The sequence below is a fragment of the Rhizobium ruizarguesonis genome (assembly GCF_017357285.1).
In the GTDB taxonomy this organism is placed as follows: domain Bacteria; phylum Pseudomonadota; class Alphaproteobacteria; order Rhizobiales; family Rhizobiaceae; genus Rhizobium; species Rhizobium ruizarguesonis.
Genome location: NZ_CP071678.1, coordinates 2,936,541 through 2,991,946, shown reverse-complemented (window position 1 = coordinate 2,991,946; position 55,406 = coordinate 2,936,541). Strand labels below are relative to the sequence as shown.

Below are 55,406 nucleotides of genomic sequence, written 5' to 3'. Positions count from 1 at the left end.
CGAGGACCGCGACGAGCTTCGCGTCGACGCAGCCATCGTCGCCGCAGGACCGGAGATCCGTTCCCTCATATCCGATTTGCCCGAGGCCCGGGACATACGCCCCATCAGAGGCTACTCGCTCACCGTTCGAAGAACTGGCCTTGCACCAAGTATCAGCCTGACCGACGTCAAGCGAAAGCTTGCCTTTGCGGCAATCGGCGATCGTTTTCGTGTCGCCGGACTGGCAGACATCGAGCGTCCGGGGGCCGGTTTTGATGCCAGACGTTTCGAGACGCTCAAGCTGGCCGCGTCCGCGGTGCTGCCCGACCTTTTCGAGCGATCGGATGAACTGATGAGATGGTCGGGCGAGAGGCCTATGACACCGACCTCCAAGCCCATTATCGCCGCTTCCCGACGCATCAAACGTCTTTACATCAATGCCGGTCACGGCATGCTGGGTTGGACACTCGCATTGGGCTCTGCCCGCCGCGTGGTCGATCTCTTTGAATAAGTCGGTGGCTGGCGCCCGGGCTTACAGTTGCTGATGCTCTTCCATCCGCCGCCGCGTTCCGGCAGAGGCTGCCGGGACTTCGCTCAATTCATACCTCTTCACATCCATCTGATCGTTCCGGATCATAAAATCCGGAACGAAGTGAGTCAGAACTCATCACCAAATGGAATCCGGAATGCGGGTTGGTCCTAGCCGAATTTCTCGGTCGTATCGGCTTTGCCGAACACCCAGTAGCCGGATGCCTTGATCCAGCCGAGCGGGCAACCTCGTTCCAGCAGGTAGGCGCGGATATCGCGCGTTGCCGAGGCTTCCGCCGCGACCCAGATGAAGGTCTCCGGCTGGATATCGACTGTGCTCAACAGTTTCAGCGGGGCTGCGGCATCGGTTGCCTGCGAAAGAGGCCGGTGCGCCCAGTGGGCGTGCAGTTCGGCTGATGTCTCGAAGACTTGTTCTTCCAACGGGCCGCTGACGGCTGCGATTGTGGTAATGACGGTTCCGGCGCCGCTCTCCTCGATCCGGCGGCCGATCGCCGGCAGCGCCGTTTCGTCGCCGATTAGCAGCCACCGCTTTACCGTCTTGGAGACCACGGCGGAGCCCCTTGGTCCGCCGATCTCGAGCCTGTCGCCGGCGCGCGCGTCGATCGCCCATTGAGTCACTGGACCTGCCTCATGCAAGGCGAAGTCGATGATCAATTTCCGTTCGATATTGTCATAACGGCGTGGCGTGTAGTCACGGCGTTCTTCGCTGCCATCGGCGGCCGGCACGAAAATCTTGATGTGGTCGTCGGGTGCAAGGCTGATGAAATCGGCAAGATCATCGCCGGTCAATGTGATGCGGCGCATGCCGGGAGTGATGTCGACGACGCTCTCGACCGAGAGAGTGCGCCTTCGCGTGTCGTGGCGGACCCGTTCGATGCCGGGAGCCGGTGAAGTCTGATCTTTGAGTTGATTGTTATCCATGTGTCCTCAGGAGCTCTTTGAACTCGATCCGCAGGACACAGTCGCGCAGATCGAAGCCGCAAAGCCGTTCGATCATACGCGTTGAGTGACGTTAACGCTTACGTGGCCGGGTGACCCGACCATTGACGGCATGATGTAGCCGACGACGGCGGCATGTGCAACCGCAAGGGAGCTAGCAATGGCGATGATTGCCAAAGTTTAACTTTCCCGCGGTGTTTCGGTCGGGCAATGATCGGCTGATCAACGCGCAGGCGGTCATGGAGAAGACAATGGACAGCAGAATCCAGGACGTGCTCGACATCTATCACGCGATGATCGAGACGGAGCATAACAGTCCGCGCGAACTGCCTCCTGGCGGGCGCGACGGAGGACAGGATCAGCGGCTGCGGGCGGTCGGGCCTGCGACCGGACAGTTCATCAATATCCTCGCCAAGAGCCTCAAGAGCCCGACCATTCTCGAACTCGGTACCTCCTTCGGTTATTCCGGGATCTGGCTGGCGGAAGCCGCGCGCGCTTCCGGCGGGCGGCTGATCACCATGGAAATGCATGACTACAAGTCGGCCTACGCACGCGACATGGCCGTCAAGGCGGGGCTTGCCGAGCACGTCGAATTCAAGGTGGGGGATGCGGTCCAGATGATCGGCGAGCTTTCCCAGGGCATCGACTTCGTGCTGGTGGATCTCTGGAAGGACCTCTACGTTCCCTGCCTTGAAGCCTTCTACCCCAAGCTCAATCCGGGCGCGATCATCGTTGCCGACAACATGCTGCGCCCAGGAGGCGACGATCTCAAACGCTACGGCGAGGCTGTCCGTGCCAAACCCGGAATATCAAGCGTGCTGCTGCCGGTTGGCAGCGGGCTCGAGGTCAGCCGCTTCGATCGAGGGTGAGGTGAGACTAGCAACCATGTGTTTTTAGTTGCAGCAAAAAAGAAGACACGTTTTAAGCTAATTTCCGACACGGTCCCGATCAAAGCTCTGCGTTATTGCGAGCTTTGGAGATGTGATGTCGGGCATTCTTATCGCCACCCTTTTGGCAACGGTTTCTGCAAAGATTCCCGCCGGATTTTCCAGCGGTGATCTCCTTCATTCTGATTGCGGCGGCTACCGGCAGTTGGTCGTCGGATATGTTGCTGGTTGGTTGGACAAATGGAACCGGGACGAGTATTTGGCCCGCCGTATTTTCACCGAAGTCGTTCCTGCGCCGAAAGCAATGGTGAGCTCGGCGTATTTTGCCAACTCCGTTGGGGTAAACGTCTGTGTGCCGGTTGGAACGACCGCGGAAGCAATCGGCAATACGTTGTGTACATTCCTGGAAGAGAATCCCGGCATACGCGAGGCCACCGGCGACGAGCTGATGACGACCTTGATTGCCTATAAATACCGTTGCCCCGTGCCGTAGGAACCTCAAACTTACGTCGGCTTGTTGGCTTCGATGAAACGGCGTAGCGAGGTGGCGGCATTCAGCATGTGGGCGCGCATGCGCCGCGATGCCATCTCGCCGTCGCCTTCGGCGATCGCCTGCATGATCGCCTCGTGCTCGTCGCGCGATCGGCGCAGCCGTTCGCCCTGGCGCAGTTGCGTGCGCCGGAAGGCGTTCAGACGGTTGCGCACGGCGATCGCCTGTTCGGCAAGGAAGGCGTTGTGGGTGGCGTGATAGATGGCTTCATGGAATTGGCGGTTGAAGCTGTCATAGGCATCGAAATCGCCGGTCTCGACGATCGGCTGGGAGAGATCGTGCAGTTCGATCAGGTGACTGCGCTCCAGCGGTGTCATGCGGTAGGTGGCGAGCCTGACGCATACGGCCTCGATCTCGGCCACCGTCTCGAACATCTCCATGATGCGTTCCGGCGTCATGCGGGCGACGACGCCGCCGCGCCGGGCGCGAAGCTCGACGAGGCCGCCCGCCGCCAGCTGACGCAACGCTTCCCGAACCGGGGTGCGGGAGGCACCGAAACGATCGGCAAGCTGCTGTTCGTCCAGCGCTGCGCCCGCCGCCAGCGTGCCGGCGGCGATCTCGTCGGTCAGGGCGTTGCGAATGCGGTCGGAGAGCAAGCCGCGATCATCGCCGTCATCCTCGGTTTCGAAACCATTCGCCATCCATTATCTCCGATCTGTTTCAACATCGACGGCTCGATCGACTGTGTATGCAAATGCGATTGTATGTGCGCTTAACGTATACATCAATGACATCACGAAGGTGTTACGTATTCAATAATTGACTTTATGTCAGATGGGAATACATAAATCTCCAGTAAGCAGGCTTCTGCATACACGAAGCCGCTTCAAATACTGAATTTGAATACGACGGGAGCTCGCAACGTGACGAGGGCCAGTGCCTCGCGTCGGGCAAAGCGAACCGTTCCGACATGGCATCACAGACTTACCGATTTTGACTTGGCTTCGGTCCCTCGGTCCCGAGCCGACATGCTTTCGATCCTTCAATTCTTGGACGCACAAGGAACCAGATCATGATGATGAACAGACGGACCTTCTCGGCTGCCCTTGTTGCCGGCGCCGCTTCTCTGCTTGCCACCCGCGGTATGGCCGCGACATCCGCTCCCGTTAAGGCGCGCAATGTCGTGCTGGCGCACGGGCTGTTTGCCGACGGCTCGTGCTGGACCGAGGTGATCGCGCGCCTGCAGGCGGCCGGGCTCAATGCTACGGCGGTGCAGAACCCGCTGACGACGCTGCCCGAGGCCGTCGCTGCCGTGAAGCGGATGCTCGACCGACAGGACGGCCCAACGGTTCTGGTTGGGCATTCGTTTTCCGGCATGATGGTCACCGAGGCCGGCGTGCACCCCAATGTTTCGGCGCTCGTCTATGTCGCGGCACGGGCGCCGGATGCGGGTGAGGATTATACCGCCCTCGCCAAGACCTACCCGACGCCGCCGGCTTCTGCCGGCATCGTCTTCGACGGCGACGAGGGACGCCTCAGCGAGGAAGCCTTCCTGCGTGATTTCGCCGGTGACCTGCCGGAGGCGAAGGCTAAAGTGCTCTATGCCGTGCAGCAACCGTTCCAGAAGGCGCTGTTGACCGGCAAGACGACACAGGCCGCCTGGCGTTCGAAGCCGAGCTGGTATGCCGTCTCGACCGAGGACCGGACGATCAATCCCGATCTCGAACGCTTCATGGCCAAACGCATGGGAGCAAAAACCATTGAAATCCAGGCCAGCCATCTGTCGTTGATCTCCCACCCGGACGAGATCACAAAGCTGATCCTCACGGCGGCGGCGCAGAATACGGACTGATGCCGAGGCCGGAAAGCGGCAGGGCCGTTCGCCAGCTGGTCACCGGCGCAGCGGCCTGAACGCTGCTCGAAGCTCGGCGGAGAAGAGCTCCGGCTGCTCCCAGGCGGCGAAGTGGCCGCCCTTGTCGACCTTGTGGAAATAGATAAGGTTGCGATAGGCGCGACGGGCCCATGTCTCGGGGGCCTGATAGCTCTCCCCAGGAAAGACGGTGATGGCGACCGGAAGCGCGATCTTGGAGGTCTTCTCCCCGGCCGCAAGGACGGGACTGCGCCCGCCGCCATATTCCCAGTAGATCCGGGCCGAGGAAGCGGCGCTGTTGGTCAACCAGTAAAGCGTGATGTCGTCGAGCACCTCGTCGGGAGACTTTTCGGGATCGCTGCTGTCGTAGGTCCAGTGCGTGAAGCCTGGATGACCGAGCGTCCATGCCGCAAGGCCGGCCGGGGAATCCGATATGGCGTAGCCGATCGTCTGCGGTCTCGTGCCCATCATCGTGGCATAGGACCTGTTCCCCATCTTGGCTGCGGCGCTGAGGGCATCGAACGCCGCGCGTTCCTCGGTGGAGAGTCGCTGCGGCGCTGGCCCGCCCGCGGCGAGCACCGCGGCAACTTCGGGCGGCACGACAGCCGGCAGGTTGATGTGGATGCCGAGCAGACCTTGTGGCGCGAGCCGTGCCATCGCGCCGGAGACCGGCGAGCCCCAGTCGCCGCCCTGGGCGACGTAGCTGCTGTAAGCGAGGCGCTTCATCAGTTCTGCCCAGGCCCGCGCCATGCGGTCCGGCCCCCAGCCGGTGCCGGTCGGCTTGCCGGAGAAGCCGTAGCCCGGCATCGACGGAATGACCACGTCGAACGCATCTTCGGCGCGTCCGCCATGAGCGGTCGGATCGGTGAGCGGGCCGATGATCTTGAGGTTCTCGAATACCGATCCCGGCCAGCCATGGGTGATGATGACGGGCAGGGCATTCGGATGTTTCGAGTGGACGTGAATGAAGTGGATGTCTAGGCCGTCGATCTCGGTGATGAATTGCGGCAGCGCGTTCAGCTTCGCTTCCGCCTTTCGCCAGTCGTAGCCGGTGCCCCAATAATCGACGAGCGGCTTGATCTTTTCGAGCTGTATGCCTTGCGACTGGTCGTCGACCGTCTCGCGTTCGGGCCAGCGTGTTGCCAGCACGCGCCGGCGAAGGTCGAGGAGGTCCGCCTCGGGAGTGTCGACGCGAAACGGGCGGATCGCATCTCCCGTGGCAGCCGATGCCGGATAGGACGGAAACAGGCTGGTCGCGCCCGCGGCGGCGATCCCGATCGCCGCGGTGGTCAGGAACCTGCGCCGGTCGCGGTTCAGGGATTCCGAGCCGGCACTTGTGAGCATTTTGAAGAGCATGGTCATGGCATTGTCCTTTGAAGCAGACGCCTTGGGCAAGACTTCGATGAGTTCGGCCGTCGTCAGAATAGCATGGGCGTAGGTCGGGCCGTTCAGCTTGTGCGCAGCATTCATCATTAGGTGCGAGAAGGCGCCGTCGCGTCGCTCACCAGGGTCGCGAAATAACCGAGTTCCATGGCGAAGCGGGCGGTGGATTCGATACAGGTATTCCCGCCGGATTATCTCGATGCGAGGCCGGCCGTATTGCGCAGGTGATCGGGATGCGTGCCGCCGCCCATACTTCTCGCCACCATCGCGACGATGGTTTCGAAGAGTTCGTTCTTTGCCTCGACGGCGGTGATGTCGCCCGACGCGGCGGCATAGGAGAGGGCTTCGGCGGCGCCGAGCATGGCCCAGAGGCCGGCTGCGGCGATCGTGCCGGCACCGGTAAAGGGCGAAAGCGCGATGCGGCATTTCTCGATGAAGGCCGCTTCGTATTCGCGCTTGATCCTTTCGAGTTCCGGCGAGCCGGCAAGTGCTGCGATCACACCGGGGATTTCGCGGCCCTGAAGAAGCACGCAGTCGACATAGGAGGTGGCGATGACTGTGGCCCGGTCGGCGAGCGACGGCTGGCTTGCCGCAAGGGCTGCGTCCATCACAGCCGTCTGGCGGGCGTCGAATTCGCGGTAGAGCGCTGCGAGCAGGCCGGGGCGGGTTTCGAAATGATCATAGACCACGGGTTTCGTTACGCCCGCCAGCTCGGAAAGCCGGCCGAGGGTCAGAGCTTCCGTTCCCTCGTCACGGACGATCTGCCAAGCGACGTCGAGCAACTGGCGATGCCGATCCTGCCGCGACAGGCGGCGGCGCGGTTGCGGATCGGTCGGCTGACCTGTTGTTTCGGCGCTTGACATCACTATATACCAAAAGTAACTTACTGAAAGTAGCTTACCAAAGGTATACAGCCCGCGACTTCCGTCCGCAATCATTCAACAGGAGTTTTCTGCATGCACGCGCTCATCGTCGTCGCGCATCCCGATCCCCAGTCGCTCACCCACGGCGTCGCTGCCCATCTTGCCGAAGGTGTCACACTTTCCGATGCCGGCCATTCCGTCGAGTTTGCCGATCTCGCGGCCGAGGGCTTCGATCCCCGGTTCACCGCGGCCGATATCGCTCTGCATCTGAGGAAAGGGGTGCTGCCCGCCGACGTTGCCGCCGAGCAGGCAAGGATCGACCGCGCCGATGCGGTGGTGCTCGTCTATCCCATCTACTGGTGGTCGATGCCGGGGCTTATCAAGGGATGGATCGACCGGGTGTTCAGCAATGGCTGGGCTTACGACGATCGCCCGGATACCGGGCTGGTGAAGCTGCTTGGCCGCCTGCCGGTGCATCTGGTCGGCCTCGGCGGCGCCGATGCCGGGACCTATATGCGGCACGGCTATTTCGGCGCCATGAAGACGCAGATCGATCACGGGATCTTCGACTATTGCGGCGCCCGCGTCGTGACATCGGAGCTGTTGCTCGAAGCCGGACCGGACCATGCGGCCGCCCATCTGGAGACTGCGCGCGCCGTTGGCCGCAGGCTCTTCGTCACATCCGGGCGATACGAGGCGACTGACGCGGCGTAAAGGTGTCCGAGTGCTGGTAAGGTTTATCGGCTGGTTAAGGCAGAGTCTTGCGCCGCCGGCCTTTTCACGAGACAAGCCTTGGATGAGCATTCCGACGACACATCCCTTCGCCTTCGATCCAACCTACGGCATGAAGCTTGACGAGCTTCTTGCAATCGAACCGCCGGATGAGCCCGACGGTTTCGACGATTTCTGGGAGGCGCGTTATCTCGAGGCGCTGACGGTCGATCCGAAGCCGGTGCTTTCCCACAGTCGGATCACCCATCCCGACTGGCATGTTCTCGACCTCGTCTATCTCTCGACCGGCGAGTTCCGGATCGGCGGCTGGCTGCTCCTGCCGCGGGAAGGGCAGGTGCGGCGCGGCCTCGTCGTCGGACACGGTTACGGCGGGCGGGATCGCCCTGATTTCGATCTGCCGGTCAGGGAAACGGCGCTCATCTTTCCCTGCTGCCGCGGGCTGTCGCTCAGCGCCCATCCGCCGATCTCCGAGAACCCGTCCTGGCACGTGCTGCACGACATCGACAGACCGGAGGCCTATATCATCGGCGGCTGCGTCGAGGATATCTGGCTCGCCGTTTCGACGCTTACGGCACTCTATCCCTGGCTTTCAGGGTATATCGGCTATAGCGGCATCAGCTTTGGCGGCGGTGTCGGAGCGATGGCGATCGCCTACGACGAGCGCATCGATCGCGGCCATCTGGCGCTGCCGAGTTTCGGGCATCAGCCGCTGCGGCTGATGCTGCCGAGCGTCGGCAGTGCGGAATCGGTGCAGGAATATCAGGGGGAACATGGAAACGTGCTGGAAACGCTGCGCTTCTACGATGCGGCGACCGCCGCCAGCCGGATCAAGGTGCCGATGCTGACGGCCGTCGCCCTTTTCGATCCTTCCGTCGCGCCACCCTGCCAGTTCGCTGTCGCAAATGCGCTACCAAAATTTAATGAAATCTTCATCCTGGATGCGGGGCATTTCGACTATCCTGGCAGCGCTGAGCAAGAGGCGGTTCTCCGCGACAAGATCGGTCAGTTTTTCAGGGTGCCATGAACCGCGAATATCTGCGCTGGTACAGTCAGCGGCTGCATCGAGACATGGAGATGCTGGTGTTCGGCCATGCCGGCGCCAAGGTGCTGGTTTTTCCGACGCGGGACGGGCGCTTCTTCGAATATGAGCAGCTCGGCCTGGTCGGAAGCCTTGCCGACAAGCTGCAGGCCGGACAACTTCAGCTCTATTGCATCGAGGGACTGGCGGCCGAGACCTTCTATGCCTTCCACCATCACCCGGCCGAGCGCATCCGCCGGCATGGCGCCTTCGAGGATTATATCCTGCACGAAGTGTTGCCGTTGATGGCGGCGAAGAATTCGCATGACTGCACCATCGTGCACGGCTGCAGCCTCGGCGCCTTTCAGGCGGCAAGCCTTTTCTTTCGTCATCCGCATCTCTTCCGCAAGCTCGTTGCCTTTTCCGGCCGCTACGACCTGACGATGAAGGTGGAATCCTTCGGCGACCTGTTCGACGGCTATTACGATGACAGCGTCTATTTCCACACGCCGGCGCATTTTCTTCCAGGGCTCGGCAGCGACTGGCGGCTCGACAGGCTGCGTGAGCGCGACATCGTTCTCACCATCGGCGATGCCGACCCTTTCCTCGACAACAACCGCTATCTCAGCCGGCTGCTCGCCGACAAGAATGTCGGTCATCAGTTGCATGTCTGGGATGGACGCGCCCACCGCGCCGGCGCCTGGCGGAAGATGGCACCACTTTACATCTGACGCCCTTGGGAGTTGTCACGGCCAATGCAGCGCGGCCGTCGCCACCGGCGCGTCCCAGAGTGCGATCTCCTCGTCGGTCAGCAGGGCGAGGGTGACTGACAGTCCCTGCATGTCGAGCGAGGTGACGTAGGTTCCGACCAGTGAGCGCTCGATCGGGATGCCTCTTTCCTCGATGAAGCGGCGGGCGCCATTATAGGCGAGGTAAAGTTCGGCGGGCGGCGTGCCGCCGAGGCCGTTGACGAAGAGCAACGCCTTGGTATCAGGCGTTGCCGCGATGTCACCGGCGATGGTCTCGCAGAGATGGCCGATGATGGCGTCGGAGGCGGCGAAAGGCTGCCTGGCATGGCCGGGCTCGCCATGGATGCCGACGCCCATTTCCATTTCGCCGGGTTCGAGCGCAAATGTCGTGCGCTCGGTCTGCGGCACCGTCACGCCGTTCAGCGCCACACCCATCGAGCGGATGCGTGTGTTCAATCCTTCGCCGAGCTGTTTCAACTCGGCAAGCGACATGCCGCGTTCGGCAGCAGCACCCAGGAGCTTTTCGACGATGAGCGTTCCGGCGACGCCACGCCGGCCACGGTCTTCGCCTGTTCTCGACGTTTCGATATCGTCGCTGACGACGACCATGTCGAGGCTGTGGCGGTCGCCGGCCATCTCGATCGCCATTTCGAAATTCATCAGGTCGCCGTCGTAATTCTTGACCACGAGCAGGCAGCCGGCGCCGGTATCGGCCTCCTCGATGGCGGCAATGATCTGGCTCGGCGTCGGCGAAGTGAAGATATGGCCGACGCAGGCGGCATCCAGCATGCCGTGGCCGACGAAGCCGATATGCATCGGTTCATGGCCGGCGCCGCCGCCGGAGATGAGCGCCACCTTTTCAGGCGTGAGATGGCGGCGGCGGATGCATTTGCGCTCGGCGCCGAACACCACGAAGGTCTCATGGGCGCGCACGAAGCCTTCGACGCTTTCGGCGACCATGGTTTCCGCAGTGTTCATGAACTTCTTCATCAAGCCCCTCCCAAGGCCAAAAGCATTACGTTACGTCAACCAGCGCACGCGTCATTCCGCACCCGATATCGCGACGATTTTCTGCACCAGATCTGAGATCGCCTCTTCCAGCAGGCGGTTTTTCCTGTCGTCGCCGAAGTCGGGCACCATCAGCGACAAGTGCCGCAATTTCTCGGAATGGCCGAGGTCCGGCAGCTTGCCGGGATGGGCGGCCTGATAGGCTTCGAGAAAGCGCTCCTGTTCGGCGGCACTGAAATGGCAGACGCGGACGATGGTGGCCAGATGGCGCGCAGGCAGCGGCGTTGCATAGGTCGGACTGGTGATCTGGGTGACGAAGCTGCGATGTTTTCCAAGCGCCGTCGCCAGGCGCTGGCGCGTGCCCGATGGCCTGTTGTCGATGATCTGCGCCAGAATGGACTTGTAGGCGATAATGGCGTCTTCGGTGTCTTCGCGCGCCATCCTATTCTCCGGCTGCCCTTGTACCATCGGCGTTGAGGCCGATGATCGCCGATCTTATCGCGGGACGCCGGGCCGGCGCCACGGAAAAATGCCGCAGGCCGGCGGCGAGCAGCCCCGGCAGATAGCTGGGATTGCCGGCCATGTCGCCGCAGATGCTGGTGGGCTTGCCGGCGGTCAGCTTCACCGCCTGGGCAATCAGCCGGAGCACGGCGGGTGCGGCCTTGCCGGCATCGGCGTCGATATCGTCGCGGGCGGAGGCGGCAAGATATTGGGTGAGGTCGTTGGTTCCGAACGAGAAGAAAGCCGCAGATCCAAAGGTGTCGAGCATCAATGCGGCTGAGGGTACCTCCACCATCATGCCGATCGGCGGCATTCGGTGGAGCAGGGAACGGCGGCCGAGTTTTTCGGCTTCCTCGCGGAACAACTCGCGCATCCTGTCGATCTCGTCGGGAAAGGTCACCATCGGCAGCATCACCGAAAGCCTGCCGAAGACGGCGGCGCGCAGCAGGGCGCGGGCCTGGACGCGGGCGATCTCCGGCCGGGCAAGCAGCAGCCGAATGCCGCGCAGGCCCGAGGCGGAGAGAGCCGGCAGGTCTTCCAGGCCGGCGAGCGGTTTGTCGCCGCCGATATCGAGCATTCTTATGATCACCGGCTTCTCGCCCGCCTGTTCCAGCACGCGGCGATAGATCGCCAGCTGGCGCTCCTCGTTGGCGGCATCGGCGATCGAGGTGACTGAAAATTCCGAGCGCATCAGGCCGACGCCTGCCGTTGCCGGATCGAGCGCGTCGATCTCGGCGGGATCGTTGATGTTGATGGAAAGCTGGATCGCCACGCCGTCCGCGGTGCGCAGCTCGCCGCTTTCGGTCTGCGTGTCGCTGGCAGGTGCTTGTGCCGGTGCCGGGATCAGCATGCCGCCGGCCTTCAGGACGACCGCACCGGCGTCGCCATCCACGCGAACGGGATCTCCATCTGCTGCCGAAAAACGGCCCGTGCCGACCACCATCGGCACCGATTTCGCCCGGGCAAGCAGGGCGACATGGCCGGCAGTGCTGCCTGCAAACAGCGCGATGCCGCCGCCTTTCGACCAGTCATGGGCGAGAAAGCGGCTCGGCTCCATGTCCTTGCCAACGAAGACCGAGCCGGGCGGGAAATCGGCGATCGGGGTGCCGGCGAGCGCCCCGAGTACGCGGTTCTTTATGTCGAGAATATCGACGGCGCGTGCCCGCATCTGCTCCTCGTCGGCCGCTTCGAGTTCACCGATATAGGCGTCGAGGGTGGCGACCCAGGCAAAGACGACGTTCTCGTCGACCTCCATGCGTGCGCCTGTTGCTTCCGCGATCGTCGGATCGCGCAGCACCTCGATCTGAAAATCGATGATATCGCGGCTTTCGGCATCGGCGCCCTCGGCAAGGTGCTCGAGTTCGCCGATCGAGATGTCGATCGCCTTCTCCAGCGCGCTGTATCCACCGACGGCTCGGGACGCAGGGGCGGCGTCCGGCCGCTCGGCCAGAAAGGCCGGGCCGGATGCGATGCCCGGGGATGCACTCTTCGCTTTCAGTCTAAGCGGTTCGGCCATGTTTCTTTTCCTCATCGAAGTTGCGCTCGATGAGTTCCTTCAGGGCACGGATCGCCTCTTCGGCGAGAATGCCGTCGGCGCGGATCCTGAGGATCGACCCTTTTCGGATTCTCGCGCCCATGATCTTGATGATGCTCTTGCCGTTCAGCCAGACGTCGCTGCCGTTGACAGCGATCTCGATCGAACAGGGGAAGGACTTGGCAAGCCGCGTGAAGGTGACGGAGGGGCGGGCATGCAGCCCGACACCGTGCTTGACTTCCACCTCCGTCTGGCAATTCACGTGCAATGGATCGGGCTCCTGTTTTTCACTACGCAATCCGCTCGTCATCAGGGGGACAGTTCCTCGGCTGTGGCGACGACCTTGGCCAGCGACGCGCCCCCCGACGCCTCGGCGGCGGCGATGACGGCGCCTTCGACCAGCGGCGCGTTGCAGATGGAGACGAGGGCCGAGCGGGGAAGCCCCAGCATTTCGATCGCCATTTCGCTGTTGGTTTCGGCGCCGCCGAGATCGACGAAGACGGCGACGCCGGCATCGGACCAAGCGGCCTCGATTGCCCTCAGGATGCCGCCGGCGTCGGTGCCGAGTTCACCATGGACATTGCCGCCCGACCAGGCGAGCGGCACGCAGTCGCCGACCATCTGCCGCACCATGTCGGCGATCCCCTTTGCCACCAACGGCGAGTGGGAGACGATCACGATACCCACATTTGCGGTCTTTCCACTCATTGCGGACGGTGCTCCCCGAGATAGCGGCAGATCGCCGTGGTCAGCAGCGCGCAGCTCGACGCGCCGGGATCGACATGACCGATGGAGCGGTCGCCGAGATAGGCCGCGCGCCCACGCATTGCCTTCATCTCAGCAGTGCGGTTGGCGGAGCGCTCGGCCCTGCGGGCGATGGCGCCGAGCGGCGAGCGGCTGGCGAGTGCCGCATGCACGGGATAGAGTACGTCGAGCAGGGTTTTGTCGCCGGCATGCGCGCGACCGCGTCTGGCCACGGCATCGATCGCCTGTTTCAGCACCTGCGAAAAATCGGCCTTTTCATCACTTTTGCGAAGCTCGCGGCCGATCTCCATCAGCAGCGTGCCGTAGAGCGGCCCGGCCGCACCGCCGACATTCATCACCAGGGTCAGGCCGATTTTTTCCACGGCATCGGGGAAGGGCAGGCTGGAGAGGCTCTCGCCTTCGGCGCTCACTGCCTCGCAGCCGCGCCGCATATTGGTTCCGTGATCGCCATCGCCGATGGCGCGATCGAGCGCGCAGAGATGATCGCTGTTTGCCGCGATGGTCGCGCGGCACACCTCGATCAATCCCGCCACAAGCACCGGTTCCGCCTGCACTGCCATCCTCCCTGTCGCCGCGCCTCCCGCGGGCTATCAAACGTCTCTTTCGTCAGGCGAGGCTTGCCGCCACGCCGAACGCGCCGGCAACCGCCACGGCGCCGGGATCGGCGACACCCGCCAGATCCCTTTCGCCGACATAGGAGGCGCGTCCGGCTCTCGCCTTCATCATCATCTTCGTCGACTCCGCACCCACTGCCGCAGCCCTTGCCGCGGCGGCGACATCGCCGGATGCAAGCGCCTGCAGGGCAGGCGACAACGCATCGACCATCGTCCGGTCGCCGACTCCGGCTCCGCCATAGAACGTCATCCTGTCGAGCCCGGCAAGAAGGGCTGCTGATATATCGGCTTTGTCAGCCATCGCCTTTGCCGCTGCGGTGAAGAAGATCGACAGCAGTACGCCGCTCGATCCGCCCATGCTGGTGCCGAGGATATCGCCGAGCGAGGCAAGCGTTGCCGCCGGCCGGTCGAGCGGCAGCGTGTCGAGGCGGGCAAGCACACTGCGGGCGCCAGACGCCACCGTCGAGCCGGTATCGCCGTCGCCGACGCGGCCGTCCAGCCGGTTGAGTTCGCTTTCCTGCGAGATCAGATGCTCGCAGAGCGCCGTGATCAGGCGCCGGTTGCGGTCATTTTCCCCGGCCTTGCCGTTGGCGCCATTCAGTCCGGCTGATGTTCTCGGTGCGGCGATGATCTGGATCTCGTGGCGTTCGACGGCCGGCATCCAGGCATGCGGCTCGACCACCGCCGTCAGTGCCGCCTCGCGAACGGCATCCAGTCGGATCAGCGACAGCGAGAAGCCATTCATGTTGAGCGCCGTCATCATCGGCGCCGGGCCGATGATCAGCCGGATGCGATCGGCAAGCGGCGAGGACAATACGACATTGGCGATGACGGTCATTTCGAGCGGCGGCACGGCGCCGAGATTGTTGATGAGGAGCGCATGGTTTCTGCCTTCGCGCAGCGTCGGAGTGAGGCGCGCCACCATGGTGGCGACGATATCGGCGACCGGCTGCAAAGCGATGCGCTCGACGCCCGGCTCGCCATGAATGCCGAGGCCGAGTTCGCCCTCGTTCTCGCCGAGGCGGTCCTCATGCGCCTGGCCGGGCACGCTGCAGGTGGAGAGCGACATGCCGAGCGAGACGATGTCGCCGGCTGCTGCCGCGGCATGGGCTGCGACCGTCTTCAGATCCTCGCCCCTCTCTGCGTGATAACCAGCGATCTTGTGAACGAACAGCGTGCCGGCGACGCCGCGCGGCTGGTTGATGCCGGGGATGGCGATATCGTCGGCGACGATGACCATCTCGACGTCGAAGCCCTCGGCGCGCGCTTTTTCGGCGGCAAGGCCGAAATTCAGCCGGTCGCCGGTGTAGTTCTTGACGATCAGCAGGGCGCCCTTCGGGCCGGCAACGGCGCGGATCGCTGTCAGCACCGCATCGACGCTCGGCGAGGCGAAGATTTCGCCGGATACGGCTGCCGTCAGCATGCCCTTGCCGACAAAGCCGGCATGGGAGGGCTCATGGCCGGCGCCGCCGCCGGAGATGATCGCCACTTTTGACTTGTCCCAGTCCGCGCGCAGGATCACCTTGATGTCGGGAAAGCTGTCGAGGCGGGCCAGACGGCCGGCACTGCTGGTCAGAAGCAGACCGTCCAAAGCTTCGGTGACGATGTTTTCCCTGCGGTTGAAGAAGTGTTTCATCGATTGAGACCCGTCTGTTTGTTTTTTATGCCATCATCATGTCTGTCTGCCGGTCAGGAAAGACGCTGTCCACCGGCGTCGAAATAAAGTGGATCGCGCAACGTCAGGCTGATCCGGTCTCCCGGGGCGATCGCCAGATATGGATCCGCAAGTGTGACGAGCTTGTGATTGCCAGCCCTGATGTGCAGATGGTTCTGGTCGCCGAGATGTTCGATCCAGTCGATCTCTGCATTGGCATCCTTGCCGACAATGATGTCGAGATGTTCGGTGCGCGCACCGACGGTTTTCGTGCCGGCCGGCGGCTGGCCGCCCGGGAGCAGGTCCGCAGGCAACAGGTTGATGTGCGGCTGGCCGAGGCGGGCGGCGACATGCAGGTTGGCGGGATTGCCGTAGATTTCGCGCGGTGTTCCCACTTGCATCAGCCGTCCCTCGGCGACGATGCCGATACGGTCGGCCATGGTCATGGCTTCCACCTGGTCGTGGGTGACATAGAGCAGCGTCGAGCCAAGCTCCTTCTGGATACGCTTCAGCTCCAGGCGCAGTTCGGCGCGCAGCTTGGCGTCGAGCGAGGACAGCGGTTCATCCATCAGATAGATCGCCGGCCGGCGCACCAGTGCCCGGCCGATCGCGACACGCTGCATCTCGCCCCCGGAAAGCCTGGTCGAGCGGTTCTCCAGCTTGTGGTCGATCCGGACCATGCGCGCGACCTCGCGGACGCGGCGGTCGATCTCTTCGGCGCTCAGTTTGCGGACCGGCGCCTTCAGCGGGAAGGCGAGGTTCTCGTAAACCGTCATATGCGGATAGAGCGAATATTGCTGGAAGACGAAGGCGACGTCGCGTTCGGCCGGTGCTTCGGCTGCGACATTGCGGCCGCCGATCTCGATGCGGCCGCTATCTGGCTTTTCGAGGCCGGCGATCAGCCGCAGCGTCGTCGTCTTGCCGGCGCCTGTGGGACCGAGCAGCACGACGAACTCTCCGTCGCGGATCGAGAGATCGAGATCGACTAAGGCCTGGGTGTCGCCGAAGCGCTTGGCGAGGTTCCTGAGGACGACATCAGCCATGCCGGGTCTCCTGATAGAGCGAGGACGGTACGGCACGGCCCGACGTGCAGTCGAAGAGCGCGAGTTTCGCCGGATTGAATTCCAGGCCGACCCTCTCGCCGATCTGGAAGCTGCGATTGGCGGGAACGCGGGCCTTGATCAGGCCGCCCGGGGTTTCCACAGCCACGACCTGGTTGGTGCCGAGATATTCGCTGCCATAGACGGCACCGCGCAGCGCCGAGGCGTCGCTGAAGCGGATATGCTCCGGCCGCACGCCGAGCGCCAGTTCGCTTTCGGCCATGTCCTGGTGGATCTCGGGAACAGCGACATCGACGCCGTCGAGCAGGATGGAGCGATCGCCGCTTTTCAGGCCGGAGGTGAAGCGCATGAAGTTCATCGGCGGCGAGCCGATGAAATCGGCGACATACATGGTCGCGGGCTTGGCATAAATCTCCTGCGGCGTGCCGAACTGCTCGATGACGCCATGGTTCATGACGGCGATCTTGTCGGCCATCGCCATCGCCTCGTGCTGGTCATGGGTGACGTAGACGGTGGTGGCGTGGATGCGGTTGTGCAACTCGCGCAATTCGTGAACCATGATCTCGCGGAACTCGGCGTCGAGCGTGCCGAGCGGCTCGTCCATCAGGAAGCACTTCGGGCGCCGGACGATGGCGCGGCCGAGCGCCACGCGCTGCCGGTCGCCGCCGGCAAGGCCGGAGACCGAGCGGTTGAGAATATGGTCGATCTGCAGCAGGCGCGCGGTCTCTTCGACGCGCTGACGGATTTCGGCCTTGGGCATGCCCTGCGACAGCAGCGGGAAGCCGATGTTCTTGCGCACGTTCATATGCGGGTAGAGCGCGAAGAGTTGGAAGACGAAGGCGATATCGCGGGCGCTGGCGCGGTTGAAGGTGACGTCCTCGCCGTCGAGATAGATCTTGCCGCTGCTCGGCAGCTCGAGGCCGGCGATCATGCGAAGCGTCGTCGTCTTGCCGCAGCCGGAAGGCCCGAGAAGCGCCAGGAACTCGCCATCATGGACGGTGAAGCTCGAATCCTCGACGGCGACGAAGCTGCCGAATTCCTTGCGGAGATTTTCGATCCGGATATCCGCCATGGTTTACTCCGGGAATTTCGAGACGATGATGAACATGACGGTGCCTGCAAGCAGGGTCACCAGCGAATAGGTGTAGAGCACCAGCAGGAAGGGCTGGAACAGCATCAGGAAGCCAAGCCCGATCAGCACTGTGGCGATGGTCTCCATCGGGCCGCGACGCAGGAAGAACGGCCGCTTCGGACGGGCAGGGGTGCGTGTTTCGATCAGATGGCTCATTTGCGGACGGCTCCGAAGGTGATGCCGCGCAGCAACTGCTTGCGCAGGAGAATGGTGAAGACGAGGATCGGGATCAGGAAGATCGTCGTGCCGGCGGCGACGGCCGGCCAGTCCTGCCCGCCTTCGCCGATGATCGTCGGGATGAAGGGCGGTGCGGTCTGGGCCTCGCCCGAGGTCAGGAGGGCGGCGAAGGCATATTCGTTCCAAGCGAAGATCAGGCAGAAGATCGCGGTGGCGGCAATGCCTGTGGTCGCCTGCGGCAGCACAACCTTGCGGAAGGCCTGCAGCCTCGTATAGCCGTCGATCATTGCCGCTTCCTCGTATTCGCGCGGGATCTCGTCGATGAAGCCCTTGAGCAGCCAGACGGCGAGCGAGACGTTGACGGCGGTGTAGAGCAGGATCATGCCCAAGGCCGTGTCCGACAGGCCGAGCTCGCGATACATCAGGTAGATCGGGATTGCGACGGCGATCGGCGGCATCATGCGCGTCGACAGGATGAAGAACATCAGGTCGTCGGCAAGCGGTATTTTGAAGCGGGAGAAGCCATAGGCCGCGAGCGTGCCGAGGAAGACCGCGAGGAAGGTGGAGCCGAAGGCGATCACCAGCGAATTGACGAAGCGCGGCACGAAGTTCGACGGGCCGGCGATCACCATGTTGCGCTTGCGCGTCACCTCATCGCAGGTGTCGACCGGCGCCGGCAGCGAGGCGATATAGTCGGGCGTCTGCCGCGTGCGTGTCGTGAACAGGTTGCAATAGCCCTCGAGCGACGGAGTGAAGACGATCTTCGGGGGATAGCTGATCGAATCCGGCGGCGACTTGATGCTGGTCAGAAAGATCCAGACGAGCGGTATGAGGGTGATCAGCGCATAGAGGACGACGATCGTGCCGGCGATGCGCTTGCTGGACAGGCTCGGTTCGACGACCGAATGGGCTGAGTTGGCGGCGCTCATCGTTGCTTCACCTTGTTCAATGCCTTGACGTAGATGTTGGCGAGGCCGAACACCGCGACGAAGAGGATGATGGCGAAGGCCGAGGCCCGGCCGGTCGCCCAACTTTCGAAGGCGGCGCGCTTCAGGGTGATCGAGGCGACCTCGGTGACCGAGCCCGGTCCGCCGCCGGTGAGCAGCGTCACCATGTCGAACATCTTGAAATTCTCGATGCCGCGGAAAAGCACGGCGAGCATGATGAAGGGCAGGGCCATCGGCACGGTGATCGACCAGAACTGCCGCCAGGGCGAGGCGCGGTCGACCTCGGCCGCCTCATAAATATAGTCGGGAATCGAGCGCAGCCCGGCGAGGCAGATCAGCATCACATAGGGCGTCCACATCCAGGTATCGACGATGATGATCGCCCAGGGCGCCAGCGTAACGTTGCCGAGCATCTGGATATCCGATGTCGGAATGCCTGTGACCAGCGACACGGCATAGGCGAAGAGGCCGATCTGAGGCTCGTAGAGGAAGCGCCAGAAATTGCCGACGACGGCGGGCGACAGCATCATCGGGATCAGGATGATCGTCGTCCAGAAGGCATGGCCGCGAAACTTGCGGTCGATCAGATAGGCGAGCGTAAAGCCGATCACCGTCTGCAGCACGATCGTCCAGAAGACGAAATGCGCGGTGGTCTGCATCGCCTGCCAGATATCGGGATCGTTGAGAACGCGCTGGTAATTTCCGAAGCCGACACCCTGGACCGGCGCATTCGGCCGGTTGGCGCGGTAATTGGTGAAGGAGAGATAGACCGCCCAAAGCAGCGGAAAGATGTTGATCGCTAACAGCAGAGTGATGGCAGGCGCAATGAACAGCCAGGCGATCGCCCTATCGGAGAGGCCGCGGACGCGCCGGGCGACCGAGGAGGGCGTTGCCCTTGCAGTCGCATCGGCTGCCTTCTCGACGATGGAGGAATGGGAAATGGTCAAGTCTTCACCTGGTATTTTTGGGGTACGGGGTCTTTTGGGGTATGAGAGATCTGGCGGCCCGGCTCGTCTGCCGATCCGGGCCGCCATCCTGTCGAGGATGGCGCGCATCAGGGATGCCACGCGTCAGATCTTGCCGTCGTCCTTGAAGACGTCGCTCCAGTCTTTCACCAGACCGTCGAGCGCTTCCTTGGCGGTGCCATTGCCGGCGACCACGTAGTTATGGACGCGCTTCTGCATGGCCTGCAGCAGCGAGGCGTAGCTCGGCTCGGCCCAGAAATCCTTGACGATCGCCATCGAGTCCAGGAAGGCCTGGGCATAGGGCTGGCTCTTGGCGAAGCCCGGCGCGTTGACGACGGAGTTCAGGCAGGAAAAGCCGCCGAGTTCCCACCATTTGGCCTGCACATCGGGCTGTGCGAACCACTTGATGTATTGCAGGGCGGCGTCGCGCTTGTCGGAATAGGAAACCACCGAGATGCCCTGGCCGCCGAGTTGGGCGAAATGCGCCTTTTCAGCTGGATTGGGGAAGAAGCCGATCCTGTCGCCGCCGACCTTCTCGTCCTTGTAAAGGCCGGGCCAGGTGAAGGCGAAGTTCATCTGCATGGCGACCTGGCCGGATTTGAAGGCGTCGGCGGATTCGACCATGTAGACGTTGGAGCTGCCGGGCGGGGTGCAGCAATCATAGAGCGACTTGTAGAATTCGAGGCCCTTGACCGCGTCGTCCGAGTTGACGAAGCCTTCCATGTCATAGGGCTTCTTCGGGTTCTCGTACTGGAAGCCCCAGTCGTAGAGGACGTTGGTCACGCCCATGGTGATGCCTTCGGAGCCGCGCTCGGTATAGATCGAGGCGCCGTAGACGGTCTTGCCGTCGATCTGACGCTTCTGGAAGAACTCGGCGATCTGCTTCAGTTCGTCGTAGGTCTTCGGCGCTGCGAGATCGTGGCCGTATTTCTCCTTGAATTCCTTCTGCAGTTCCGGCTTCTCGAACCAGTCCTTGCGGTAGGTCCAGCCGACGACGTCGCCCATGGCGGGCAGCGCCCAGTAGTTCGGGGTGTTCTTCGGCCATTCCGAGTAGCCAACGACCGTCGCCGGCACGAAGTCATCCATCTTGATGCCTTCCTTGTCGAAGAAGTCGTTGAGCTTGACGTAGTGGCCATTCTCGGCCGAGCCGCCGATCCACTGGCTGTCGCCGATGATGAGATCGCAGAGCTTGCCGTGCGAATTCAGCTCGTTGAGGAAGCGATCGGCATAACTCGTCCAGGGAACGAATTCGAATTTCATCTGCGTGCCGGTCTTGGCGGTGAAATCCTTCGACAGCTCGACGAGCGCATTGGCGGGGTCCCATGCGGCCCAGCACAGCGTCAGTTCATCGGCTTTGGCGAGATTGGGCAATGCCGACGACATGACGAATGCCGTGGCCAGCCCGAAAAGGGCTTTCGATGTTTTCTGCATAAGTTCCTCCCAGAACCAAGGGCCGGCTCCCCGCCGGCGTCGCATGTTCACCCACTTCAGAGAATGCTCACATGAACTCCTCAATCATCATGTTTAGCAATATGTTTAGTGATATCTATTTTTATAAACATTGCAAGCGCCAATCGTTGCTGCAATGCGACAGGTGTCGCACCACGTGGACGGATAGTTTTTGGGGTCGATCTTTTTTCGGCAGATCTCGAAAAATTCTTTGGCGAGCGTACCGATGCAGCGACATCTGGCCTCGCTGCGACATCGATCGCACGGTATGGACTGCGCGCCGCTCCTGTTTTTTTCCCCGGAGCGGATCAAGCTTGGCCTCGCTTCGGCGGGGCCTTTTTCTTGAATCCTTTCTTGGGATCGATAGTGGCCAGCTATCCGGCTGCATCGGGAATATTCCTGCGTAGTGCGAGATTTAGCCTTTCCGGCCGGATGCAACGGGCGTATTCAGCCAGTGCGCGGCTTTCCATGTCCGCGCTCCTCCGCGCGGCAGATCTTCGATCGGCTTCCTTCCCGTTTCCCTGCCGCGTCATCCGGAATTTTCATTGGCAGATCGATGACCACGGCAGAGACGAGCGAGAATGGGCAAGAGGCGGCGAGCGGCCGCCAGGCAAAGATCGTGGCGCTGGTCGTTGCCGTTTCCTTCTTCATGCAGATCCTCGACGGCACGATCGTCACCACCTCGCTGCCGCAGATGGCGGCGAGCTTTAACGTGCAGCCGGTGTCGATGAGCATCGGCATCACCGTCTACATGCTGACGATGGCCGCCTTCATTCCGCTGTCCGGCTGGCTCGGCGATCGGTTCGGCGCGCGCCGCATCTTCCTGATGTCGATCGCCGTCTTCACCGGCGCCTCGCTGTTCTGCGGGCTGTCCGGCAGTCTTGCGGAATTCGTGCTGTGGCGCGCCGTCCAGGGCGCAGGCAGCGCGCTGATGACGCCGGTCGGGCGCATCATCGTGCTGAAGAACGCCCGCAAGTCGGAACTCGTCCAGGCGATCGCGCTGATTACCTGGCCGGCGCTGACGGCGCCGGTGCTCGGCCCGGTGCTCGGTGGCTTTATCACCACCTATGCCAGCTGGCACTGGAACTTCCTGATCAACATCCCGATCGGCATTCTCGGCATGGCGCTGGTGCTGCGCTTCGTGCCGGAGCAGCGCGAGACCAATCCCGGTCGTCTGGATTTCCTGGGCTTCATCCTGAGTGCCGCCGGGCTGACCTTCCTGCTCGCCGCGCTGGAACTCTCGGTCAAATGGGACGGCGGGCTTATGCCCATCATATCAATGCTGGCGGCGGGCATCGTGCTGTCGGTCATGGCGACGCGGCATTTCCTCGCCGTCGACAATCCGCTGCTCGATCTTTCGGCCTTCCGCATCCAGACCTTCTCGATGTCGACACTGTCGGCGGGCACGGCCTGCCGGATGGCGATCAATGCGACGCCGTTCCTACTGCCTCTGCTGTTCCAGCTCGGCTTCGGCCTGAGCTCGATTGCCGCCGGCACCTATCTGCTCGTCTATTTCCTCGGCAATTTCAGCATGAAGGCGGTGACGACGCCGCTGCTGCGCTTCTTCGGCTTTCGCACCGTGCTTGGGGTTAACGGGCTGATCGCGGCGCTTTCGATCGTCGCCTGCGGTTTCCTCTCGCCGGAGACGCCGCCGTTTTTCATCCACGCGCTGCTTTTTCTCGCCGGCCTTTCGCGGTCGATGGAATTCACCGCGTTGAACACGCTCGCCTTCGCCGATATCGGCTCGGCGCAGCGAAGCTCGGCCTCGACGCTGTCGAGCATGCTGCAGCAGGTATCGATGCTGCTCGGCGTGGCAGTGGCGGCGGCCGTGCTCAACATCGCCTCGGCTCTCAGGGGCGCCGACAATCCCGTCCTTGCCGATTTCCGCTGGGCTTTCATCGTGGTCGGCGTGATCGGCATCGTCTCGTCGCTGCGCTTCCTGCAATTGCCGGCGGAGGCGGGAGCCGAAGTATCAGGCCATCGGAAATTCCAGAAAAGTTAGCTTGCTGCGGAACCAATCGGGCCGCTCGGCGTTTATGCATCTCATTTCAGGTTCTTCGTTTCCCTATCTCCTTCAACGGCTTCCATGGGATCCTCCCCAGGCCAGGGTCATGTTCTGAAAATGCCGGATTCCCGACATCCTTCTTCCGCGCCGCCTGCAACAAGAGCGAGGGATGACCGCTGTTTACCCCAGGCGGCCAATACAATACGACATTGCCATGCGGACGACTCGGACGCTTGCGGGCGGTCGTCGCTGCGAGAGAACGCCGGGAGACCGAATGAGCAATTCTAGCGGCGATGCGGATGCCCTGATCCACATCCTCTATATCGACGACGACGAGGGGCTTGCCCTGCTGATGCAGAAGAACCTGCTCCGGCGCGGCTTTTCGGTCGAGTGGGCCGAGAGCGGCGCTGCGGGCCTTGCGAGACTCGGCGAAGGCGGGATCGACGCCGTCGTGCTCGATCATGTCCTGGCCGGCGAAACCGGCCTCGATATCCTGCCCTGCATCACGGCGATGACGGATCATCCCCCGGTCATCTATGCGACAGGTTCGGACGATACCAGCATCGCGGTCGCGGCGCTGAAGGCCGGCGCCGACGATTACATGCTGAAGGGGATCTCAGCCGATTATTTCGACCTGCTCGCCGCCGCCCTCGAACAGGCGCTGGAGCGGGCGCGTTTTCGCCGCGAGACGGCGCAGGCGCAGGAGGTGATCCGCCAGCAGCGCGACCTTGCCGAAATGCTGCTTGCCGAAGTCAATCACCGTATCGCCAACAGCCTCGGCCTCGTCGGCGCACTGATCCGCATGCAATCCTCGATGACCACGGACCAGGTGGCGATCGACGCGCTGCACGAAACGCAGATGCGCATCAACGCCATCGCCAGCGTGCACCGCCGGCTCTATACCAACAGGCAGGTCGGCTCGGTGCAGGTCGATGAATATCTGGACAGCCTGCTCACCGAACTCGAAACCTCGATGCGCGACGACAAGCGGCCGCACCGCATCGTGCTCACCGCGCAGCCGGTCAATCTGGCGACAGACAAGGTGATCACGCTCGGGCTGATCGTCAGCGAACTCGTCACCAATGCCTTCAAATATGCTTATCCGGACAGCGTGCCGGGTGAGATTCGCGTCATCGTCGACCAGACGGACGACGCATTGCGCGTCGTCGTCGAGGATGACGGCGCCGGTTTCGACCCGTCGAGCCCGGCCAGGGGAACCGGTCTCGGCACACGCATTCTGACGGCAATGGCCGCCAGCCTGAAATCGGATTTCGCCTATGACCCCGGCCACAACGGAACCAAGGCGACGCTGGTGTTTTCGTTGCATGAGGGGAAGTAGGGGATTTCCCCCGTCCGGCACTGAGTTTGCCGCCCCCTCATCCGCCTGCCGGCACCTTCTCCCCGCTGGGTAGAAGGGGAAATGAGGCGCCGCCGCAAGTCTCTTCTCCCCTCGGGGAGAAGGTGGCGGCAGCCGGATGAGGGGGCCTCACGGCACGCCGTTTACCCTATATCTACAACAGCTTGCAGGCGCCGCATTAACAAGCCTAACGCAAGGGGAGAGGAAACATGGCGACGATCCGCACACCGAAGGAAGTGTATGATTTCTGGTTCGTGAGATGCGGCCGGGAGCTGTGGTTCCGCGCGACGCCTGACATCGATGCGGAGATCAGCACGGTCTTTCGCGATACCCATCTGGCCCTTGCCGCGGATGTTGGCGCCGAATGGCGGGCGGATGCGGAGAGCCGGCTGGCGGCCGTCATCGTGCTCGACCAGCTTCCCCGCAACATCTATCGCGGCACGCCGCTCGCCGTTGCGACCGATGGGCTGGCGCTTCGGGAAGCCAAGCTCGCGCTGGCATCGGGCGCCGATCAGGCGGTCGAAGCCGCATGCCGTACCTTCTTCTACATGCCGTTCGAACATGCCGAGGACCTCGGCGAGCAGGAGCGATCGGTAGAACTGTTCACCGCGCTCGGCGATGCGGAATATCGCGATTATGCAATCCGCCACCGCGACGTGATCGCCGCCTACGGCCGCTTTCCGCACCGCAATGCCATGCTTGGACGCGAGTCGACGGCGGTGGAGCGCGACTATCTCTCCAGGCCTGATGCCGGTTTCTGAGGGTTTCCAGGGAGCTTCCGCCTTTCTGTCGCCTTTGTTTACGATGACAAGCTGGCATTCTATTCCGATGACAACCTTTCCCGGAGGCGCTTTTGCGGCTGAGACCGATCCTGCTTCGCACCATTCTTCTGCTGACGCTGGCGGTTGCCGGCGCGCATTTCAAGGGTGCTGCGGCCTTGGCGCAGGAGCCGCAGGCACCGGCGTCCGCGCAGGCGCCGCTTGCCGATACGCCGCTCGACCAGGCGACGAAGGAGATCGACAAGGCGAAGGTCCAGTTGACGGCGCTTCAGGACGGCGTCAAGCAGAATGCCGACAATGACGATGCCCTGGTCGGGCTTGCGACCAAGGCCGATGAGCTCAGCCGCGCCGTCATCACCATATCGGTCAATCTCAGGCCGCGTTTCGACCAGATCAAGAACCGGCTTGCCGAGATCGGCGATCCACCGAAGGACGGGCAGCCGCCGGAGGCCGAGATCGTCACCCAGGAGCGTAACGCGCTCGCCGCCGAGCGCGCGCAGATCAACGCGCTGACGGGCGACGCCGAAAACCTGTCGATCACGGTGACGAAGCTAGTCAACGAGATCACCGAGATGCGGCGGCGGCTGTTTGCCGATACGCTGCTCAGGCGTACCGAGATTTCGGTCTCGGTGCTCGACGATGCCGGCAGCGCCTTTGTGCACGAGGCCAGCGAATTCTCGCAGGCCCTGTCGAGCTGGTCCACCTTCGTCTGGAAATTCAAGCGTTTCCCGATGTTTGCCGCGATCTTCCTGTCGCTTGCCGCGGCGCTGATCCTGCTCTCCGGCAGCTACCGGCTGTTCGGCTCCTACCTGCAGCGCGACGAGGCTGTCGAGAACCCGTCCTATATCGGCCGGCTGTCGATCGCCTTCTGGTCGACACTGATCCGCACCCTGGCGCTCTCGGTGCTGCTCGTCACCTCGTTCTTTTTCCTTAACGGGTTCAATGTGCTGAGGCCCGACATCGCACCTGTCATCGGCGCGCTGTTCGGGGCGATCGGGCTCGTCTATTTCGTCGGCCGCTTCGTCAATGCCATCTTCGCACCGCACGAACCGCGCTGGCGCCTCGTTCGGCTTTCCAATCTCGGCGCGCGCTCGATCGGCTACTGCTTGCTGGCGATGGCGATCGTCAACGCGCTTGATTATCTGTTCGGCACGATCGGCGAGGCGATGGGCTCGCCGCTGGTGCTGACCGTGGTCAGAAGCCTGATCGCCGCGCTGATCATCGGTCTGATCCTGATCGCGGTCTCCTTCGGCAAGCCGATGCTGGCAAAGAACGGCGATCCCGATGCGCCGGGAAGGCATTGGCCGCGCGGCATGGCGATCATCCTGCGGGTCGTCGGCGCCGGCCTCATCCTCACCGCGCTGACCGGCTATGTCGGGCTCGCGCGCTTCGTCGCCACGCAGCTCATCATCACCGGCGCCGTCGTCGTCACCATGTATATCGGCCTACTCTCCGGCAAGGCGATATCAAGGCAGGAAAGCTTCGGCGACACCTTCTTCGCAAGCTTCCTGACGCGCCGTTTCAAGCTCGGGCCGGTGGCGATCGACCAGGCCGGCCTGCTTGTCGGTCTTGCCATCTATGCGGTGGCGCTTCTCGTCGGCATCCCGCTGATCCTGCTGATGTGGGGCTTCCATGTGCAGGACCTGCAGATTCTTGCCTATAGGCTATTCACCGAGGTCAGGCTCGGCGGTATCAGCATCTCGTTGCTCGGCATCTGCACCGGCATTCTCTTGTTTGCCGGCGTCTACCTGCTGACGCGCTGGCTGCAGCGCTGGCTCGACGGCAATGTAATGGCCAGAAGCCATGTCGATCTCGGCGTGCGCAATTCGGTCAAGACGGGCATCGGCTATCTCGGCGTCGGCATCGCGGCGATCATCGGCGTCTCGGCGGCCGGCATCGATCTGTCGAGCTTCGCGCTCGTTGCCTCCGCACTTTCGGTCGGTATCGGTTTCGGCCTGCAGAACATCGTCTCCAACTTCGTCTCCGGCCTGATCCTGCTCGTCGAACGGCCGTTCAAGGTCGGCGACCATGTCGTTTCCGGCACGGCCGAAGGCATCGTCAAACGCATTTCGGTGCGCGCCACCGAGATCGAGACCTTCCGCAAGCAGTCGATTATCGTGCCGAATTCGGAGTTGATCAACGGCCTCGTCGGCAACTGGACGCACCGCAACAAGATCGGCCGCTCGGAAATTCCGGTTTCCGTCGCCTACAACGCCGATCCGCAGCAGGTGATGGACATTCTGCTGGAACTGACGGCCAAGATACCGCTCGTTATGCGCAATCCGGAGCCGCATGTCGAATTCCTGCGCTTCGGGCCCTATTCGCTGGATTTCGAGCTGCGTTTCTTCCTCGCCGACATGGGTGACGGCATGGCGGTGCGCAACAATCTCAGGATCGAGATCCTCAAGCGCTTCAAGGCCGAGGGCATCGAGATCCCGCTGCCACAGACCGATCTTACCATCCATAGAGAGGCTCGTCCCGCGCTCGCCGATGCGGGCAGGGATCAACCCAACGAGCAGGAAAACTCTGCGGACACACCCATGGAGGAGGAAGAGCAGCCGGTGCGGCAATTGCGCAGCAAGACGGCAGACGGCAATCGGAAAGGCTGAACGGGTCATTCAGCCATCATTCACAGCTATATGTGCATGATCTCCACTATCGGGATCGCTGCCGGGGGCAGCACCGATCGTTCGAGGGGAGGGCGCGCCAGCGCCGCCGCACATGATGGCAAGATTTGCCGCCGTTCTGCTTGTCCCGCTGCTTGCCGCACCCGCGGCTGAAGCGGCATCCATCACCAACACCGATCCAGCCGCCGTCGTGCTCGTCATCACCGAGAGCGGCCAGCGCGTCGAGGTTGTGGTCGATGCCGGCGCTTCGGAAAACCTCTGTGCTTCCGGCTGCTTCATGACAACGCCCGACGGCGACCGCATCGGGCTCGACGGCGGCGAGACGATCGACATCGTCAAGGGCTCGGCCGTCGTCAAGTAGCGCCTGTCCTGATTAATGCGCTCAAGCTTCTCTGGGATTGAGAACAGTTTCCGGCCAGGCAACAACCGGGCGCGTCAGCCGCATGATGGCGAAGAATGCGGCAACGGCGACGGTGCTGAGCAATGCAGCGATCGACAGTGACCATGATACGCCGAGATTGCCCATCAGGAAGGCGAGCGCGAACGGCGCCATCGAGGAGACGACGAGACGCACCGACATAATTTGTCCTTGCCGCCGGCCGTAGCCATCGCTTCCGAAGAGCGCGAGCGGCAAGGTTCCGTAGACGATGCTGTTAAGCCCCGAGCCGAGGCCGAAGACGACGGCGAAGACCAACGCGCCGGGCACCGAGGGTGCGGTGGCGATGAGGATGACAAGGGCTGTCGGCAGCAGGATGGCGCAGATGATCGCGAGCATCACTTGCGACAAGCTCTCGCCAAAGACCATGTTGATGAGGCGGCTCAGCACCTGTGACGGGCCGAAGAGCGTTCCGACCACCACTGCCATGGCGCCGAGGCCGAGGGCCGACATCACAGGCACCATGTGAACCAGAAGCGCCGAGTTCACGAAGCTTTCCAAAGCAAAGCCCGTCACCAACAGGATAAAGGCCTGCCTGCGCACCGACGGCGGAAGGCTCGGCTCGACGCGTTTTGCAGCCCCCTCTCCGGTCCGTCCCCTGGTTTGGCTGACGCCACGGGAGAGCCAGGCATGAATGGGAAGGCAGACAACGAGATTGAGCGCGGCGAAGATCAGATAGACGTTCTGCCATGAGAGATGCGCATGCAGCGCCGTGGTGATCGGCCAGAAAAGGGTTGAGGCGAAGCCGGCGATCAGGGTCAGATAAGTGATGCTGCGCTGGGCGACCTGCGGCCTGATCTGCACGAGCAGGGCGAAGGCTGCGCCATATTGCACCAGGTTCGAGGCGATCTCGATGCCGATCAATGCCGTGACGAAAGCGATCTTTCCCTGCGCGAAGGCGCAGGCGACGAGGGCGGCGGCGGCAATCGCCGAGCCCGACGTCATGATCCTGCCTGCTCCGAAGCGATCGATCCACGTGCCCATGAGAGGTGCGGCCAGACCGCCGATCAGTAGGGCCGCAGAGAGCGCGCCGAAGATCCATTCCGATGACCAGCCCAGATCACGGGCCATGTCGGGGGCGAGGATGCTGAAGCTGTAATAGAGCGATCCATATCCGATGATCTGCGTCAGCCCGAGCGCGGCGATGGCCGCTACCGGCGGTCGTTCGGTGCTGACGATTGTCATAGGGATCTGAGGCTCACGCGCTGTTCGAGCTTTTCGGCTTCTTCCTTCCTCTCGCTGTAGCGGTCGGTCAGATAGTTCGAGGCATCACGGGTCAGCAGCGTGAACTTCACCAGTTCCTCGCAGACGTCGACGACGCGGTCGTAATAGGACGAGGGTTTCATACGGCCGTCCGCGTCGAATTCTTGGAAAGCTTTTGCAACCGAGGACTGATTGGGAATTGCGATCATCCGCATCCATCGTCCAAGGATGCGGAGCTGGCTTACCGCATTGAAGGACTGGGAGCCGCCAGAGACCTGCATCACCGCCAGCGTCTTGCCTTGCGTCGGCCGAACCGAGCCGACCGACAATGGAATCCAGTCGATCTGCGCTTTCATGATGCCGGTCATCGCGCCATGACGTTCGGGGCTGACCCACACCTGGCCTTCAGACCATGCCGACCATTCGCGCAACTCCTGAACTTTGGGGTGGCTCGCCGGCGCCGCATCAGGCAGCGGCAGACCTTCCGGATTGAAGATGCGCACTTCGCAGCCGAAATATTCGAGCAGCCGCGCGGCCTCCTGTGCGAGGAAGCGGCTGTAGGACACTGCTCGCAACGAGCCATAAAGGATCAGGATGCGCGGCTTGTGCGTCGAGAACGCCGGCCTGAGCGCGTCCATATCCGGTTGACGCAGATGCATCGGTGATATGGCAGGCAAATCAGACAATGCGCTTGCCTCCGGCATCGAGCACCTTCTCGCCGTCTTCCTTGGTGAAGGCGCCCTGATGCGTTTCCGGCAGGATTTCGAGAACAAGTTCCGACGGCCGCGACAGACGCGTGCCGAGCGGCGTGATGACGAAGGGCCGGTTGATCAGGATCGGGTTTTTCAGCATCGCGTCCAGCAATTGCTCGTCGGTAAGATCAGGGTTGTCGAGGCCGAGCTCCGCATCGGGCGTGCCCTTTTCGCGGATCGCCTCGCGAACACTCAAACCTGCATCCGCAATCATCTTGATTAGCTGGTCGCGCGACGGTGGGTTTTTCAGATATTCGATAACGTTGGGCTCAATGCCGGCGTTCTGGATCATCGCAAGCGTGTTGCGCGAGGTGCCGCATTCGGGGTTGTGATAGATCGTAACATCTATGGTCATGAGGCGGATTCCGTCTTGGTGAGAGTTTCAGGATCGCGGGCTTCCATCAGCAGCCATCCCGCAAGCATCAGCGCCAGCAAGGCGCCGAGGACTTCAGCGGCGATAAAGCCCGGTAGATCGATCGGGCGGATGCCGGAAAAGGTGTGCGTCAGCGATCGAGCAATCGCGACGGCGGGATTGGCAAAGGACGTGGAGGCGGTGAACCAGTAGGCGGCGGTGATATAAAGGCCGACCAGCCATGCCACGGCATCGGCGCGAAAGCGCACACCGGCTAAGATGACGAAGACGAGGCCGAAGGTTGCCGTCACTTCAGAGAGCCATTGCGCGCCGCCGGTGCGCACGGTTTCCGAGGCCTGCAGCACGGGAAGGGCGAACATCGCATGAGCGAGCATCGTTCCGGCAATGCCGCCGACGATCTGCGCGGCGATATAGGCGGGAACGGAGGAGGCAGGCAGTTCGCGCCGGAGCGCAAACACCAGCGACACGACCGGATTGAAATGAGCCCCGGAAATCGGGCCTAAGATCGTGATCAGGACGACGAGGATTGCCCCCGTTGCCAGCGTATTGCCGAGCAGCGCAAGCGCCGTATCGTCCGTCAGGCTATCCGCCATGATGCCCGAGCCGACGACGGTTGCTACGAGCAGCAGCGTGCCGAGCGCTTCGGCGACCAGTCGTCGAGACGGGGGAAACATCGGCGCGCTCATGCCGGCAGGCTCCGGACCATCAGGGCGGCCGATGCCGGGCACAGGCTTGCGGCCTGCCGCGTCGTCAGGATCTCGGCCGGCGCTTCATCGCGGGCGATCGGACGAAAGCCGAGCGATTGAAAGAAGGAGGCGGCTGTTTCTGTCAACAGATAGGCGGCAGTGGCGCCTTTCCTTTGTGCCTGATCGAGCAGGCTAAGGGTGATCGCATGGCCGAAGCCAAAGCCTTGCTGATCGGACAGCACGACAATGGCACGCAGGAGTACAGTCTCGCCATAGAGTTCCAGCCCGCCGAAGCCGACCGTCTCGCCGCCACGTGAAAACCGATAGAAGCTTCGGCCGGCGTCTGTGAGGTCATCGACCGGAAGCCCGGCGCCTGCGAGCGCGCCGCGAAGTCTGTCGTCGTGCCCTTCCAAAGCCTGCTGGTTCAAATCGAAACCCATCAGCTCGCCTTGGGCTGTTTAATGCTGGCGCCTTCCATGGTGCCGATCTGGCGCAGGTGCGATTCCAGGGCGAGCTTGTCGATCGAGGAAAGAGGCAGGCTCAAAAAGGCGCTGATCCGGTTCTTGAGGAAGCGGGCGGCCTGCGCGAAAGCGCGGCCTTTGTCGACTTCGCTGCCCTCGACGACAGCCGGGTCCTCGACGCCCCAATGGGCGGTCATCGGATGACCGATCCAGACGGGACAAGCCTCGCCGGCAGCGCTGTCGCAAACCGTAAAGATGAAGTCCATCTCCGGAGCGCCCGGCTCGGCGAATTCGTCCCAGCTCTTTGAACGGAAGCCGACTGTTGGGTAGCCCTGCGCCGCAAGCTCCTTCAGCGCATAGGGATTGACTTCACCCTTCGGCTGGCTGCCCGCCGAATAGGCCTTGAATCGACCCTTGCCTTCGGTCTCAAGGATGGATTCAGCCAAGATCGAGCGGGCAGAATTGCCCGTGCAGAGAAAGAGCACATTGTAAATGCGGTCAGGGGTCATTGCAATTTCTCCTTCATTTTAGGGGCGCAGCAGGCCGCGACCTCCGCGGCAGGTGCGCAGATTTCCGGATGCCCGGAACAGCAATCTTCCATCAGAAAGCGAACCAAGCCACCAAGTGCCTCGTAGTTCGCGGTGTAAATGATCGATCGGGATTCACGCTGTTGCGCGATCAACCCCGACCGTTCCAGCTCTTTCAGATGGAAGGAGATATTAGAGGGCGAGACCTCCGCCTTCTCAGCGATCGCGCCTGCCGCCATACCGTCGGGACCCGAAACCACGAGCATGCGAACGATGTGAAGGCGGGTTTCCTGCGAGAGCGCGCCGAATGCGATGAGGGCTTGACGTTGATCCATATTTCAATAATCCTTGAATCATTGAAACGAGGATTAGCGCAAATGAACGTCATCGACAACAGCAAAATTCAAGAGAACGACATCGATCTCGGCCTGCTGCTCAGTGTGCTTACCGGCGCCAAGGATTCTCCGCTGATTTTCTATTATGACGGCAAGGCGGTGAAGCCTGGCTATCATGTCACCGAGGTCAAGGCGGGCCAGTTCTCGGCGTTGGATTGCGGCGCCAATCCAGAAGCGTGGGCGGAAATCTTCATCCAGCTCTGGGATATCGAGGAAGGCGACCGCACGCATATGCCGGCCGGCAAGTTCCATGCAATCATCCGCAAGGTTTCCGATCATGTGCAACTGGATGGTTCGGCGAAGCTGACCTTCGAAGTCAGCGACGGCGTGCGGCCAATGCAGCTTTATTGCGCAGCGATGCCGGTTCTCCGTGCCGGCGCCGTCCATGTTGCGCTTTCGCCGCGGCCGTCAAGCTGCAAGCCGCGCGACCGATGGCTGGCAGAGGAGAACAGCAAGGCGGCGGCCTGCTGTGGGCCGCAAGCGGCAGCGAGCGGCTACTGCGCGTAACGACACATAAGAACGCGCGGCAGGGCAGGGTGGCGGCGAGATCAGAATCATATTGACTGACCGTCAGTCATAGGTGCATTTCCTGCGGGCGCTGGGTTTGCCGTCAGGCATTGATTGAGGGCTGGGTATCCCACCATCTGAGCACCCGCATCGCCCGGAGCGTCACCCACCGCGAGGGCTTGCCTTGCCCATCATCGACCTCGAACCACACCCGACCTGCGGGGCTGTCGTCGAGCGGCCAACTGCCGTCCTGCAAGCGTCTGGAACGAAGGTGGTCAATTGCCTCGCCGAGGCGCGGATCGGGGTCGGTGCCGGCCAGGATTGCGCTGGAGCGGAAATAATCGAGCGCGCGCAAAATGTCGTAGCGCCAGCGGTTCGGATGCAGGAGGCGCAGGAAGCGCTTGTCGGCCGGCTCGCCGGTGCCAAGGCGGCGGAAGAGGTTGCGGGCCAGCAGAAACTCCTCACCCGTCCTGCGCGCCTCTCGAGACCGATGCGTGCCGCCGGTCGCTCTCTGGTATTCCAGCAAGCCTTCCAGCACGTTGATGGTGCTGGCGAAAGACGAGCGGACGGAGCCGTTGATCCGCTCGCAGTTCCAGCCGCCGTCGTCGAGACGCTCGCCGGCCAGCGTGTCGACGATGGGCGAGACGTCGATCCCAAAATAGGCGCCGTCGGCAACGGTGCGGCCGTTGATGCACTCCTCGACTTCGCCTTCCCAATAGGGTTGGCCGCCCTCTTCCCAACGGGCGTTGGCGCCGATCAATTCGACGGTGCGCCTGGCGCAGCCGCAGGCGGGTTCGAGACCGAACTCCCGCAATTGCGACAGCGAGAAGGTTGTGGCCGTCCACGGCTGGCCATGCTCCTTCCACTCGCGCGGGTCGAAATCGGCGGGCAGGAAGGCGCCGCCTGCCCATTGCCCGTCCTCGTCCTGGCAGGAGAACAGCCTGGCGCCCCAGCCCTCGGTCTCGATTTTGGTTCGCTCGGCCATCCATTCCCGCTCCGGGGCGTCAAGCAGGTCGCGCATCACCTGCCACCGGATCGACGGGTCGGAGTCGAGAAGCCATTCGATCACCGGGTCGGATTGGATCATGGGGCGAACCTGTCGGCGAGTGGGGGTGGATGGTTTGTTATAATCGCTTCGGCCAAGCGGTGCCACCCGAAGGGGTGCGCGGGAAATCGTCTAAATCCGACATGGTCACGGCAAGCGCTGGCGCTTGCCATGTTGCGGCCGGACTAGGCCAGGGAAGGCACGAAGTTGAAGATCGAAATCCCTCGGGTCGACCTATAATGCGACGGTTGTCGGCGAAAGCGCGTTCGATGCCGAGAATGCGCGCTTCGCGCCTGATTTCTTAATCATATCCGCAAAGAAATCGGAGGCGACCCCATCGGGCCGCCTCTTCATTTATATCTGGGCGCGCCGATTAATAATTATTCAAATCAATTGATGTATCAGTTTGATCCGGGGACAGATTTTACATCAAAGGTTTGCTATGGCGTTTCTAGGTATTTCGGGGATGCAATATTCCGGGGAAATGTTTGCCGGTGCGCGTATTATTGTCGCGGAAGATTCCAACGTATTCACCTCGATGATCAGCAAACGCCTCAAGGAGCTGTTCGACATCGATGTCGAGATCTGCCGCAGCTTCGAGGATCTGCAGGTTTCCTACGACAAGTCTTCCGATCCGATCACGCTTGCGATCTCGAACATCAATCTGCCCGGCGCCGAAAACGGCGAGGCGCTCGAATATCTGGTCGATCTCTCCATACCCACAATCGTCTTCACCGGCACTTTCCATGAAAAGATGCGCGACAAGCTGATGGCCAAGGATATCGTCGACTATATCCTCAAGGACAATATCTTCGCCGTTGATCTGCTGGCGGAATCGATCTGCCGCTTCCTCACCAATCATCGCCACCACGTGCTGATCGTCGACGATAGTGCGACTGCGCGCGCCCTGCTGTCGAGCCGGCTGAAGCGCTACAATTTCCGTGTCAGCGTCGCCGAGAGCGGCGGCAAGGCGCTGGAAATCCTGAAGGCCAACCGCGATATCGGCCTTGTCATCACCGACTACAATATGCCCGACATCGACGGCTTCGAGCTGACGCGGCGCATCCGCGCCAATATCGGCTCGCACGAGCTGCGCATCATCGGGGTTTCCTCCTCTTCGAACCGGCTGCTTTCGGCACGATTCCTGAAGGCCGGCGGCAATGATTTCATGCTGCGTCCCTTCATCGACGAAGAGTTCTACTGCCGCGTCAACCAGAACCTCGATACGCTGCTGCAGATTCAATCGATGCGCAAGGAGCGGGCGGTTGCCTGACGGCTCTTCCAGTATCGGTATCGCCAGGGGGCCGGATATCACGGTCGGGGACAGTCGCAGAATTTCTGCAATTACAGGTAATGTCGCCGTTATTTGTCCCCTTCACGCGCACACGCCTCTCGGTTATCGTCACCGCCGGGGAAAGGGCCGAGTCGAGCCCATCGGACGCATCGGGGAGTAGGGGCTGTGGCTTTTCAAGCGGATTTCCAGCGAGATGGCATCGGGCTGCGCTCCGGCGGGCTCAAGATACTTCTGGTTGAAGATTCCCGGATGTTTTCCGCCGTTCTCTGTCACCGGTTCCAGACAGAGCTCGGCCTTGCGGTCAAATCCTGCCCGTCTCTCAAGGCACTTCGCAAGGAACTTGCCGACGACGGTCACGGCTACACCATGGCCGTCGTCGATCTCAACCTGCCGGATTCGCCCTATGGTGAAGCGCTCGACTGCACGATCGAGCACGACATCCCGGCGATCGTCTTCACCGCGACATTCGATCTCAACACGCGCAACAAGATTATGGAGCGCAACGTCATCGATTACGTGCTGAAGGACAATGAATTCGCACTCGACAATCTGGTTGCCACCGTCCGGCGGGCGATCTCCAACCGCAAGACGCGGGTGCTGGTCGTCGACGATGTCGTCTCGGCGCGCCAGGTGCTCGTCGACCTGCTGAAGGCACAGCAATATCTCGTCGTCGAGGCAAATTCGGGGCTTGAGGCGCTGGCAGCGCTCGAGGCCTACAGCGATATCGAACTCGTCGTCACCGATCACCACATGCCCGATATGAGCGGCTACGAGCTGACGCGGCGCATCCGCCATCGTTTCGGTTCGGACAGGCTGCGAGTCATCGGCGTTTCCTCCTCCAACGACCGCATGCTTTCGGCGAGTTTCCTCAAGGCCGGCGCCAGCGATTTCGTTTACCGGCCCTTCGTTGCCGAGGAACTGCAATGCCGCATCGCCAACAACGCCGAAACGCTGGCGCAGATGCGGCAGCTGAGGGCGGCGGCGGCCTGCGACTACCTGACTGGTCTCTATAACCGCCGCTATTTCTACGACAATGGCCCGAAGCTGGTGAATGAGTGCCTGCGGCTGAAGGTGCCGAGTTCCGTCGCCATTCTCGATATCGACCATTTCAAACGGCTGAACGACACCTATGGCCACGAGATCGGCGACAAGGTACTGAAGGCTGTCGCAAACAGGCTGTTTACGATCTTCGAGGGCAGCGACAATCTTCTGTCGCGGCTCGGGGGCGAGGAATTCGCCATCCTCTTTCCGCAGATGGATTCCGCTGCCGCCACCAAGCTCTGCGACGAGATCCGCTCGGACATTTCGCGACTGAAGGTCACGGCCGACGACGAGGAACTGGGCGTTACGATTTCGATCGGCATTGCCGAGATCGGCGGTTACGAGACCTTTGAGAATTACCTCAACGCTGCCGACCAGTTCCTCTACATGGCCAAGCACAGGGGCCGCAACCAGGTCTATTCCGACGCCAGGATGACGGAAGAGGCGGCGCAGTAGGCCGCTTCTAGTCACCCGCCATCATCCTCGGCCTTGTTGCCGAGGATCTGCTGAGTATCAGCCGGTGGTAGATGCTCGGGGCAAGCCCGAGCATGACGTCGTTGATATCTCAGGCCGCAACCGCCTGGCGTGCGGTCGCCATGGTCATCTTGCGCTCGGCGCGCTCCTGCTGCGGCGAGCGATGGTAGAGTTCCCGATAACACTTGGAGAAATGCGAGGCCGAGACGAAGCCGCAGGCGACGGCGACCTCGACGACTGGCATCGAGGACTGCACCAGGAGGTGGCGCGCACGGTCGAGGCGGATTTCCAGATAGTAGCGGGCCGGTGAGCGGCCCATCTCCTGGCGGAACAGCCGCTCGATCTGGCGGCGGGAGAGGCCGGCGCCATCGGCGATCTCGATCAGCGACAGCGGCTCGGCGAGATTGCCTTCCATCAGCTCGATGATCGACAGCACCTTGGCGTTCTGAACGCCGAGGCGAGCGCGCAGCGGCAGGCGCTGGCGATCGTGCGGGTTGCGCACGCGGTCGGTCAGATGCTGCTCGCAGATACGGTTGACAAGGCTTTCGCCGAAATCTTCGCCGACGAGGTTCAGCATCATGTCGAGCGAGGCGGTGCCGCCGGCGCAGGTGTAGAGATTGCCGTCGATCTCGTAGAGATCGGCATAGACCTCCGCCTGCGGGAAGGCTTCCGAAAAGCCCGGCAGGTTTTCCCAGTGGATGGCGCAGCGCTTGCCGTTCAGGAGGCCGGCCTGGGCAAGCACATGCGCGCCCGTACAGAGGCTGCCGACGGCAACGCCGCGATTGTAGCATTCACGCAACCAGGCATTGACCGACTTGTTGTTGAACTGCTCGACATCGATGCCGGAACAGACAAGCACCATGCCCGGCCGATTTTCGCCGCCGAGATGACGGCGTTCCTCGGCAAGCGAGGAATTGGCCTCGACGCCGATGCCGCAGGAAGAATAGACCTTTTCTCCATCGACGGAGGTCAGCCGCCAGGTATAGGCCTGATAGCCGAGCATGCGATTGGCGATGCGCAAGGTGTCCACGGCCGCCGAAAAGGGCAGCATGGTGAATTGCGGTACCATAAAGAAGACTACCGAACGCTTCTTGATCTGCATCCTGTTCATAGCGGAATCCATGCTCGAGGGGCGATGACACATTCGTTGCGCGGAATGCGTCGCGCCGATGTCCTGAAAGCGACACTGGCATGGAAAAATGCGGCCGGGAAGAGCAAATATGCGACATCGCCCGCGATTTGGCTGGTCAAACTACCGGAATGGCCGCGGATAGGGCAGATGACGGGCTGATAGGCGACTGAAATTCAACGCTGAAAACAGGTTCGAAAACACGGGGTCAAGAGACGAAAAAGGCGGCGTTGCACAACGCAGACGCCGCCCTTATTTTGGGAGGAATGTCGCATTCATTACATGGTCCGGTGTTTGCTGTCGTCCGTGCTCGGCCAGCCGATGTCCTTGCGAATGTCGAAGGGCATGGCTTCGATTTCGCGGGCCGTCTGCCAGCGCGTCCAGGCGAGCACGAGCTTACGGGCATAATGTGCCAGATCGAAGCGGCTTTCACTGGAGGTGAGGGACTTACCACCACCGCGATAGGTGAGCGTGGTCATTTTCCGGTTCCTTTCTTGGGTCAGGGGCATGGTCGTCAATGGGAGGTTCGTCCATGTCCATGATCCCAATATGGGCTTTGAAAACTCATCATTCAAACGAATAGAACTTATGGATAGCATCAGAGATATTGAATGATCGCGGTGCGCCCGGCGGTCGGTGGCGACACCATTGTCGTCTGTACCCGACCTTAATCCCCGGGCTTTCCGCGCACGGGGACAGTAAAGCCGCAGCTGAGCATGATGCCGAAAACCGGGCGGCTTTCGGCTCTATTTTTTGATTTAAATCCGGGTTCAGATTTTTAGCCCGGCCGGCCGCGAATCATCCGCATCTAATGCGCGGCGGTCGGCGTGATGATGCCAAGATTGCCAAGCCCGCTGACGACCAGTTGGACTGCGACTGCGGTCAGCAGAATGCCGAAGACGACCTCCGAGACGATCAGACTGGCAGGCTTCATGCGCTTGGCGAGCGCGTCGATGTTGGTAAACACCACATAGTCCAACGCAGCGACGATCAGGATCAGGCCTATGACGAGTAACGCGCTGGCAATCGAGACGACTTCGCCAGAGGCGATGATGACGACGGTGATGCCGACAGGATTGAGCAGGTAAGGGACCGCAAGTGGAAAGACGGCGATCTTTTCGGGATCGACGGGAAGCTCCGTTTCCTCATGCGGCTTCTCTGTTGGTCCTGATGCCATCTTGATCGCGATAAGCGCGAGGATGATACCGCCGGCGACGGCGACTGCGCCACCCGTGATATGGAGAAGCCGCATCAGCAAAGCGCCAGTGGCAAAAAGGATCAAGGCTGTTACCACTGCGACCAAAACCATCTGGCGGCCGATGCGCGCCTTGGTTTCGGTATCGAAAGCATGGGTCTTCTCCAGAAACGGCACCAGGGCGATCTTCGGCCCCAGGCCGACCAGAAGCAGCAGGAGAAGTTTTCCGACGAGTGCGGCATCGATGACTGTGAAATCCATGGAACGTACCCTCTAAAATTTGTGACCTGGAAATCGAGGTCCTCCCCACTCATGGGAGGGCAGGCGACGAAGAGAACCAAACGAGCTGGCAGTTTTTCTGCCGGATCGCTCAGCGCGGGCACACGTCCCAGAAGCCCGTCGTCTTGGCGGGCGAGGTGTAGTACCAGCATTGACCGGACTGCGGCGGCGTGCCCGCCAGTGAAACGGCGGCAGCTCCGGCGACGAAGCCGATGGCAGCACCTGCGGCGATTGCCGTACCCGGGCGCCAGTAGCGGCGAGGGGCGACGACCACGACGCCGCGCCGGACGGGCGGCCGAACGGCAGGGCGGGTGCTTCCGACTGCAGCGCATCCGCGCGGTCCGCAGGCCGCGGCACCACAGCCTCTCGGGCCGCATGCCGCTACGCCGCGACGGGCTTCGGCCGCCGTGGGAACGAGGACGGGTGCGCAGACCGTCATGATGACGGCAAGTGTCGCAAGCATGTGCGTAGGAATGACCAGGATCTTCATTTCATTTCTTCCTATTGCTCTCGTCTGTGTTCATTTCCTCGAAGATTCCGCCCTCAGGCCGGGTTTGCGGCTGCGGCTGCGTTGTGTGCTGCGAGCGTCTGCTGGGCAGCGGCTGCGACAGCGTCGTCCTTGCCGCCCGAGACCTGAACCGTGGGCACGGCGAGCTTGATGCCGTTTTCGTTGAACGCCTGATGGATCATCCGCAGAGCCCGACGCTTCAGCGTGAACTGCTGGCCGGGAAGGGTCATGACCTTCATGCGCAGAAGCAGGCCGGAGTCCCCCAGGCTATCGATCCCCTGCATCTTCAGCGGCTCGATCGTCGTCGGCTTGAACTCCGGATCCTCGAACAGCTCCAGGCCGATCTTCTTGATGATCTTGCGGGCCTTGTCGATGTCGGAATCGTAGGTGATGGTGATCGTCATCTTCTCGATCACCCAGTCGCGGCTCATGTTCTGCACAGCACCGAGCTCGCTGAAGGGGACGATGTAGACCGCACCGCGGTGGTGCCTGAGCTTGATGGATCGCAAGCTGAACGACTCGACGGTGCCCTTGTAGCTGCCGCTCTGGATATATTCTCCGACCCTGAAGGCGTCGTCGAGCAGGTAGAACATCCCGCTGATGACGTCCTTCACCACCGTCTGCGCCCCGAAGCCGATGGCGACGCCAACTACCCCTGCACCTGCGATCAACGGTCCGATTTCGACCCCCAGCGATGAGAGGGCCATCATGATCGCAATGGCAACGAAGAGGATCATGAGGAAATTGCGAAGGATCGGCAGCAGGGTTCTGATACGAGTGCGCCGCCGCTCCCGTTCGCTGCCGACTTCAAGGACGGCCTCGGTGTCGCCTAACTTGCGATCGATCAGGACTTTCACGACGTTCCAGGCGAGGTCGAGGACCAGGAGAATAATCCCGGCGCTCAGGAGTCCACGCACGAGGCGCAGGGCCGGCGAATCCTGCATTGTCATCTGCGTCAGCCTGATGCCCAGGGCGTCTGCGAGCAGAACGATCGCTCCGACGATCAGCGCCGCCCTTATGCCGCGCTCCACGATCACCGACACGACGGTGCCTCTTTTGTGGCCGTCCTCTTCGGCCGCGGAAGAGCGCAGGATATTGTCGACCGACGCCTTGGTGAGGGCGATGGCGCCGGGCAGCGCTGCACAGACCACCGCGATCCAGAACAGCTTCATGGCTCCGACCACCCACAGCAGCCAGACGGCAACGAAGTAGACCGTCCAGAGCCAGTTCCGCGCCCGTAGGCCGATCCGGCTGGCTTGGCCGGCAGACAATCGGGACGGACGCCTCCAGACGGCTTCGATGCCGATGACGAGGAGCACGAGGCCGAGGCAATAGGCCACGAGTTGCCGGGCCGGGTCGGAAAAGCCAAGGGCGCCGAGCAGGCGGATAGTCACCCAGCCAAAGGCATACCAGCCGACGAGATAGCCCAGGCGCTTCGCCCAGTGGCCAGCGGCATCCCCAGTGATCGGTACGACACGAAACCGGCTCTCTTCTTCAGCCCGTGGCGCCAAAAACACGTCGAAAAGAGCGCTCGCCAGACGGAAGACGACGATCGCGAAGAGGTACCCGACGACGACCTCCCTGATAACAGGCGGCCATTGGAACAACAGGAAGAAGCCGATACTGCCGAGGCCGAAGGAAAGGACGTAACATGCCGCCCACAGAAGCCTTGCAGTCAGTGCGATCACTCTCTCGCGAACCGTCGCATAGGGCGCGCGTGCCATCCATGAGCGCCAGCCGGCGCTGATCCACCAGAACAGCCACTGCGCGGCCAGCCCGACGGCGACGAAGGCGGCGACCAGGAAGATCGGCCGCGTCCCGCCATTCGCCTGGATGTCCCGTTCGAGCACGGCCCCGCCTCGCATCGTCTCCTGAGGAAAGGACTGGATGGCGCCGAGAAGACTTGAGGCATGGGCACGGAATCGCATCGTGAATTCCGAGAATGAAGGGTCTGCGTTCCGGGTTTCCAAGGGCGGTTCCGCCGCGGTCTTGGCTGCTTCCGACTGCTGCTGCAGGAAGCGTTGGACGTCAGGATCCGAGAACATGCCGATAAAGCGCTGGACACTTTCTGGCTGTGGGCTCGCAGGCGTCACGCTCTGCGCCACAGCAATCGAGGCACAAAGGAGAACGGAACCCAGGGCAACCGCCGTGAGAAGTGGTTTAAACATACGGATCTTGCAAAGTAGTGGCATTGTTTATCCTGATCTCTATGAACGTCAGTTTGCCGGTTCCTGAACCGTCATTGCCTGCACGACTCCTTCGATCGGCCTGCGGCGGTGCACTCGGATGCCTTCGGTGGCGTACCCACAGGACCCGCGAGGCCGCTGACCTGGCCGGCATAATTATCTCTGGTATCCGCATCGACGACGGCGACCGGGGCGGCAAGGATCAGGCCGGCTGCGCTGCCCGCCGCCGCCGCCGTGCTCGTCGTCGCGGCAAGGATCTTGTCGCCGAGCCCGACCTTGCTGTCGGTCAGCGTCTGGCCATCGGAAATCCGTGCGCCGATCAACTGAACGACCTCGGGCGATTCCGCGAACTTTCCGTGGTTCAGACTGTCGCCCGCCTTGACCTTGGTGAGGTCGATCACCGTGATCTGGCTGTCGGCTAGTTCCGTCTTGAAGGGGGCCTGCTCGGGATCGATGGCGCCGAGTCTGGCGACGTCGCCCCATACCCTGCGGGATACCGCGAGCGCGCGGTCGTCTCGCGAAACGAACAAGGTGAACTTCGGATGCTGCTTGCCCATGTCGATGATCTGCTGGCGGAAGACATCGACATCCACGTCGGGCGAGGCCAGCATGACATTCTCGAACTTGGCGGGAAGGCGGCCGTTGCGGATCGCCATTTGGCGAAGCGCTTCCAGCGCCAGCCAGTTCCCCATGGAATGCGCAAGGATCGAGACTTCTTTCACCTCAGGATCCCTGGCGAGATACTGGAAGAGCGTCTCCAATGCGTTACGCGTGTAGTTGGTGCTCTCCCTGTCATAGCCATATGCAAGCAGACTGCCGCGCGAGGGCCATGTCACCAGCACCGGCGCACTATGGACGCCGGAATCCTTGACGATCTGGGCGAAGCGATAGACGGAGTCTTCGAACCGGTTGTTGAAGCCGTGGATGAACACGAGCACGCTGCGGTCGTGGCTCCTCCTGACTGAGGCGCTCAGCCATTTCTTGGCGTCGTCGCGCGTGATCTCATCGGCTTTCAAGGTTGCGAAGTCTGTTGCCGGGTTGGAAGGAAGCCTCCTCGGCCAGGCGACTTCGCCGATCTTGCGGACGTTTGCAGGGGGGATAGATACGGTGATGTCGGCAAAGGCCGGGGCGAGTGCGCGCTCGCCCGTGAACATCTCGCCTTGTATCGTGGAGCGGCTGCGCGTCGTGGCCACGAGCATGTCGACTTTGGTGGAGTTCGGCGCGCTATCGGCAACAGGGATGAGCACGTTCTTCGCGTGGCCACCACATCCGGATAATGCGCAGAGCAGCAGGAGAGCCGAGATCCATTTCAGACCTGGGGAAGTGCCTGGTTGAATTCGGCCATCGCGACATCTTGTGCTCACTGCTGTTCCTCGTAGCGACGTCAAGTTTGAGCAGGCCTCGACGCCGCGCGCTGCGGCTGTCGAAGTCAGCACTGAGGCGAGACTATGCGAAGATGAGATGCCTTACCCGTATGATCGGGTATGTTACGGTCGGGGAGGCAGCATCAGCGGGGTTGCAGATCCGAGGTGTCGGCGGTCGACGCAATTGCATTCGGATCGGGCACGGTCATTCCCGCCTTGCGAAGTCCTTCGATCAGACGGTCGCGATCTTCAGGCTGCATGTTGCGCATTGCGAGTTCCGTTACAACGTTCGGCAGGAAGTCAGGTCGCATGCTGACAAACACCTGTCCTTCCCGCCGGGCGTCGTCCATCATGCCTGCCTCCGCATAGATGATGGCGGCGACAACATGGAAGAGAGGGAACTTCTGCATGTTCGCCTGTCTGATCTCCAGCACGGCGGTGTGGTTGTCGCGGAGCATGTAGGCGGCCAAGGCTCGCGTTCCATGGTAGAAGCCGCCACTTCCTGGGTTCAGAGCAATGGCCTGGTCCAGAAGGTCTGCTCCGCGCTGCCACTGGCCAGCGATCGCAAGCCGGGTTCCGAACTCGCCCATCAGTTCGGTGTCGTTGGGGTTGGTGGCGAGCGCCTGCTCGCCGACGCGAAGTGATTCAGCAAGCTGCTTGTCGAAGAACAGCGCCGTCATCAGCGCTTGAAGTCCGCGCGTATTGTTCGGATCGATCTGCGTTGCGCGCCTGGCGGCATCGAGTGCACGCTGTATGACTGTATCCTGGCCTGATATCGGATTGAACTTGTACCGGTCCTCATCGAGATAGACGATCGACAGCATCGCCCAGGCGGTCGCGTATTTCGGAAACCGCGCCAGTGCGGCCTCGAGGCAATCCCGGACGCGCGCATGCGCTTCGGCGCTCAGCTCCGAGCGATAGGCATAGAAGCGCAGAGTGCACTCATACGCACCGAGGTCGTCCGGCGGCGGACTGGCGGAGTCGATCTGTGCCATGACTCCGTAGGGTTGGGCGATGGCGGTTGCGACCTTTCTGGCGACATCCGTCTGGATCGCAAACAGGTCCCCCGATGCGAGATCATTGTCATAATTCTCCGACCAGAGGATCTCGCCGTCCGACGTATCAAGCAGTCTGGCCGTCACACGAAGGCGCTTTCCCGACATGCGGACACCGCCGGCAAGGAGATAGCGTGCGCCGAATTCGGCCCGGATCTTCGATGCCCCCACATCCGCCGGGAGGGACTTGGACGTTTCGCGACCGAAGACCTTGATCTCCTTGAACCGTGGCAGGATGGTCATCAGTTCCTCGGTCAGGCCGGCAGTGTAGAGCTGCGCCTCCGGCCCTTCGCCAAGATTGGCAAAGGGGGCAACCACGAGGGCCGGACGATCGGGCAATAGGCTTGCGGCGCGTTCGAGCGACGGAGCGGAAGATCGCGCCCCGATCCAATATAGCGAAATAGCCACTGCAGCGAGCGCAGCAGCACCCGGCCACAAGACCCTTCTTGCGCGCCACCAGCGTCCGGGACGGACCTCAGAGGCCGATGTCTCGCCAGCGTCTTCGCCTCCAATGTCGACTAACGCCGGACAGGACCAGGTGAAGGTTGGAACATATCCTCCTTTGGGAATGTCGATCCTGACCGGATCTTGCTGCCCGGCGACGAGATAATAGCGCTCAAGCGACCGCCGCAGCCGTCCGGCCTCGATCCTGACCACCGGATCGTCCTGGGTGAAGCCGGGATCCCGGCCGAACACCTCGATCGCGATCGAATAGGCTTTGATCCGGTTGCCCCGGCCCTCGAGGGTTTCCGAGACGACATAGCGGAGAAACGTGGCGGCGCGACCGACGCCTGGAAATTCAGGGCTGGAGACGACACGTTCCAGCTGCTCCCTGATCTCGTCGGCTTGAGGCACCAGCCCTGAAGAAATGAGCGCTGCAGACCCCTCTGCTGGTATCCACGTCTGCATGTCTGCCCCAATCCCCGTTGAGTCACATCACTGCCAGACCGTATGTTACGGTAACATACTCCACGAACGGATCGTCGTCCACGAAGATTGAGCCGGGCACACGTTGCAGAGGCAGCGTTCCTATGCCGTTAAGGAGTGAACCATGGACGAAGGCACGACCGCAGTCCGTCGGCAATTTCCAGCCAGGATCGAGGCGATCGATGATCTGTCTGCCCGCAGTGAGGACTTTCGGGAAATCTGCAGGGACTTTGCCGACGCCCAATCGGCGCTGCTAAAATGGAACGTCTCAACCGATCCGAAGCGCGACGAACGCGTCGTCGAATATCAGGAATTGATCGCAGAACTCTCCAAGGAGATAGAGGGCGCGCTCGACGCCTCGGCACCGCCACCCGCTCGCTGATGCGCGCGACTAAAGCGCGTCGCAGTCTTTCAGATTCGCTCCTGACGTTTAGGTCTTTATTTCCAACGCATGTCGTCATCGCAAAACCGCTGCACAGTTTTGAGCGACATGCTTTAGGCCGATGGCAAGCCATCGCGAGGCGTATGTTACGGTTACCTACTTGCGTTCCATCTCCCGGTAACGACCATCGCGACAGACGTCCAGCGCTGAACTTTGCGTGCTGAAACTTTGCGCTTCCACGAAACGAAACGCTTCCGAAGGATATTGCCGTGGTTTCCGAAAACTTGGACGAGCCTGCCATTTCCGCAACGCCTCGGAATCCACTCCGCAGGATAGCACTCATCGTCGTCCTGCTGGCGCTCGCCCTGTTCGTTCTCTCCATCTTCATGGAGCGGCGTACGCCGTCGACATCGCAGGCCCAGGTTCAAGCCTATATCGTCGGCATCGCGCCCGAAGTCACCGGCCGGGTCGTGGAAGTCGGCGTCACCGACAACTCGCGCGTCGAGGCCAATCAGATTCTCTTTCGTATCGATCCCGAGCGCTATGAACTCGCGGTCAGTGAGGCCGAGGCGAGCCTCGCAAGTGTCGGCCAGTCAATGGGCGCGTCAACGGCTGCTGTCGATGCGGCGCAGGCAAAGCTCGTAACGGCCCAAGTCGATCGGGACAATCTTCGCGAACAAGCTGCGCGCGCCGCAGAGCTGCAAAAGAGGGGCGTGTATTCCAAAGCGCGCGCTGATTCAACCAAATCGGCTTTCGGTCAGTCAGAGGCGGCCGTCACCGGTGCTGAGGCTGAGCTGGTCAAGGCCAAGGAGCAGCTCGGGCCGAGCGGAAATGACAATCCGCAGCTCCGGGCAGCTCTGGCAGCGCTCGAAAAGGCACGACTCGATCTGGTGCGGACCACCGTTCAGGCACCTTCGGCCGGGGTCGTGACCAACCTTCAGCTCACCATCGGCAAGGTGGTCTCAGCCGGCCAGCCGGCGATGACCTTCATCGACGCCGGCACCATCTGGATCAGCGCGGCATTCAAGGAGAACAGCCTGGAGAAGGTCGCCGTCGGCAACAGAGCGGAAATCCTTTTCGACGCGCTTCCCGGTCGACTGTTTCCAGCGACCGTCGAGAGTGTGGGCTTTGGCGTATCGCAAGGCAGCACGGACCCGAACACCGGATTGCCGACGATCAGAAGCGATACCGGCTGGGTCCAGGAGCCGCAGCGGTTTCCGGTCCGCCTCATCATCGAGGAGGCGCAGCGGCCCAAGGGCGGCGTACGCTACGGCTCGCAGGCGACCGTCGTCATCTACACCGGCGACAACCCGGTCACCAATGCCTGGGGATCGCTCTGGATCCGCATCATGTCGGTGCTGACCTATGTCCGCTGAGAGGAGCCCCGCGGTCGAGGAGCAGAAACGCAAGGGGCTGCGGGTTGCGTTCGCGGTCTCGATCGGCTTCACGCTGGCAGTCTATGCGGGGGCCATCGTGCCCTTCCTCGGTCCGCTCTTTGCCGCCCAGTTTCTGCTCGGTAGTTCGCGGCCCATGCCGCTTGCGAAGACGGTTGGCGCGGCGATGGTCATGCTGATCGCCGGGATCGCGATGATGGTTCTGACCGACGTCCTCGGCGAGCGTCCCGCACCCTTCCTTCTCGTCCTGGGGTTGACCTATTTTGTGTGTTTTGCCGCGCAGTCGACGGGAAAGGGAGGGCCGGCCGTCTTTCTCGTGCTCGTCGTCGCGATTATCGTGCCTCTGCTCGGCATCCTCAACAAGGAACTCGCCAACTCCATCCTGTCCATCCTGGTCACCGGGGTGTTGTCGGGCGCGGCTCTGATGTGGCTTGCACATGCAGTCTTTCCCGAGCCGTTCTCCCACCAGATCGAGGCGGCGCCGATCGACGAGCGGCCGCCGGCCTTGGGTCGGGCACTGGCCAACACGGTTATCCTTCTGGGCTCCGTCGTGATCTGCCTGACGAGCGACAACCTGACCGCTGCGGCGGTCATTCCGATAACCGTGGCGTCGCTGCTCGGGCAGCTCGACGTTGCCGCGAGCGCGCGGGCGGCGATCGGGCTCGTGCTCGTCAACCTCTTCGGCGGCGTGCTCGCCTCCGTTGCGTATGCCGCGCTATCACTGCGCCCCAATCTTTTCTCGATCTTCCTCATCGTTCTCATCGTGGTCCTCCTCATCGGAGGGCGCGCGGCCGCCCGCTCGAAGGACGCACCGATATTTGCCGGCGCTCTGACGACCTTCCTGATTTTGTTCGGCCTCGGGGTCTCGCCTCTGCCCGGCAGCGCCGCGGAATCCTTCGCCACCCGCATCGTCTATGTCGCAGCAGCCTTGATCTACGCGCTGCTGTTTGCCGTCATCCTGTGGCCGCGGACGGGGGAAACGAAGAGGATATCGGCATGACCCAGGCGTTCTCTGAGAGCACCTTATCTTGAAGACGTCGGCTGCCTTGAGTCGCGCGATGTTCTTGGCATTAGCCGCTTCGGCGACTTCAGTTGACGCCACCCAGAGAACAGAAGACTTCATCAATGTCCGCAAGCACTGCGAACTCGTCCATCTGTGGAAGGATCCACCCGACCCCAATGGCTTCAGCGAATGCATGAAGGAAAGGCGCTATCGCCTCCATTTCTCGCCGACCTGCCAGACCGGGAGCCGCAGGGCGCAGTGCTACGACCTGCAGCGCTGACTGCCGATGCGTTAGCATCAGGTCTTTGCTTTCAACCCGGCACGGAGGAACTGCCGCCCGTTACCAAGACACTCATTGTTCCCTCCTTTGGGAAGGCTGCCCATCAGGTTGCAGCCTTGATACATTGCGGCTGCGGTAGTCGTTGCGTTGCACGAGCATTGCGAGCGTACGATTGGAAAATGCGGGATTTCCGGTCACTTCCGGGCCGAGCCACGGCGGGCAGGGAGGTTGGTCGCTTTCGTTGGCAAGCTCGATTTCTGCGACAACCAATCCGTCGTGGACGCCACTGTAGACGTCCACCTCCCAAAGGCAGCCACGATGGTTCACCTCATAGCGGGTCTTATCCACCACACTCGTTGCATAGGCGATCATTTCCAGGGCTTCGGCATAGGGAATCTCATATTCGAACTCCTCGCGCCGCAGGCGCCCGGTTCGGAGTTTAATCGTCAGGACGCCGCGTGCGTTATCGATGATCCTGACCCGCACGAAGCGGTTTTTCCTAACCAGCAGGTAGCCTTGGCAAAATGCGGCTCCTTTGGAGGCGTGATCCTGCCAGCTATCGTTTACGACGAGGAATTTTCGCTCAATCTCCGCGGTCATCTTGCCCTCCTTTGTCGTTCCGAACGACGACGAACCTGGATGGCGATGCTTGACGGACTTCCCACCAGGCTCCGCTGTCCGAACTTTAATATCGAGTAGGCAGGGATGCAGCCTCCCTCCCGCTGGATCGTGCCGTTGATCGTCATATGCCGGACAAAACATCCGGGACGAAGGTTGCTAGAGCATGATGCCGAAAAGTGTGAAGCGGTTTTCGGGCGACATCATGCTCTATTTCTTTGATTTAGATGCGGATTCAGATTTCAGGCCGAGTCGGCCTAAAATCATCCGCATCTAGTGCTTCAGATCGAGGATCTGTCCCGACGCCCTGAGCTCCTCCAGTGTTTTACCGAGGCAACTTCCACCGATCGGTTCGCCCAAGGCCTTGGCGGTCCCGCCGACAGATATCGTTCCGGCAAGCTTGCTCGGATTGACATAGGTGGCCACGCCATCCGCCTCCAATCTCGTGAGATAGAAGATCTGGTACAGGCCTTTATATTCGCAGGCTACGGCGATCGGAAATTGATCGAACGGCCCGGCCGCTTGCGCTCGCGAAACGGATATGCCGGCCAAGGGAAGAATGCAGGCAATGGCGATAGACAGCACACGGATCGATGGATAGATCATCACACACTCCTGTTGATTGATAACATCACCGCGCCGGACAGCCGGTGCTGTTCCGGGCGGGCCTTCCTCCTGAAATTGCGGTGTCGTCCCCGCATGGCTTCGATTATTGCATCTGCTCGGCGACCACATCCGGCACAAAATGCCGGATGCTTTTGTCTTCGACATAGTCAGCGGGCCGCTTTTGACGTTTCCCAAGGTCCGGTGCGTTGAACTTCATCGTTTCGTACGGAATCGACTTCAGGATGTGCGAGATGCAGTTGATGCGCGCGCGCTTCTTGTCGTCTGACGGCACGATCCACCATGGGGCGTGCTGGCGGTCCGTCGCCCGGATCATCTCGTCGTAAGCAACCGTATAATCCCACCACCGTTGGTACGACTCGACATCCATCGGGCTGAGCTTCCACTGCCGCAGCGGATCCTCGATCCGCCGCCTGAAGCGCCGATCCTGTTCCTTCTCGCCGACCGTCAGGAAGTACTTCAGCAGGGTGATGCCGCTTTCGACGATCGAGGCTTCAAAACCGGGAGCCAACTCAAGAAAGCGCCGGGCCTTTTTCTCGGAGCAGAATCCCATCACCCGGTCGACGCCAGGGCGATTGTACCAACTGCGATCGAATATGACGATTTCGCCCGCAGCGGGCATATGTGCGAAGTAGCGCTGCATGTACATTTGCGTCTTTTCGCGATCGGTCGGGGCCGGCAGCGCGACCACGCGAAAGACCCGTGGACTGACGCGCTCGGTAATGCGCTTAATCATCCCGCCTTTGCCGGCAGCATCCCGGCCCTCGAAGATGATCACGACGCGAGCGCCCGATTTTTTCACCCAGGACTGCAGATGCGCGAGCTCGACCTGAAGCTTTACGATTTCCTTGTCGTAGTTCCAGGACTTCTTGCCTTTCTTTTCGTCTACTTCTGTGTCGTCGTCCTGCCGTTTGTTCATCATTTCCTCCATGACCCTTTACTGATGACCTCCGGCCAAAGGCCGGTCGCTTCCTTCCCCCAGGCGCGCGGCACGCAGCGCGTCCTCCGTGTCGCCAAAGAACTTTCCGGCTCCGATGCCGTCGACGACGCCGGCGCGGCCAAGCAGCTCCGTGACCTCGGCGTTCAGGTGAGCGACGCCGAAGACGATGCCCCGCCCGGAGAGGTTTGCCCGCACGGCATCAAGTGCTGCGGCCCCGGTGCTGTCGATATGCGCAATGGCGCTGGCGTCGAGGATGAACCAGCGTGTTTCGGCCGGCAGGCCGTCAGCGACGGTGCGCAACCGGATCCGGACATAATCGGCGTTGTAAAACAGCAGATTGCCCTGGACGAGACATATGGCGATGCCCGGAATGCCCCGGGCCTCCGGAAAGCGCTGCATGTCGTAGAAGCCATCGCGTCCAGCAATGCGGCCGAGAAGCGTGTCTTTCGGAAACATCGTCTTGCGCAGGAGATAGATCAGGGTTGCGGCGATCGCGACGATGACGCCGTTCAGGACTCCGAAGCTGATGGCTCCGAACATGGCGATCAAGGCGAAGACGAACTCCGCGCGGCTGATGTGCCATATCTTTCTCAACTCGCTGACGTCGATCAGGCTGATTGCGGCTGCCGCCAGGATCGCCGCCAGGGCAGGGATCGGCAGGATGCGCAGGGCGCCATTCAAGAACAGCAGCGTCGCCATCAGGGTCACGGCGGAAACGAGACCGGCTGCCTGCGATCTGCCGCCGACTGCAAGATTGATCGCTGTACGCGAGTCGGACACGGCGATGGGAAATGAACCAAACAGGCCGGGGGCGATGTTCGCCGCGCCCAGCCCGATCAGTTCCTGGTTGGCGTCGACCTCCTCGCCGGAGCGCGCGCCGAAGCTTCGTGCAGAAACGATACTCGAGCCAAAACTGATCAGAAAGACGGCTGCCGACCCAAGGACGATCCTGTCCATGGGCATTTGAGAGAATGCATGGAGGGAGAATGACGGCAGCCCGGTGGGGAGATCGCCAACGACGCGGATGCCTGCGGCTTCAAAGTTGAAGATGGCGGAGAGAATGACTGAAACGACGACGACGACGACGGGTCCCGGTACAGGCAGCCGTGTGGCTTTCACGATCCACAACAGTGCGAACATGGCGAGACCGAACAGCAATGTCGGCCAATGGATCAAGGCACTCTTGCGAATGATCTCGGCAATCGGCGGCAGGAGTCCGTCGGACTCGATACGCACCCCGGTAAAGCGGCCGATCTGCCCGACAAGGATGGAGATGGATACGCCGGCAAAGAAGCCGACCAGAATCGGGCGGGACAGAAAGCTTGCGAGGACGCCCAGCCGGAGCAGCCGTGCTGCAAAATAGAAGGCTCCGACGCCGAGCGCCAGGGCAGACGCGATCGCAACCGGATCGGCTGATGTGCCGGCAGGTTGCGCGGCGATGACAGTTCCTATGACCGCCGCGAGAACCGCCATGGTCCCGGCGTCCGACCCGACCACCAATAGCCGCGACGGCCCGAACAGAGCGTAGGCAACGGGCGCGACGATACTCGCATATATCCCGGTTTCCGGGGGGAGGCCGGCGATTGCGGGATAAGCGATTGCACTCGGCAGGCCGACAGCTGCAATCGACAGCCCCGCAGGAATATCGCTTCGCAGCCAGTCCGCGCGAAATCCCTCCAGGCCCCTGAATATCGGCATATGAAAACGTTGAAGCATGCCACTCCCCCCGGAAATTCATTCATCTGCTGAAGCGAACTCAGGCTACCAGTGGGTAGCCTCCGATCGCTCCAGACTGGGCGCAGATTGGCCTTTGACGAAGATGGTCTTGCCAAGCAGCATCAGCCGAAGGGTTGACCGCGGGCGCTGATGCGCCGGCCGAAACCATGGCTGACGAACCGCATAGTTGCGCAGCGGCCTAGCCGACTGGTGCCTCCCAATTCAGGAAGAAGCCGATGTCGCCCGGCATGCCGCCTGGAAAACTGATGACCATCGCTTTCAGCTTGTAGCCGTGAGGCCGGGCGACTTCGACGAAAAGATCATATATTTCCTTGGCTTTTCCTTGAAGCGTCGTCGGCCACTCTGGCCGGGCACTGTTGATCGCGCGGCCGCTATCCGTGCAGAAGCTCGACGGAAAGCTATAGACCATGGCCTCGGATTTGCCGTCGGCGGCTGCCTTCATGACGACGCGCCTGATAATGTCACGTTCCTTGTCGCCGACGTGTTTGCGGAAGAAGTCATCGACGAACTCCGCGTGTTTTTTTGCTTCACGCGCTTTGACTTTGTCATCACGCTGCATTTCTACCAGCTGCAGTTCCAAAGCTTTCTGTCTCAATTCTTCCGCGCTAAGCATCTGAGCATTTGACTTTTCACTTTCAGCCATAACGTTGCCTCCCAGTGGCCGAAGGCCAAGACCGAAAACTACAGCATCGATAAGTCAAACTAGACAGTATGATACTGTAGGTTCTGGTAACCTACGGCCTGGCCGATATTTTAGCCGTCAGCCGCGCCCTTGCGGTGACTGATAATTGGCGTGCCATATCGCCTTCAAAGGAGGCAGTGGTCCATGCCCGTGACTTCGTGATCAAGCGGCCCGCGGTCGATTTTAGCCAGCGCGCTGAACTCCGCTTTTGTAAGCGTGTTACTGTAACATACGTCCCAGATCAGCCCCGCGACTACGCTTGGAGCTGTCTTTGCTATAAATTTGGAGCAAAAGACGGCTTGGCCGATGTTTAGCTATCAATCCTTCTCCGCTCGGAGGAGGATGCGGCACGAGCGAAGATACAATAGTCGACAGCCTACACACCATGTCTGACCGCAAGGAGGATTTGAGATGGCTAGACCTCACGCATTGTTACTCGCCACGGGCCTGTTCCTGCCTTTTGCAGGCTTCCCGTTTTCGCCACATCCGACGCCGATCGCCGCCGCGCAGGAGCCGACCGCTTCCAGTCCCGCCGCGGCGGCGGAAGACGACGCGCCGGCGCCGCTGAGTGAGGACGAACTCGAAATCCTGGTGGCGCGGATTGCACTTTATCCGGACGAACTGGTCGCGCTCGTCACGTCGGCGTCGCTCTATCCGCTGCAGGTCGTAGAAGCAGCCCGGTTTCTCGAAACCTTGAAGAAGCAGCCCGAACTCAAGCCGAAGACGACGTGGGACGGCAGCATCGTATCGCTGCTGAACTATCCCCAGATCGTCACGATGATGAGCGAGGATCTGGACTGGACGCAGTCGCTCGGAGAGGCGCTCTCCGTCCAGCAGAAGGACGTTCTGATCGCCATACAGCAACTGCGCGACAAAGCGGTCGCCGACGGCATCATCAAGACCGACGACAAGATCAAGGTCAGCCAGGAGAACGACAACGTCGTGATCGTCTCCGCCAGTCCTGAGAAGATCTACGTTCCGCAGTACGCGCCGGAGATGCTGTATGAACCAAACTATGCGGCTGAGCCTATCGGTTACTATTCAGAGCCGTATCCGAACTACTACTATCCGACCGCCACCTTTTTTGCGGGCGTGGTGACGGGAGCGGTGTGGGCCGCTGCCGTCGACTGGAACCGCTGGGGCGTATGGGGCGGGCGCTGGAACGGCAACGTCGATATCGACTGCAACAATTGCCTCAACAACATCAACGGCAAAGTGAATATCAACGACGTCGACTGGAAGAATGTCGATCGCAGCAAGATCGGGTTCGACGGTGCGCAGTTCAACAAGATGGACCGCAGCTCCTTCCGGAGCAGTATCGAGGCGAATCCCGGCAACAGGGTCGGAGCTAGAGGCAACGACCGTGCGAACACGATCCGCGACCAGCCAGGCAAAATCAGTGTCAACGACGTCCGCAAGAGCAAGATCGATGCGGACAGGATCAGTGCTGCCCGCAACAAGGCAGGCAATACGGGAGCGGCTCCTGGAGGCGGGAAGGCAGCGCAGGCCGCGCAGAACCGCAGGCCCGACGCGAGGACGACGAACAGAGCTGGCGAAAAGGCAAGGTCCGGGGGCAACGCCAAACGTCCGGTCGCAAAGGCGAAGCCAGCGGCCCGGGTCGACAACCGGCCCAGAAAGCCATCAGCCCTCGGTCAGGTCGACAGCGGCAGGCGCGCGCAGATGCAGTCCAACCGCGGCAGACAGGCCATGGCCGGGAGCAATCGCGGCGGCGGTAGAGAAATGCGCGGCGGTGGCGGCGGCCGCGGTGGCGGTGGCGGTGGCCGCGGTGGCGGTGGCGGTGGCCGCGGCGGCGGTCGTCGGTGACCGAAAGAAGGAGGAAAGTCATGACCAAGTCAGTCAGAAACATGCTTCTGG

The 55,406-nt window shown here is 61.8% G+C and carries 58 protein-coding genes and 1 pseudogene (2 of these 59 cut by a window edge); 21 read left to right on the top strand and 38 right to left on the bottom strand.

The genetic code is table 11. From position 1 onward, the window contains the following. On the top strand, positions 1-490 hold the 3' portion of the coding sequence (locus J3P73_RS14845) for an FAD-dependent oxidoreductase (RefSeq protein ID WP_027689151.1). Its footprint begins 722 nt before the window's first position; 490 of the gene's 1,212 nt are visible here — the last part of the coding sequence; its start codon lies off the left edge, out of view; its stop codon occupies positions 488-490. A 188-nt stretch (positions 491-678) separates the two neighbouring features. On the opposite strand, the gene J3P73_RS14840 is transcribed toward J3P73_RS14845, so the two are convergent. After that, positions 679-1,449 carry a siderophore-interacting protein gene (locus J3P73_RS14840; RefSeq protein WP_130692020.1) on the bottom strand — a complete coding sequence of 257 codons (771 nt, stop codon included), beginning with the start codon at positions 1,447-1,449 and terminating at the stop codon, positions 679-681. A gap of 269 nt (positions 1,450-1,718) precedes the next feature. Here J3P73_RS14840 and J3P73_RS14835 point away from each other — a divergent pair, with 269 nt between their 5' ends. Both J3P73_RS14835 and J3P73_RS14830 read left to right on the top strand, forming a co-directional pair. Next, complete coding sequence (locus J3P73_RS14835) at positions 1,719-2,336, top strand: O-methyltransferase (protein WP_026171074.1); 618 nt, start codon at positions 1,719-1,721, stop codon at positions 2,334-2,336. 115 nt (positions 2,337-2,451) lie between these two features. After that, positions 2,452-2,847: a hypothetical protein gene (locus J3P73_RS14830; RefSeq protein ID WP_130692018.1), complete on the top strand. Its 396-nt coding sequence runs from the start codon at positions 2,452-2,454 to the stop codon at positions 2,845-2,847. 11 nt (positions 2,848-2,858) lie between these two features. Here the strand turns inward: J3P73_RS14830 and J3P73_RS14825 are convergent, their stop codons facing one another. Continuing rightward, the gene (locus J3P73_RS14825; protein WP_018074520.1) at positions 2,859-3,545 is read right to left on the bottom strand and encodes a GntR family transcriptional regulator; all 687 of its coding nucleotides are present in this window, start codon (positions 3,543-3,545) and stop codon (positions 2,859-2,861) included. Between the two features lie 371 nt (positions 3,546-3,916). Here J3P73_RS14825 and J3P73_RS14820 point away from each other — a divergent pair, with 371 nt between their 5' ends. Next, positions 3,917-4,696, top strand: coding sequence for an alpha/beta fold hydrolase (locus tag J3P73_RS14820; RefSeq protein WP_018074521.1), 780 nt, complete (start codon positions 3,917-3,919; stop codon positions 4,694-4,696). Positions 4,697-4,735: 39 nt separating this feature from the next. Here J3P73_RS14820 and J3P73_RS14815 read toward each other — a convergent pair whose 3' ends face one another. From J3P73_RS14815 to J3P73_RS14805, 3 genes and pseudogenes are all read right to left on the bottom strand, one after another. Next, entirely contained in the window at positions 4,736-6,076 is a 1,341-nt protein-coding gene (locus J3P73_RS14815; RefSeq protein WP_026171075.1) for an epoxide hydrolase family protein, read from the bottom strand. A gap of 21 nt (positions 6,077-6,097) precedes the next feature. Next, positions 6,098-6,279 (bottom strand): annotated as a pseudogene (locus tag J3P73_RS14810) (isochorismatase family protein); the annotation flags it as partial. Positions 6,280-6,288: 9 nt separating this feature from the next. Continuing rightward, positions 6,289-6,960 carry a TetR/AcrR family transcriptional regulator gene (locus J3P73_RS14805; protein WP_018074523.1) on the bottom strand — a complete coding sequence of 224 codons (672 nt, stop codon included), beginning with the start codon at positions 6,958-6,960 and terminating at the stop codon, positions 6,289-6,291. A gap of 93 nt (positions 6,961-7,053) precedes the next feature. On the opposite strand from J3P73_RS14805, the gene J3P73_RS14800 reads away from it, so the two are divergent. The 3 genes from J3P73_RS14800 to J3P73_RS14790 all read left to right on the top strand — a co-directional run bounded on the left by J3P73_RS14800 (position 7,054) and on the right by J3P73_RS14790 (position 9,441). Next, positions 7,054-7,674: an NAD(P)H-dependent oxidoreductase gene (locus J3P73_RS14800; RefSeq protein WP_130692016.1), complete on the top strand. Its 621-nt coding sequence runs from the start codon at positions 7,054-7,056 to the stop codon at positions 7,672-7,674. A gap of 82 nt (positions 7,675-7,756) precedes the next feature. After that, on the top strand, positions 7,757-8,716 hold the full coding sequence (locus J3P73_RS14795; RefSeq protein WP_130692014.1) for an acetylxylan esterase: 960 nt from the start codon (positions 7,757-7,759) through the stop codon (positions 8,714-8,716). Next, positions 8,713-9,441, top strand: a complete 729-nt coding sequence (locus tag J3P73_RS14790) for an esterase family protein (RefSeq protein WP_130692012.1) — start codon at positions 8,713-8,715, stop codon at positions 9,439-9,441. The genes J3P73_RS14795 and J3P73_RS14790 overlap by 4 nt, the downstream gene beginning before the upstream one ends. 15 nt (positions 9,442-9,456) lie before the next feature. Here the strand turns inward: J3P73_RS14790 and J3P73_RS14785 are convergent, their stop codons facing one another. The 13 genes from J3P73_RS14785 to J3P73_RS14725 all read right to left on the bottom strand — a co-directional run bounded on the left by J3P73_RS14785 (position 9,457) and on the right by J3P73_RS14725 (position 21,248). Continuing rightward, positions 9,457-10,449, bottom strand: a complete 993-nt coding sequence (locus J3P73_RS14785) for a dihydroxyacetone kinase subunit DhaK (RefSeq protein ID WP_130692010.1) — start codon at positions 10,447-10,449, stop codon at positions 9,457-9,459. A gap of 51 nt (positions 10,450-10,500) precedes the next feature. Next, positions 10,501-10,908 carry a hypothetical protein gene (locus tag J3P73_RS14780; protein ID WP_003540656.1) on the bottom strand — a complete coding sequence of 136 codons (408 nt, stop codon included), beginning with the start codon at positions 10,906-10,908 and terminating at the stop codon, positions 10,501-10,503. 1 nt (position 10,909) lies between these two features. After that, positions 10,910-12,484 (bottom strand): putative PEP-binding protein, encoded by a 1,575-nt coding sequence (locus J3P73_RS14775; RefSeq protein ID WP_130692008.1) that lies wholly within the window; start codon positions 12,482-12,484, stop codon positions 10,910-10,912. After that, positions 12,468-12,812 carry an HPr family phosphocarrier protein gene (locus tag J3P73_RS14770; RefSeq protein ID WP_026230806.1) on the bottom strand — a complete coding sequence of 115 codons (345 nt, stop codon included), beginning with the start codon at positions 12,810-12,812 and terminating at the stop codon, positions 12,468-12,470. Before J3P73_RS14770 ends, J3P73_RS14775 begins: the two co-directional genes overlap by 17 nt. After that, the gene (dhaM, locus tag J3P73_RS14765) at positions 12,812-13,210 is read right to left on the bottom strand and encodes a dihydroxyacetone kinase phosphoryl donor subunit DhaM (RefSeq protein ID WP_003560276.1); all 399 of its coding nucleotides are present in this window, start codon (positions 13,208-13,210) and stop codon (positions 12,812-12,814) included. The genes J3P73_RS14770 and dhaM overlap by 1 nt, the downstream gene beginning before the upstream one ends. Beyond that, on the bottom strand, positions 13,207-13,827 hold the full coding sequence (gene dhaL, locus J3P73_RS14760) for a dihydroxyacetone kinase subunit DhaL (protein ID WP_105006469.1): 621 nt from the start codon (positions 13,825-13,827) through the stop codon (positions 13,207-13,209). Before dhaL ends, dhaM begins: the two co-directional genes overlap by 4 nt. Before the next feature lie 46 nt (positions 13,828-13,873). Continuing rightward, positions 13,874-15,517: a dihydroxyacetone kinase subunit DhaK gene (locus tag J3P73_RS14755; protein WP_018074532.1), complete on the bottom strand. Its 1,644-nt coding sequence runs from the start codon at positions 15,515-15,517 to the stop codon at positions 13,874-13,876. Between the two features lie 53 nt (positions 15,518-15,570). Continuing rightward, positions 15,571-16,578, bottom strand: coding sequence for an ABC transporter ATP-binding protein (locus J3P73_RS14750; protein ID WP_018074533.1), 1,008 nt, complete (start codon positions 16,576-16,578; stop codon positions 15,571-15,573). Next, a complete protein-coding gene (locus tag J3P73_RS14745) occupies positions 16,571-17,668 on the bottom strand; it encodes an ABC transporter ATP-binding protein (RefSeq protein WP_018074534.1) in 1,098 nt (365 codons plus the stop codon). The genes J3P73_RS14750 and J3P73_RS14745 overlap by 8 nt, the downstream gene beginning before the upstream one ends. Before the next feature lie 3 nt (positions 17,669-17,671). Next, positions 17,672-17,884, bottom strand: a complete 213-nt coding sequence (locus J3P73_RS14740; RefSeq protein WP_003560267.1) for a hypothetical protein — start codon at positions 17,882-17,884, stop codon at positions 17,672-17,674. After that, positions 17,881-18,834 carry a carbohydrate ABC transporter permease gene (locus J3P73_RS14735; protein WP_018074535.1) on the bottom strand — a complete coding sequence of 318 codons (954 nt, stop codon included), beginning with the start codon at positions 18,832-18,834 and terminating at the stop codon, positions 17,881-17,883. Before J3P73_RS14735 ends, J3P73_RS14740 begins: the two co-directional genes overlap by 4 nt. Next, a complete protein-coding gene (locus tag J3P73_RS14730) occupies positions 18,831-19,799 on the bottom strand; it encodes a carbohydrate ABC transporter permease (protein WP_018074536.1) in 969 nt (322 codons plus the stop codon). Before J3P73_RS14730 ends, J3P73_RS14735 begins: the two co-directional genes overlap by 4 nt. 123 nt (positions 19,800-19,922) lie before the next feature. Then, the gene (locus J3P73_RS14725) at positions 19,923-21,248 is read right to left on the bottom strand and encodes an ABC transporter substrate-binding protein (RefSeq protein ID WP_018074537.1); all 1,326 of its coding nucleotides are present in this window, start codon (positions 21,246-21,248) and stop codon (positions 19,923-19,925) included. Positions 21,249-21,822: 574 nt separating this feature from the next. Between J3P73_RS14725 and J3P73_RS14720 the strand changes: the two genes are divergently transcribed. From J3P73_RS14720 to J3P73_RS14700, 5 genes are all read left to right on the top strand, one after another. Beyond that, complete coding sequence (locus J3P73_RS14720) at positions 21,823-23,268, top strand: MFS transporter (protein WP_130692004.1); 1,446 nt, start codon at positions 21,823-21,825, stop codon at positions 23,266-23,268. Between the two features lie 277 nt (positions 23,269-23,545). Continuing rightward, positions 23,546-24,610 (top strand): sensor histidine kinase, encoded by a 1,065-nt coding sequence (locus J3P73_RS14715; RefSeq protein ID WP_130675269.1) that lies wholly within the window; start codon positions 23,546-23,548, stop codon positions 24,608-24,610. A 227-nt stretch (positions 24,611-24,837) separates the two neighbouring features. Further along, the gene (locus J3P73_RS14710) at positions 24,838-25,389 is read left to right on the top strand and encodes a DUF924 family protein (RefSeq protein WP_130692002.1); all 552 of its coding nucleotides are present in this window, start codon (positions 24,838-24,840) and stop codon (positions 25,387-25,389) included. A 92-nt stretch (positions 25,390-25,481) separates the two neighbouring features. Next, a complete protein-coding gene (locus J3P73_RS14705) occupies positions 25,482-28,016 on the top strand; it encodes a mechanosensitive ion channel family protein (RefSeq protein ID WP_130692000.1) in 2,535 nt (844 codons plus the stop codon). A 112-nt stretch (positions 28,017-28,128) separates the two neighbouring features. Then, the gene (locus J3P73_RS14700) at positions 28,129-28,395 is read left to right on the top strand and encodes a hypothetical protein (protein ID WP_017994411.1); all 267 of its coding nucleotides are present in this window, start codon (positions 28,129-28,131) and stop codon (positions 28,393-28,395) included. 21 nt (positions 28,396-28,416) lie between these two features. Here J3P73_RS14700 and arsK read toward each other — a convergent pair whose 3' ends face one another. The 7 genes from arsK to J3P73_RS14665 are packed head-to-tail and all read right to left on the bottom strand — an operon-like array spanning position 28,417 to position 32,807. After that, positions 28,417-29,655, bottom strand: coding sequence for an arsenite efflux MFS transporter ArsK (gene arsK, locus J3P73_RS14695; RefSeq protein ID WP_130691998.1), 1,239 nt, complete (start codon positions 29,653-29,655; stop codon positions 28,417-28,419). Beyond that, positions 29,652-30,377 (bottom strand): arsenical resistance protein ArsH, encoded by a 726-nt coding sequence (gene arsH / locus J3P73_RS14690; protein WP_012757882.1) that lies wholly within the window; start codon positions 30,375-30,377, stop codon positions 29,652-29,654. Before arsH ends, arsK begins: the two co-directional genes overlap by 4 nt. Next, positions 30,352-30,780, bottom strand: a complete 429-nt coding sequence (arsC, locus tag J3P73_RS14685) for an arsenate reductase (glutaredoxin) (protein WP_130691996.1) — start codon at positions 30,778-30,780, stop codon at positions 30,352-30,354. Before arsC ends, arsH begins: the two co-directional genes overlap by 26 nt. After that, positions 30,777-31,484, bottom strand: a complete 708-nt coding sequence (locus tag J3P73_RS14680; RefSeq protein WP_062943711.1) for an aquaporin — start codon at positions 31,482-31,484, stop codon at positions 30,777-30,779. Before J3P73_RS14680 ends, arsC begins: the two co-directional genes overlap by 4 nt. After that, entirely contained in the window at positions 31,481-31,924 is a 444-nt protein-coding gene (gene arsN2, locus J3P73_RS14675; protein ID WP_130691994.1) for an arsenic resistance N-acetyltransferase ArsN2, read from the bottom strand. Before arsN2 ends, J3P73_RS14680 begins: the two co-directional genes overlap by 4 nt. Next, positions 31,924-32,454: an arsenate reductase ArsC gene (locus J3P73_RS14670; protein WP_029870665.1), complete on the bottom strand. Its 531-nt coding sequence runs from the start codon at positions 32,452-32,454 to the stop codon at positions 31,924-31,926. Before J3P73_RS14670 ends, arsN2 begins: the two co-directional genes overlap by 1 nt. Beyond that, positions 32,451-32,807, bottom strand: a complete 357-nt coding sequence (locus J3P73_RS14665) for an ArsR/SmtB family transcription factor (RefSeq protein ID WP_012757878.1) — start codon at positions 32,805-32,807, stop codon at positions 32,451-32,453. Before J3P73_RS14665 ends, J3P73_RS14670 begins: the two co-directional genes overlap by 4 nt. A gap of 42 nt (positions 32,808-32,849) precedes the next feature. Here J3P73_RS14665 and J3P73_RS14660 point away from each other — a divergent pair, with 42 nt between their 5' ends. Continuing rightward, complete coding sequence (locus J3P73_RS14660; protein WP_130691992.1) at positions 32,850-33,374, top strand: DUF6428 family protein; 525 nt, start codon at positions 32,850-32,852, stop codon at positions 33,372-33,374. A gap of 103 nt (positions 33,375-33,477) precedes the next feature. Here the strand turns inward: J3P73_RS14660 and J3P73_RS14655 are convergent, their stop codons facing one another. Beyond that, the gene (locus J3P73_RS14655) at positions 33,478-34,461 is read right to left on the bottom strand and encodes a squalene cyclase (RefSeq protein WP_130691990.1); all 984 of its coding nucleotides are present in this window, start codon (positions 34,459-34,461) and stop codon (positions 33,478-33,480) included. A gap of 400 nt (positions 34,462-34,861) precedes the next feature. Between J3P73_RS14655 and J3P73_RS14650 the strand changes: the two genes are divergently transcribed. Together J3P73_RS14650 and J3P73_RS14645 are read left to right on the top strand one after the other, a co-directional pair. After that, positions 34,862-35,692 carry a response regulator gene (locus J3P73_RS14650; RefSeq protein WP_024322123.1) on the top strand — a complete coding sequence of 277 codons (831 nt, stop codon included), beginning with the start codon at positions 34,862-34,864 and terminating at the stop codon, positions 35,690-35,692. Positions 35,693-35,878: 186 nt separating this feature from the next. Then, the gene (locus J3P73_RS14645; protein ID WP_018074553.1) at positions 35,879-37,210 is read left to right on the top strand and encodes a diguanylate cyclase; all 1,332 of its coding nucleotides are present in this window, start codon (positions 35,879-35,881) and stop codon (positions 37,208-37,210) included. 109 nt (positions 37,211-37,319) lie between these two features. On the opposite strand, the gene J3P73_RS14640 is transcribed toward J3P73_RS14645, so the two are convergent. The 7 genes from J3P73_RS14640 to J3P73_RS14610 all read right to left on the bottom strand — a co-directional run bounded on the left by J3P73_RS14640 (position 37,320) and on the right by J3P73_RS14610 (position 45,853). Next, complete coding sequence (locus tag J3P73_RS14640; protein ID WP_003540607.1) at positions 37,320-38,339, bottom strand: GlxA family transcriptional regulator; 1,020 nt, start codon at positions 38,337-38,339, stop codon at positions 37,320-37,322. 296 nt (positions 38,340-38,635) lie between these two features. Continuing rightward, positions 38,636-38,836, bottom strand: coding sequence for a hypothetical protein (locus J3P73_RS14635; protein WP_024322122.1), 201 nt, complete (start codon positions 38,834-38,836; stop codon positions 38,636-38,638). A gap of 329 nt (positions 38,837-39,165) precedes the next feature. Beyond that, the gene (locus J3P73_RS14630) at positions 39,166-39,813 is read right to left on the bottom strand and encodes a MarC family protein (RefSeq protein ID WP_018074556.1); all 648 of its coding nucleotides are present in this window, start codon (positions 39,811-39,813) and stop codon (positions 39,166-39,168) included. 109 nt (positions 39,814-39,922) lie between these two features. After that, entirely contained in the window at positions 39,923-40,321 is a 399-nt protein-coding gene (locus tag J3P73_RS14625) for a hypothetical protein (RefSeq protein WP_018074557.1), read from the bottom strand. Between the two features lie 53 nt (positions 40,322-40,374). After that, positions 40,375-42,531, bottom strand: a complete 2,157-nt coding sequence (locus J3P73_RS14620) for a mechanosensitive ion channel family protein (RefSeq protein WP_018074558.1) — start codon at positions 42,529-42,531, stop codon at positions 40,375-40,377. Positions 42,532-42,578: 47 nt separating this feature from the next. Next, positions 42,579-43,889 carry an alpha/beta hydrolase gene (locus J3P73_RS14615; RefSeq protein WP_018074559.1) on the bottom strand — a complete coding sequence of 437 codons (1,311 nt, stop codon included), beginning with the start codon at positions 43,887-43,889 and terminating at the stop codon, positions 42,579-42,581. Between the two features lie 143 nt (positions 43,890-44,032). Beyond that, a complete protein-coding gene (locus tag J3P73_RS14610) occupies positions 44,033-45,853 on the bottom strand; it encodes an adenylate cyclase (RefSeq protein WP_018074560.1) in 1,821 nt (606 codons plus the stop codon). 142 nt (positions 45,854-45,995) lie between these two features. On the opposite strand from J3P73_RS14610, the gene J3P73_RS14605 reads away from it, so the two are divergent. From J3P73_RS14605 to J3P73_RS14590, 4 genes are all read left to right on the top strand, one after another. After that, positions 45,996-46,253, top strand: coding sequence for a hypothetical protein (locus tag J3P73_RS14605; protein ID WP_018074561.1), 258 nt, complete (start codon positions 45,996-45,998; stop codon positions 46,251-46,253). Between the two features lie 269 nt (positions 46,254-46,522). After that, positions 46,523-47,629: an HlyD family secretion protein gene (locus J3P73_RS14600; RefSeq protein ID WP_018074562.1), complete on the top strand. Its 1,107-nt coding sequence runs from the start codon at positions 46,523-46,525 to the stop codon at positions 47,627-47,629. After that, the gene (locus J3P73_RS14595; RefSeq protein WP_018074563.1) at positions 47,619-48,647 is read left to right on the top strand and encodes a DUF2955 domain-containing protein; all 1,029 of its coding nucleotides are present in this window, start codon (positions 47,619-47,621) and stop codon (positions 48,645-48,647) included. The genes J3P73_RS14600 and J3P73_RS14595 overlap by 11 nt, the downstream gene beginning before the upstream one ends. A 28-nt stretch (positions 48,648-48,675) precedes the next feature. Beyond that, entirely contained in the window at positions 48,676-48,930 is a 255-nt protein-coding gene (locus tag J3P73_RS14590) for a hypothetical protein (RefSeq protein WP_245002675.1), read from the top strand. Between the two features lie 72 nt (positions 48,931-49,002). Here the strand turns inward: J3P73_RS14590 and J3P73_RS14585 are convergent, their stop codons facing one another. The 5 genes from J3P73_RS14585 to J3P73_RS14565 form a co-directional block, all read right to left on the bottom strand. Then, positions 49,003-49,530 carry a CYTH domain-containing protein gene (locus J3P73_RS14585; protein ID WP_130661755.1) on the bottom strand — a complete coding sequence of 176 codons (528 nt, stop codon included), beginning with the start codon at positions 49,528-49,530 and terminating at the stop codon, positions 49,003-49,005. A gap of 291 nt (positions 49,531-49,821) precedes the next feature. Further along, complete coding sequence (locus J3P73_RS14580; protein ID WP_018074566.1) at positions 49,822-50,154, bottom strand: hypothetical protein; 333 nt, start codon at positions 50,152-50,154, stop codon at positions 49,822-49,824. 103 nt (positions 50,155-50,257) lie between these two features. Beyond that, positions 50,258-51,103, bottom strand: a complete 846-nt coding sequence (ppk2, locus tag J3P73_RS14575; protein WP_018074567.1) for a polyphosphate kinase 2 — start codon at positions 51,101-51,103, stop codon at positions 50,258-50,260. A 6-nt stretch (positions 51,104-51,109) separates the two neighbouring features. Beyond that, positions 51,110-52,828 (bottom strand): SulP family inorganic anion transporter, encoded by a 1,719-nt coding sequence (locus tag J3P73_RS14570; RefSeq protein WP_018074568.1) that lies wholly within the window; start codon positions 52,826-52,828, stop codon positions 51,110-51,112. A gap of 199 nt (positions 52,829-53,027) precedes the next feature. After that, positions 53,028-53,492, bottom strand: a complete 465-nt coding sequence (locus J3P73_RS14565) for a hypothetical protein (protein WP_024322114.1) — start codon at positions 53,490-53,492, stop codon at positions 53,028-53,030. 450 nt (positions 53,493-53,942) lie between these two features. On the opposite strand from J3P73_RS14565, the gene J3P73_RS14560 reads away from it, so the two are divergent. Together J3P73_RS14560 and J3P73_RS14555 are read left to right on the top strand one after the other, a co-directional pair. Continuing rightward, positions 53,943-55,355 (top strand): DUF3300 domain-containing protein, encoded by a 1,413-nt coding sequence (locus J3P73_RS14560; RefSeq protein ID WP_075224902.1) that lies wholly within the window; start codon positions 53,943-53,945, stop codon positions 55,353-55,355. 20 nt (positions 55,356-55,375) lie between these two features. Continuing rightward, positions 55,376-55,406 carry the start of a DUF2950 domain-containing protein gene (locus J3P73_RS14555; protein WP_024322112.1) on the top strand. It continues 926 nt past the right edge of the window, so 31 of the gene's 957 nt are visible here — the first part of the coding sequence; its start codon is at positions 55,376-55,378; its stop codon lies beyond the right edge, outside the window.

Coding starts and splice junctions, on each gene's coding strand:
- J3P73_RS14630 (WP_018074556.1), bottom strand. CDS start 39,813: ATGGATTTCACAGTCATCGATGCCGCACTCGTCGGAAAACTTCTCCTG.
- J3P73_RS14560 (WP_075224902.1), top strand. CDS start 53,943: ATGGCTAGACCTCACGCATTGTTACTCGCCACGGGCCTGTTCCTGCCT.
- dhaL (WP_105006469.1), bottom strand. CDS start 13,827: ATGGCAGTGCAGGCGGAACCGGTGCTTGTGGCGGGATTGATCGAGGTG.
- J3P73_RS14835 (WP_026171074.1), top strand. CDS start 1,719: ATGGACAGCAGAATCCAGGACGTGCTCGACATCTATCACGCGATGATC.
- J3P73_RS14800 (WP_130692016.1), top strand. CDS start 7,054: ATGCACGCGCTCATCGTCGTCGCGCATCCCGATCCCCAGTCGCTCACC.
- J3P73_RS14585 (WP_130661755.1), bottom strand. CDS start 49,530: ATGACCGCGGAGATTGAGCGAAAATTCCTCGTCGTAAACGATAGCTGG.
- J3P73_RS14795 (WP_130692014.1), top strand. CDS start 7,757: ATGAGCATTCCGACGACACATCCCTTCGCCTTCGATCCAACCTACGGC.
- J3P73_RS14620 (WP_018074558.1), bottom strand. CDS start 42,531: ATGCCACTACTTTGCAAGATCCGTATGTTTAAACCACTTCTCACGGCG.
- J3P73_RS14665 (WP_012757878.1), bottom strand. CDS start 32,807: ATGGATCAACGTCAAGCCCTCATCGCATTCGGCGCGCTCTCGCAGGAA.
- J3P73_RS14820 (WP_018074521.1), top strand. CDS start 3,917: ATGATGATGAACAGACGGACCTTCTCGGCTGCCCTTGTTGCCGGCGCC.
- arsN2 (WP_130691994.1), bottom strand. CDS start 31,924: ATGGGTTTCGATTTGAACCAGCAGGCTTTGGAAGGGCACGACGACAGA.
- J3P73_RS14660 (WP_130691992.1), top strand. CDS start 32,850: ATGAACGTCATCGACAACAGCAAAATTCAAGAGAACGACATCGATCTC.
- J3P73_RS14605 (WP_018074561.1), top strand. CDS start 45,996: ATGGACGAAGGCACGACCGCAGTCCGTCGGCAATTTCCAGCCAGGATC.
- J3P73_RS14670 (WP_029870665.1), bottom strand. CDS start 32,454: ATGACCCCTGACCGCATTTACAATGTGCTCTTTCTCTGCACGGGCAAT.
- arsK (WP_130691998.1), bottom strand. CDS start 29,655: ATGACAATCGTCAGCACCGAACGACCGCCGGTAGCGGCCATCGCCGCG.
- ppk2 (WP_018074567.1), bottom strand. CDS start 51,103: ATGGAGGAAATGATGAACAAACGGCAGGACGACGACACAGAAGTAGAC.
- J3P73_RS14570 (WP_018074568.1), bottom strand. CDS start 52,828: ATGCTTCAACGTTTTCATATGCCGATATTCAGGGGCCTGGAGGGATTT.
- J3P73_RS14635 (WP_024322122.1), bottom strand. CDS start 38,836: ATGACCACGCTCACCTATCGCGGTGGTGGTAAGTCCCTCACCTCCAGT.
- J3P73_RS14700 (WP_017994411.1), top strand. CDS start 28,129: ATGATGGCAAGATTTGCCGCCGTTCTGCTTGTCCCGCTGCTTGCCGCA.
- J3P73_RS14750 (WP_018074533.1), bottom strand. CDS start 16,578: ATGGCTGATGTCGTCCTCAGGAACCTCGCCAAGCGCTTCGGCGACACC.
- J3P73_RS14580 (WP_018074566.1), bottom strand. CDS start 50,154: ATGATCTATCCATCGATCCGTGTGCTGTCTATCGCCATTGCCTGCATT.
- dhaM (WP_003560276.1), bottom strand. CDS start 13,210: ATGAGTGGAAAGACCGCAAATGTGGGTATCGTGATCGTCTCCCACTCG.
- J3P73_RS14745 (WP_018074534.1), bottom strand. CDS start 17,668: ATGGCGGATATCCGGATCGAAAATCTCCGCAAGGAATTCGGCAGCTTC.
- J3P73_RS14780 (WP_003540656.1), bottom strand. CDS start 10,908: ATGGCGCGCGAAGACACCGAAGACGCCATTATCGCCTACAAGTCCATT.
- J3P73_RS14710 (WP_130692002.1), top strand. CDS start 24,838: ATGGCGACGATCCGCACACCGAAGGAAGTGTATGATTTCTGGTTCGTG.
- J3P73_RS14840 (WP_130692020.1), bottom strand. CDS start 1,449: ATGGATAACAATCAACTCAAAGATCAGACTTCACCGGCTCCCGGCATC.
- J3P73_RS14815 (WP_026171075.1), bottom strand. CDS start 6,076: ATGACCATGCTCTTCAAAATGCTCACAAGTGCCGGCTCGGAATCCCTG.
- J3P73_RS14565 (WP_024322114.1), bottom strand. CDS start 53,492: ATGGCTGAAAGTGAAAAGTCAAATGCTCAGATGCTTAGCGCGGAAGAA.
- J3P73_RS14725 (WP_018074537.1), bottom strand. CDS start 21,248: ATGCAGAAAACATCGAAAGCCCTTTTCGGGCTGGCCACGGCATTCGTC.
- J3P73_RS14770 (WP_026230806.1), bottom strand. CDS start 12,812: ATGACGAGCGGATTGCGTAGTGAAAAACAGGAGCCCGATCCATTGCAC.
- J3P73_RS14805 (WP_018074523.1), bottom strand. CDS start 6,960: ATGTCAAGCGCCGAAACAACAGGTCAGCCGACCGATCCGCAACCGCGC.
- J3P73_RS14680 (WP_062943711.1), bottom strand. CDS start 31,484: ATGAGCGCGCCGATGTTTCCCCCGTCTCGACGACTGGTCGCCGAAGCG.
- J3P73_RS14640 (WP_003540607.1), bottom strand. CDS start 38,339: ATGAACAGGATGCAGATCAAGAAGCGTTCGGTAGTCTTCTTTATGGTA.
- J3P73_RS14740 (WP_003560267.1), bottom strand. CDS start 17,884: ATGAGCCATCTGATCGAAACACGCACCCCTGCCCGTCCGAAGCGGCCG.
- J3P73_RS14715 (WP_130675269.1), top strand. CDS start 23,546: ATGAGCAATTCTAGCGGCGATGCGGATGCCCTGATCCACATCCTCTAT.
- J3P73_RS14650 (WP_024322123.1), top strand. CDS start 34,862: ATGGCGTTTCTAGGTATTTCGGGGATGCAATATTCCGGGGAAATGTTT.
- J3P73_RS14610 (WP_018074560.1), bottom strand. CDS start 45,853: ATGCAGACGTGGATACCAGCAGAGGGGTCTGCAGCGCTCATTTCTTCA.
- J3P73_RS14595 (WP_018074563.1), top strand. CDS start 47,619: ATGTCCGCTGAGAGGAGCCCCGCGGTCGAGGAGCAGAAACGCAAGGGG.
- J3P73_RS14720 (WP_130692004.1), top strand. CDS start 21,823: ATGACCACGGCAGAGACGAGCGAGAATGGGCAAGAGGCGGCGAGCGGC.
- arsC (WP_130691996.1), bottom strand. CDS start 30,780: ATGACCATAGATGTTACGATCTATCACAACCCCGAATGCGGCACCTCG.
- J3P73_RS14735 (WP_018074535.1), bottom strand. CDS start 18,834: ATGAGCGCCGCCAACTCAGCCCATTCGGTCGTCGAACCGAGCCTGTCC.
- arsH (WP_012757882.1), bottom strand. CDS start 30,377: ATGCCGGAGGCAAGCGCATTGTCTGATTTGCCTGCCATATCACCGATG.
- J3P73_RS14825 (WP_018074520.1), bottom strand. CDS start 3,545: ATGGCGAATGGTTTCGAAACCGAGGATGACGGCGATGATCGCGGCTTG.
- J3P73_RS14830 (WP_130692018.1), top strand. CDS start 2,452: ATGTCGGGCATTCTTATCGCCACCCTTTTGGCAACGGTTTCTGCAAAG.
- J3P73_RS14625 (WP_018074557.1), bottom strand. CDS start 40,321: ATGAAGATCCTGGTCATTCCTACGCACATGCTTGCGACACTTGCCGTC.
- J3P73_RS14785 (WP_130692010.1), bottom strand. CDS start 10,449: ATGAAGAAGTTCATGAACACTGCGGAAACCATGGTCGCCGAAAGCGTC.
- J3P73_RS14655 (WP_130691990.1), bottom strand. CDS start 34,461: ATGATCCAATCCGACCCGGTGATCGAATGGCTTCTCGACTCCGACCCG.
- J3P73_RS14775 (WP_130692008.1), bottom strand. CDS start 12,484: ATGGCCGAACCGCTTAGACTGAAAGCGAAGAGTGCATCCCCGGGCATC.
- J3P73_RS14755 (WP_018074532.1), bottom strand. CDS start 15,517: ATGAAACACTTCTTCAACCGCAGGGAAAACATCGTCACCGAAGCTTTG.
- J3P73_RS14790 (WP_130692012.1), top strand. CDS start 8,713: ATGAACCGCGAATATCTGCGCTGGTACAGTCAGCGGCTGCATCGAGAC.